55 protein-coding genes and 1 other annotated feature (1 of these 56 cut by a window edge) are annotated in these 57671 nt (G+C 37.9%); of the genes, 50 read left to right on the top strand and 5 right to left on the bottom strand.

All coding sequences use genetic code 11. The features are described from left to right. The 3 genes from ACQKMV_RS02280 to coaD all read left to right on the top strand — a co-directional run. Positions 1 to 187, top strand: a 187-nt coding sequence (locus ACQKMV_RS02280) for a hypothetical protein (protein WP_427502198.1), incomplete at its 5' end; no start/stop codon positions are given. A 7-nt stretch (positions 188 to 194) separates the two neighbouring features. Next, complete coding sequence (gene rsmD / locus ACQKMV_RS02285) at positions 195 to 755, top strand: 16S rRNA (guanine(966)-N(2))-methyltransferase RsmD (RefSeq protein WP_427502199.1); 561 nt, start codon at positions 195 to 197, stop codon at positions 753 to 755. A 56-nt stretch (positions 756 to 811) separates the two neighbouring features. Next, entirely contained in the window at positions 812 to 1303 is a 492-nt protein-coding gene (gene coaD / locus ACQKMV_RS02290) for a pantetheine-phosphate adenylyltransferase (protein WP_427502200.1), read from the top strand. Between the two features lie 393 nt (positions 1304 to 1696). Here coaD and ACQKMV_RS02295 read toward each other — a convergent pair whose 3' ends face one another. Continuing rightward, positions 1697 to 2614, bottom strand: a complete 918-nt coding sequence (locus ACQKMV_RS02295; RefSeq protein ID WP_427502201.1) for a hypothetical protein — start codon at positions 2612 to 2614, stop codon at positions 1697 to 1699. Positions 2615 to 2715: 101 nt separating this feature from the next. Here ACQKMV_RS02295 and ACQKMV_RS02300 point away from each other — a divergent pair, with 101 nt between their 5' ends. Next, positions 2716 to 3762 carry a SepM family pheromone-processing serine protease gene (locus ACQKMV_RS02300; protein ID WP_427502202.1) on the top strand — a complete coding sequence of 349 codons (1047 nt, stop codon included), beginning with the start codon at positions 2716 to 2718 and terminating at the stop codon, positions 3760 to 3762. 518 nt (positions 3763 to 4280) lie between these two features. Here the strand turns inward: ACQKMV_RS02300 and ACQKMV_RS02305 are convergent. Continuing rightward, the gene (locus ACQKMV_RS02305; protein ID WP_427502203.1) at positions 4281 to 5492 is read right to left on the bottom strand and encodes a nucleotidyltransferase; all 1212 of its coding nucleotides are present in this window, start codon (positions 5490 to 5492) and stop codon (positions 4281 to 4283) included. A 206-nt stretch (positions 5493 to 5698) separates the two neighbouring features. On the opposite strand from ACQKMV_RS02305, the gene ACQKMV_RS02310 reads away from it, so the two are divergent. The 31 genes from ACQKMV_RS02310 to ileS all read left to right on the top strand — a co-directional run bounded on the left by ACQKMV_RS02310 (position 5699) and on the right by ileS (position 37049). After that, complete coding sequence (locus ACQKMV_RS02310) at positions 5699 to 6232, top strand: YceD family protein (RefSeq protein ID WP_427502204.1); 534 nt, start codon at positions 5699 to 5701, stop codon at positions 6230 to 6232. A gap of 24 nt (positions 6233 to 6256) precedes the next feature. Beyond that, complete coding sequence (gene rpmF, locus ACQKMV_RS02315) at positions 6257 to 6430, top strand: 50S ribosomal protein L32 (RefSeq protein ID WP_010858320.1); 174 nt, start codon at positions 6257 to 6259, stop codon at positions 6428 to 6430. 163 nt (positions 6431 to 6593) lie between these two features. Continuing rightward, positions 6594 to 7361 carry an enoyl-CoA hydratase/isomerase family protein gene (locus tag ACQKMV_RS02320; protein ID WP_402868243.1) on the top strand — a complete coding sequence of 256 codons (768 nt, stop codon included), beginning with the start codon at positions 6594 to 6596 and terminating at the stop codon, positions 7359 to 7361. Positions 7362 to 7471: 110 nt separating this feature from the next. Next, a complete protein-coding gene (locus ACQKMV_RS02325) occupies positions 7472 to 7849 on the top strand; it encodes a transcriptional regulator (protein WP_427423687.1) in 378 nt (125 codons plus the stop codon). Positions 7850 to 8198: 349 nt separating this feature from the next. Further along, positions 8199 to 9101, top strand: a complete 903-nt coding sequence (locus ACQKMV_RS02330) for a ketopantoate reductase family protein (protein WP_427502205.1) — start codon at positions 8199 to 8201, stop codon at positions 9099 to 9101. After that, positions 9098 to 9493 (top strand): DUF3397 domain-containing protein, encoded by a 396-nt coding sequence (locus tag ACQKMV_RS02335; protein ID WP_427502206.1) that lies wholly within the window; start codon positions 9098 to 9100, stop codon positions 9491 to 9493. The genes ACQKMV_RS02330 and ACQKMV_RS02335 overlap by 4 nt, the downstream gene beginning before the upstream one ends. Before the next feature lie 274 nt (positions 9494 to 9767). Next, complete coding sequence (bshC, locus tag ACQKMV_RS02340) at positions 9768 to 11384, top strand: bacillithiol biosynthesis cysteine-adding enzyme BshC (protein ID WP_427502207.1); 1617 nt, start codon at positions 9768 to 9770, stop codon at positions 11382 to 11384. A gap of 253 nt (positions 11385 to 11637) precedes the next feature. Next, the gene (gene mraZ, locus ACQKMV_RS02345) at positions 11638 to 12069 is read left to right on the top strand and encodes a division/cell wall cluster transcriptional repressor MraZ (protein ID WP_402984085.1); all 432 of its coding nucleotides are present in this window, start codon (positions 11638 to 11640) and stop codon (positions 12067 to 12069) included. 34 nt (positions 12070 to 12103) lie between these two features. Next, positions 12104 to 13054: a 16S rRNA (cytosine(1402)-N(4))-methyltransferase RsmH gene (gene rsmH, locus ACQKMV_RS02350; RefSeq protein ID WP_427502208.1), complete on the top strand. Its 951-nt coding sequence runs from the start codon at positions 12104 to 12106 to the stop codon at positions 13052 to 13054. Then, positions 13055 to 13423, top strand: coding sequence for a cell division protein FtsL (gene ftsL2, locus ACQKMV_RS02355; RefSeq protein WP_427502209.1), 369 nt, complete (start codon positions 13055 to 13057; stop codon positions 13421 to 13423). Next, the gene (locus tag ACQKMV_RS02360) at positions 13420 to 15630 is read left to right on the top strand and encodes a penicillin-binding protein (protein WP_427502210.1); all 2211 of its coding nucleotides are present in this window, start codon (positions 13420 to 13422) and stop codon (positions 15628 to 15630) included. Before ftsL2 ends, ACQKMV_RS02360 begins: the two co-directional genes overlap by 4 nt. A 57-nt stretch (positions 15631 to 15687) precedes the next feature. After that, positions 15688 to 17604, top strand: coding sequence for a stage V sporulation protein D (locus ACQKMV_RS02365; RefSeq protein WP_427502211.1), 1917 nt, complete (start codon positions 15688 to 15690; stop codon positions 17602 to 17604). Between the two features lie 125 nt (positions 17605 to 17729). Further along, the gene (gene mraY, locus ACQKMV_RS02370) at positions 17730 to 18704 is read left to right on the top strand and encodes a phospho-N-acetylmuramoyl-pentapeptide-transferase (protein ID WP_427423696.1); all 975 of its coding nucleotides are present in this window, start codon (positions 17730 to 17732) and stop codon (positions 18702 to 18704) included. Continuing rightward, a complete protein-coding gene (gene murD / locus ACQKMV_RS02375; protein WP_427502212.1) occupies positions 18701 to 20050 on the top strand; it encodes a UDP-N-acetylmuramoyl-L-alanine--D-glutamate ligase in 1350 nt (449 codons plus the stop codon). Before mraY ends, murD begins: the two co-directional genes overlap by 4 nt. Positions 20051 to 20090: 40 nt before the next feature. Further along, a complete protein-coding gene (gene ftsW / locus ACQKMV_RS02380) occupies positions 20091 to 21170 on the top strand; it encodes a putative lipid II flippase FtsW (RefSeq protein ID WP_427502213.1) in 1080 nt (359 codons plus the stop codon). Positions 21171 to 21190: 20 nt separating this feature from the next. After that, on the top strand, positions 21191 to 22012 hold the full coding sequence (locus tag ACQKMV_RS02385) for a cell division protein FtsQ/DivIB (protein WP_427502214.1): 822 nt from the start codon (positions 21191 to 21193) through the stop codon (positions 22010 to 22012). Next, complete coding sequence (locus ACQKMV_RS02390) at positions 21990 to 22718, top strand: DUF881 domain-containing protein (protein WP_427502215.1); 729 nt, start codon at positions 21990 to 21992, stop codon at positions 22716 to 22718. The genes ACQKMV_RS02385 and ACQKMV_RS02390 overlap by 23 nt, the downstream gene beginning before the upstream one ends. Before the next feature lie 127 nt (positions 22719 to 22845). Next, positions 22846 to 23565, top strand: a complete 720-nt coding sequence (locus tag ACQKMV_RS02395) for a DUF881 domain-containing protein (RefSeq protein WP_427502216.1) — start codon at positions 22846 to 22848, stop codon at positions 23563 to 23565. A 3-nt stretch (positions 23566 to 23568) separates the two neighbouring features. Continuing rightward, positions 23569 to 23940, top strand: a complete 372-nt coding sequence (locus ACQKMV_RS02400; protein WP_427502217.1) for a small basic family protein — start codon at positions 23569 to 23571, stop codon at positions 23938 to 23940. 96 nt (positions 23941 to 24036) lie between these two features. Continuing rightward, entirely contained in the window at positions 24037 to 25320 is a 1284-nt protein-coding gene (ftsA, locus tag ACQKMV_RS02405) for a cell division protein FtsA (RefSeq protein WP_427423703.1), read from the top strand. 53 nt (positions 25321 to 25373) lie between these two features. Then, on the top strand, positions 25374 to 26531 hold the full coding sequence (gene ftsZ, locus ACQKMV_RS02410; RefSeq protein WP_427423704.1) for a cell division protein FtsZ: 1158 nt from the start codon (positions 25374 to 25376) through the stop codon (positions 26529 to 26531). Positions 26532 to 27430: 899 nt separating this feature from the next. Continuing rightward, positions 27431 to 28264, top strand: coding sequence for a sigma-E processing peptidase SpoIIGA (locus ACQKMV_RS02415; RefSeq protein WP_427502218.1), 834 nt, complete (start codon positions 27431 to 27433; stop codon positions 28262 to 28264). A 13-nt stretch (positions 28265 to 28277) separates the two neighbouring features. Then, a complete protein-coding gene (gene sigE / locus ACQKMV_RS02420) occupies positions 28278 to 28985 on the top strand; it encodes an RNA polymerase sporulation sigma factor SigE (protein WP_049668349.1) in 708 nt (235 codons plus the stop codon). Positions 28986 to 29099: 114 nt separating this feature from the next. Continuing rightward, the gene (gene sigG / locus ACQKMV_RS02425; protein ID WP_004227313.1) at positions 29100 to 29873 is read left to right on the top strand and encodes an RNA polymerase sporulation sigma factor SigG; all 774 of its coding nucleotides are present in this window, start codon (positions 29100 to 29102) and stop codon (positions 29871 to 29873) included. Positions 29874 to 30140: 267 nt separating this feature from the next. Continuing rightward, positions 30141 to 30377 carry a PRC-barrel domain-containing protein gene (locus tag ACQKMV_RS02430; RefSeq protein WP_049668351.1) on the top strand — a complete coding sequence of 79 codons (237 nt, stop codon included), beginning with the start codon at positions 30141 to 30143 and terminating at the stop codon, positions 30375 to 30377. Positions 30378 to 30517: 140 nt separating this feature from the next. Further along, positions 30518 to 31222: a YggS family pyridoxal phosphate-dependent enzyme gene (locus ACQKMV_RS02435; protein WP_427502219.1), complete on the top strand. Its 705-nt coding sequence runs from the start codon at positions 30518 to 30520 to the stop codon at positions 31220 to 31222. After that, on the top strand, positions 31206 to 31700 hold the full coding sequence (locus ACQKMV_RS02440; RefSeq protein WP_427502220.1) for a cell division protein SepF: 495 nt from the start codon (positions 31206 to 31208) through the stop codon (positions 31698 to 31700). The genes ACQKMV_RS02435 and ACQKMV_RS02440 overlap by 17 nt, the downstream gene beginning before the upstream one ends. A 20-nt stretch (positions 31701 to 31720) precedes the next feature. Beyond that, positions 31721 to 32002 (top strand): YggT family protein, encoded by a 282-nt coding sequence (locus ACQKMV_RS02445; protein WP_427502221.1) that lies wholly within the window; start codon positions 31721 to 31723, stop codon positions 32000 to 32002. A 221-nt stretch (positions 32003 to 32223) separates the two neighbouring features. Beyond that, positions 32224 to 33012, top strand: coding sequence for an RNA-binding protein (locus ACQKMV_RS02450; RefSeq protein ID WP_427502222.1), 789 nt, complete (start codon positions 32224 to 32226; stop codon positions 33010 to 33012). Positions 33013 to 33107: 95 nt separating this feature from the next. Beyond that, positions 33108 to 33632 (top strand): DivIVA domain-containing protein, encoded by a 525-nt coding sequence (locus ACQKMV_RS02455; protein WP_427502223.1) that lies wholly within the window; start codon positions 33108 to 33110, stop codon positions 33630 to 33632. Positions 33633 to 33730: 98 nt separating this feature from the next. After that, positions 33731 to 33951 (top strand) — a binding site (T-box leader). A gap of 329 nt (positions 33952 to 34280) precedes the next feature. Beyond that, on the top strand, positions 34281 to 37049 hold the full coding sequence (ileS, locus tag ACQKMV_RS02460; RefSeq protein WP_427502224.1) for an isoleucine--tRNA ligase: 2769 nt from the start codon (positions 34281 to 34283) through the stop codon (positions 37047 to 37049). 183 nt (positions 37050 to 37232) lie between these two features. On the opposite strand, the gene ACQKMV_RS02465 is transcribed toward ileS, so the two are convergent. Next, the gene (locus ACQKMV_RS02465) at positions 37233 to 38411 is read right to left on the bottom strand and encodes a helix-turn-helix domain-containing protein (protein ID WP_427502225.1); all 1179 of its coding nucleotides are present in this window, start codon (positions 38409 to 38411) and stop codon (positions 37233 to 37235) included. Between the two features lie 236 nt (positions 38412 to 38647). On the opposite strand from ACQKMV_RS02465, the gene ACQKMV_RS02470 reads away from it, so the two are divergent. Together ACQKMV_RS02470 and ACQKMV_RS02475 are read left to right on the top strand one after the other, a co-directional pair. Continuing rightward, complete coding sequence (locus ACQKMV_RS02470; RefSeq protein WP_427423711.1) at positions 38648 to 38983, top strand: hypothetical protein; 336 nt, start codon at positions 38648 to 38650, stop codon at positions 38981 to 38983. Positions 38984 to 38998: 15 nt separating this feature from the next. Beyond that, positions 38999 to 40567 carry a cation acetate symporter gene (locus ACQKMV_RS02475; protein WP_427502226.1) on the top strand — a complete coding sequence of 523 codons (1569 nt, stop codon included), beginning with the start codon at positions 38999 to 39001 and terminating at the stop codon, positions 40565 to 40567. Here ACQKMV_RS02475 and ACQKMV_RS02480 read toward each other — a convergent pair. Further along, entirely contained in the window at positions 40564 to 41241 is a 678-nt protein-coding gene (locus ACQKMV_RS02480) for a hypothetical protein (RefSeq protein WP_427502227.1), read from the bottom strand. The two genes, ACQKMV_RS02475 and ACQKMV_RS02480, sit on opposite strands and share 4 nt — an antisense overlap. Positions 41242 to 41344: 103 nt before the next feature. Here ACQKMV_RS02480 and lspA point away from each other — a divergent pair, with 103 nt between their 5' ends. From lspA to pyrE, 12 genes are all read left to right on the top strand, one after another. Beyond that, positions 41345 to 41821, top strand: a complete 477-nt coding sequence (lspA, locus tag ACQKMV_RS02485) for a signal peptidase II (RefSeq protein WP_427423716.1) — start codon at positions 41345 to 41347, stop codon at positions 41819 to 41821. Further along, a complete protein-coding gene (locus ACQKMV_RS02490; protein WP_427502228.1) occupies positions 41821 to 42732 on the top strand; it encodes an RluA family pseudouridine synthase in 912 nt (303 codons plus the stop codon). Before lspA ends, ACQKMV_RS02490 begins: the two co-directional genes overlap by 1 nt. A 240-nt stretch (positions 42733 to 42972) precedes the next feature. Further along, the gene (pyrR, locus tag ACQKMV_RS02495; RefSeq protein WP_427423718.1) at positions 42973 to 43515 is read left to right on the top strand and encodes a bifunctional pyr operon transcriptional regulator/uracil phosphoribosyltransferase PyrR; all 543 of its coding nucleotides are present in this window, start codon (positions 42973 to 42975) and stop codon (positions 43513 to 43515) included. A 20-nt stretch (positions 43516 to 43535) separates the two neighbouring features. Further along, a complete protein-coding gene (locus tag ACQKMV_RS02500; RefSeq protein ID WP_427502229.1) occupies positions 43536 to 44846 on the top strand; it encodes a solute carrier family 23 protein in 1311 nt (436 codons plus the stop codon). A gap of 204 nt (positions 44847 to 45050) precedes the next feature. Continuing rightward, entirely contained in the window at positions 45051 to 45929 is an 879-nt protein-coding gene (locus tag ACQKMV_RS02505) for an aspartate carbamoyltransferase catalytic subunit (protein ID WP_427502230.1), read from the top strand. 1 nt (position 45930) lies between these two features. Then, on the top strand, positions 45931 to 47208 hold the full coding sequence (locus ACQKMV_RS02510) for a dihydroorotase (protein ID WP_427502231.1): 1278 nt from the start codon (positions 45931 to 45933) through the stop codon (positions 47206 to 47208). Further along, complete coding sequence (locus ACQKMV_RS02515) at positions 47208 to 48308, top strand: carbamoyl phosphate synthase small subunit (protein WP_427496829.1); 1101 nt, start codon at positions 47208 to 47210, stop codon at positions 48306 to 48308. Before ACQKMV_RS02510 ends, ACQKMV_RS02515 begins: the two co-directional genes overlap by 1 nt. After that, positions 48301 to 51498 (top strand): carbamoyl-phosphate synthase large subunit, encoded by a 3198-nt coding sequence (carB, locus tag ACQKMV_RS02520; RefSeq protein ID WP_427502232.1) that lies wholly within the window; start codon positions 48301 to 48303, stop codon positions 51496 to 51498. Before ACQKMV_RS02515 ends, carB begins: the two co-directional genes overlap by 8 nt. A 1-nt stretch (position 51499) precedes the next feature. Further along, positions 51500 to 52273, top strand: a complete 774-nt coding sequence (locus ACQKMV_RS02525) for a dihydroorotate dehydrogenase electron transfer subunit (RefSeq protein ID WP_423472122.1) — start codon at positions 51500 to 51502, stop codon at positions 52271 to 52273. Next, positions 52270 to 53184, top strand: a complete 915-nt coding sequence (locus ACQKMV_RS02530) for a dihydroorotate dehydrogenase (RefSeq protein WP_100544004.1) — start codon at positions 52270 to 52272, stop codon at positions 53182 to 53184. The genes ACQKMV_RS02525 and ACQKMV_RS02530 overlap by 4 nt, the downstream gene beginning before the upstream one ends. Beyond that, a complete protein-coding gene (pyrF, locus tag ACQKMV_RS02535; protein WP_427502233.1) occupies positions 53181 to 53885 on the top strand; it encodes an orotidine-5'-phosphate decarboxylase in 705 nt (234 codons plus the stop codon). Before ACQKMV_RS02530 ends, pyrF begins: the two co-directional genes overlap by 4 nt. Positions 53886 to 53887: 2 nt before the next feature. After that, positions 53888 to 54517 (top strand): orotate phosphoribosyltransferase, encoded by a 630-nt coding sequence (gene pyrE, locus ACQKMV_RS02540; RefSeq protein ID WP_427502234.1) that lies wholly within the window; start codon positions 53888 to 53890, stop codon positions 54515 to 54517. Between the two features lie 386 nt (positions 54518 to 54903). Here pyrE and ACQKMV_RS02545 read toward each other — a convergent pair whose 3' ends face one another. Next, a complete protein-coding gene (locus ACQKMV_RS02545) occupies positions 54904 to 56433 on the bottom strand; it encodes a cardiolipin synthase (protein ID WP_427502235.1) in 1530 nt (509 codons plus the stop codon). 1082 nt (positions 56434 to 57515) lie between these two features. Between ACQKMV_RS02545 and ACQKMV_RS02550 the strand changes: the two genes are divergently transcribed. Further along, positions 57516 to 57671, top strand: the beginning of a protein-coding gene (locus tag ACQKMV_RS02550) for an ABC transporter ATP-binding protein (protein ID WP_427502236.1). Its footprint extends 840 nt past the window's final position; the window shows 156 of its 996 coding nt (coding positions 1–156); it begins with the start codon at positions 57516 to 57518; its stop codon lies beyond the right edge, outside the window.

Consider the following 57671-nt stretch of genomic DNA (forward strand, 5'->3'; position numbering starts at 1 on the left):
CGCGAAAGCGAAGCGACAGCAACAATGTTTTGTCTGTGCGAAAGCGAAGCGACAGCAACAATGTTTTGTCTGTGCGAAAGCGAAGCGACAGCAACAATGTTTTGTCTGTGCGAAAGCGAAGCGACAGCAACAACAACAACAATTACGCCAAGGCGAAATTGATATTTGGAATAAGAAAGTACGGTGATTTGCCTATGAGAGTTGTAGCAGGAGAACGTAAAGGGATGCCATTAAAGGCGATTACAGGGAACACGACGAGACCTACAACTGATAAAGTAAAGGAATCCATATTTAATATTATTGGTCCATTCTTTGATGGAGGTATAGCGCTTGATTTATTTGCAGGGAGCGGTGGCTTAGGTATCGAATCTTTAAGTAGAGGAGCTGAGCAGGCCGTTTTTATTGAAAAGGATGCAAAGGCGTTCCAAGTGCTACAGGAAAACATAAAAAAATGTCGTTACGAGGATTGTTCTGAGCTATTCCGTATAGATGCGAAGCGTGCTGTGAAAGCGCTGTTAAAACGTGATATTACGTTTAAATTGGTATTTTTAGATCCACCATATCATCTCAAAGAATATTATGACTTAGTGCAGATTCTTGTCGACAATGATAAAATTCAACAAGATGGCATTATTTTATGTGAGCATGCAAAAGAAGTAGAATTACCACAGCGTTTTGGGGACTTTGTATTAAAGAGACAAGAAACATATGGAGGAACGATTATTTCTGTTTATCTCCATTCAGTGGGTGTCTAAACACCAACTGAATAGAGGGGGAATTGATCGTTGCACAGAGGAAGAGGGAGAATAAGTTGTCAGAGAAGATTGCTGTAGTTCCTGGAAGTTTTGATCCGGTGACATTTGGTCATTTAGATATTATTAAACGTGCGGCAGATGTATTTGACACAGTTTATGTTGCTGTTTTAAATAATTCATCTAAGCAGCCATTATTTTCAGTTGAAGAGCGTATGGCTTTAATGGCTGAGGTTACTAAAACATTGCCTAATGTACGTATTGAAAGTTCATCTGGGCTGTTAATAGACTATGCTAAGAGGAAACAAGCACAAGCGATTGTCCGTGGTTTACGTGCTGTTTCGGATTTTGAATACGAAATGCAAATTACTTCGATGAACCGTTTTCTGGATGAAACCATTGAAACGTTTTTCATTATGACAAAAAATCAATATTCATTTTTAAGCTCAAGCATTGTCAAAGAGGTTGCAAAATACGGTAGTGACGTCAGTGAACTTGTTCCTGCTTGTGTTGTAGAAGCTTTAAAAGAAAAGTATGATTTTAAAAAATAAACTAAAAAAGAGAGGCTGGGCAAAACTAGTCAAAGCCTTAAAAAGCGCGAGAAATCAATTTTGAAAAGTTGATTTCTCGCGCTTTTCTGATGCGATATTTTATAATGTTCCTCTATCGCTAATCCCCAAGGAGTCGCCAAGTCGGAACGAAGATCAAGCACTTCACAAGAAGTATCTTCTGACATCTCACTCTAATTTATAGTCATAAAGCGATGTCCCAACCTTCATTTTATTTGCTAAAAAGATGGATTTGGAAATTATTACAATATTTTCTGCTATTGCAATAAAAAGATAGAGGGCAGGCAATGATTAAATTCCTCTGCTATGCCTGCTCCTAAGTCGGTTTGAACGATTCACCCCAATAGTGGAAGGTGTGGTGATGCAGACGATTATTTATTTTAAGAAAAAAAGAGCATAAATAGTGGGTACAATGATTATGCTAAGTAGGCGGAATTTTATATATGGTCGAACGGAAAGCTTGGCTGATTTCGCAATAACAAAAATTTGTAAATGAATGCTTATACTTTGCATTGTTAACAACATAACAACTAGTAATGGTAAATATGGAAGATTGGGAAAAGCTGAGACAGTCATTTTAAGACCATTTGTAACTTCAAGAATTGCGGCTATGGAAAGCTCAGCTGTATAGGGAAGTTTAGGTATTAGTGAATCTAAGCCATGCTGGACAATCGTCTGGATGGTAGTGAAAAAAATTATTGTAGTCCCAACTAATAGTAGTGTTGGTGCTGTTTCTTTAATACTTTCAGAAAAAGGTGCTGTATATAAAGGTGTGTTGTGTATGGAGATGCTAGGAGGATCCGTTTTGCGAAATAAAAAGTAACCAGTTATTAAACAACAAATATTAAAACTATGTAGTAAACATAAAAACAACCATCCGAACGTATTACTTTGTAATAAATCAAGACTTACAAATCCTAGCACGAAAAGTGGACTTGGTGCATGACATACGGCTAATAAAAAATTTGCTTCTTTGGGATGTAGTTGCCCACTGTTTTTTAAGTAAACAATGGTTGTTGCTCCAGACGGATACCCCCCGAGTGCACTAATAATATAGGCTTGTACGTATACAGAAGCTCTTTTTGTTTTCGTTCGCATAGGAGCCGTTAAACGGAGAAGCCATTGCGTCAAAATAAGGTAAGGTAATAAATAAGGGAATAAGGCATCCATAAAAAGGTTTAAACCTAAATCAGTACCATTATGAGCTGTTTGTGGGAATAACAAGAGTAATAGAATAAGAACTATGCAAATCGCTATTTGAATTGTCGCATACATGTTATCATCTCGTTTCAACTTTTTGTCATTCACATTGGCAAATGCTAAAATCAATATATGTAAAAAAGGCAAAAACATGAACGTATGGTTTTGCGAGCGTCCTAGGAGGTGGTTTTCTAATGAAGAAAAAAATAAGTATTTATGCAGTGTTATTAGTCGTGATTTGTTTTTTAATGTTATACCGACTTGACGCTTATATTATGAAGCCTGGAAGTGCTTATGATGTCAGTAAATTTGTTAATGTTGAAAATACCCACACTGATGATAAAGGATCCATGAGTTTAATGACGGTGGCAATGCAGCAAGCTACGCCTTTTTCATATCTGTGGGCGAAAACTCAAAAATATCAAAAATTAATGGATATTACCCAAGTTCGAAATCCGTTGGAGGATGAAGAGGAATATAATGTTCGACAGCTTAAATTAATGTCTGATTCTCAATTTAATGCAAAGTATGTTGCATTTCAGAGAGCTGGCATTCCAACAAAAATTCTTTTTAACGGTGTTTTTGTATTGAATGTCCTAGATGGTGGTGCTTCGGATAATTTATTAAAAGCTGGTGATGAAATTATTGAAGTTGACGGACAAAACATTAGTAACCAACAAATGCTTGTCGATATTTTAAAACCAAAGCAACTTGGAGATAAGGTGACAATTAAGTTTATACGCAATAAAAAAGAACAAGAGGTAACAATCACATTAAAGGAAATCCCTAAATCAGAAGAGAAAAGAGCTGGTTTAGGTATTACGTATACTGAGAGTAAATCTATTGAAACAAATCCAAAAGTGTCTATGAAAACTGAGGATATTGGAGGTCCGTCTGCTGGACTAATGTTTACATTAGAAATTTTAGACCAACTACTCACAGAAGATTTAACAAAAGGCTATGCTATTGCAGGTACAGGGGAAATGCTGGTTGATGGCTCTGTTGGAAGAATTGGTGGGATAGATTATAAAGTCATTGCTGCCGATCGTGATGGTATGGAAATCTTTTTTGCACCAGATGATGAAATATCTCCTGAAATGAAAGCTAAATATCCTGAACTGGAATCTAATTATGCAACAGCAGTAAAGACTGCTAAAGACATTGGAACAAAAATGAAAATAGTTCCGGTTAAAACTGTCGATGATGCAATCGAATATTTAAAACAGTTACAGCCGAAATAAAGGCTTATCACCGTAACGTGGGGTTGAATACTGTTGCTTTCCTGTGAGTGAGCGGCGAGTCGCTTCCTCCGCGCTTCGCAGGAATAAACACCCTAATAATTAGGGTGATATCCTGGGCGACATAACAAAGTAAAAGGATTCACACATAGTTTTATGTGTGAATCCTTTTTTGCTCTTCGGAAGGTGGATGTCGATAAAAAACTAAAAGTTGGGTGATAAAACCTGAAAGTTAGTCGATAAAATTTAAAAGTTAGTCGATAAAATTCAAAAGTAGTCGATAATTCCTGGAAGCCATCTGATAAAACTAAAAAGTTGGATGCTATTTTGTTAAAACGGATGTCGTGTGAAACAGTTGATTGAAGTGGAGACCGGACGCACCCAGGAAAGTGCCCAACCGGAACGGAAATCAACCCCACGCTTTGCCCAAGAGCTATAATGTGATGCCTCTAATTTCATTGACATAATTTTTTTAAACAGCAAAAAAGGATGCTAGAATTTCTGGCATCCTTTTTCGTTACTTAAAAACGAATCGGTGGTGTTTGATAATCTCTAGGAAGACTATGCACATTTGTTCCATGTTCTATACTTAAATTGTATACCTCTGCTGCGTGAATATCCACAGCAAGCATAGCATCATCTATAGCTGCAACACGACTGATTAAAGGTAAAGGTATGTTTTTTTTATGCATTCCTAAATAGGCTTGTCCCTTCTTACTCATACCAAGTAAACGTATGTTGGATGGGGCCGTAAAGCTTTGCAACTGTTCCTTCGTAAATCCCGTATAAATGTGAGTGAGCATACGTTGAAGTCGTGTCCATGTATAGCGTTTTGATTTAATTTTCTCCATAAAGCTACTGAATGAATGACTCGTTTTTGCAGCTTTAATAAGAGCATTCTCAATGCCTTCTGTTACTTCAGCATAGCGAGTAAGTTCGTTAGGTGTGTGCCGAATAAGTGTAAACTGTAAAAAAGGCCAAAAAGTTTCCCAATTTGCAAATTTACCATATTTTCCTTGCCAATCAGCTAAATAATCAAACGATGCTTTAGGGAGAAAATCTTGCACACTTTGTAGAGCGCTGGTTGTTGCTAGAGCCTTGCGTATTCCTGTGGCACTAGCAATTGATGCACCTTCTTGCAAAGCGTCATGATAACCTGCAACAATACGAGGGATAGTTAAAGGCTTAATGTTACTCCCTAGCGCCAAGGCAGCCTCAATATAATGAAAACCAAGTATATTGTTTGGTTGTGCCAAATCAATGTATGCAGCAGGGAACTTTTGAGAAAGCTGTGTATAGGCGTAATGTAGACTTTTAGGATAGCTTGCACCCGTTTTAAGGCTTTCTTTAATAAGAGCGTTATATTCAGTGCGATGATTATTAATGAGCTGAAAAGTATTCATAAAGGGTTGAATGGAACCATCTTCGCTTCCAAAGGCAAATGAATCGCACCCAATTGCAGATAGTAAAGAAATTGCCCCTTTTGCGAAATCAGTTGCAGGTGCGGTGCTATAAACGTAGGGTAACTCAATAACTATATCAACGCCACCTGCGAGGGCCATTTTTGTGCGTGTCCATTTATCGACCATGGCTGGTTCACCACGCTGCAAAAAATCTCCACTCATGATAGCGATGACAATATCCGCTTGTGCTACTTTTTTTGCCTGTTCCAAATGATAGGCATGTCCATTGTGAAAAGGATTGTATTCAACAACTATTCCGACTGCTTGCAAATTTAAGCCCCCTTATCAATATCATTTGCTTCTCGTTCGTTCTTAGTAATTTTGAGCCTTTTGCTTATTATAGAATGGTTTGGAGCAAAAAGACTTTTTATAGTATATAATTATAGGTGGGTTTTATTGTGGTGACAAGAAATTATCTTGACATCTATTTTTACACATTATATAATCAACAGTGTTGTCTCGAGGTGATTAAACGAATGAAATGGTCAATTCATCAATTATCTAAATACCGCCAAAACGGGATGCCAATCGATGCCTATGTCCAGTTGGACGAGGTGATGGAGCGAAACCAGGATATTCGAGCAATTTCGCCCGTTCATGTAAAAGGGCTATGTACTTTCGGTGCATCGCAAATGACATGTCAGCTAACTGTGACAGCGACGTTAACATTACCATGTGCACGCACGTGGGAAGATGTTGAGTTTCCTATCGAAGTTGAGACAGTTGAAGTTTTCAGCTGGATTGACGAGGAAAAACGAGAGGAAGATGACGGAGATATTCACTATATTGTTGGTGAAGTAATCGACATGAAGCCGGTTATCGAGGAGTTAGTACTTCTCGAAATACCTATGCAAGTGTTCAAGGAGAATACCGAAGGACAAATGCAAGGTGGTAAAAACTGGTCTTACGCAACGGATGAAGACGTTGAACTACACAAAAAAGTTGACGAACAAAAAGTGGATCCAAGACTAGCTGATTTAGCTAAGTATTTTGATCAAACAGACGAATAGACGATCTGTAAGGAGGTGCCATCAATGGCTGTACCATTTAGAAGAACTTCTAAAACTGCAAAAAGAAAGCGTCGTACGCATTTCAAACTATCTGTACCTGGTATGGTAGCTTGCCCAAACTGTGGTGAAGCAAAATTATCACACCGTGTTTGCAAAGCTTGCGGACAATACAAAGGTAAAGAAGTAGTAAGCAAATAATACAGTGTTTGCTCACTTAAAAGGCTAGTAGAGAGACCATGGCTCTTTACTAGCCTTTTTGTTGGCTTTAAGAGACGGAATATTTCGGTAATAACGAAAAGATATATAGTACTATAATAATTGTATGTTACAATTTATCCATCGGGACAAAGGGGGAAATGGTATGGCTTATATAATTGATAACAAAGAAGGTATTATGACCTTTACGATTAATCGAGAAGAAAAACGGAATGCAGTTAATGATGAGGTTATGGATGGTCTTCAAGAAGTCATTACATATATTCGAAATCATGATGATGTACGTTTTTTAGTCGTGACGGGTGCAGGAGATAAATCATTTTGCTCAGGAGGTGATTTATCTGAATTCCATTCGCTTGAAACAGAGGATGAGGCGTTCGGGATGTTGGGTAAGATGGGTAAAATATTATACGACCTTGCAACGTTGCCTGTGCCAACGATTGCGTTGATTAACGGAACGGCGGTTGGTGGAGGTTGTGAGATTGCAACAGCTTGTGATTTTCGTCTAGTGGCAAGTCATGCGAAATGTGGTTTTATTCAGGGGACATTAGCAATTACGAGCGGCTGGGGAGGCGGTACATACTTATTCGAACGAGGATTACGTCATGATCGTGCGATGAAGATGCTAGTCGATGCAAAGCCCTATCCAGCAGAATTACTATATGAGATTGGTTGGGCAATGCGCGTTTTTGAAGGTTCGAAAGAAGCCGCGTTGAATGATTTTATTGAACATATGCGTAAAATTCACCCTTCTGTTCATAAGGCTTATAAAGAAATTGAGCTTCGTAAGTGGCGTGAGCGTAATATGTATGAACGTGTTATGGAGGAAGTTCGTACATGTGCAAAATTGTGGGAAAGCGAAGCTCACCATGAGGCAGTTGCTAATTTTCTAACAAAGAAAAACAATAAATAATGTATAACGACAGTGATTATAACAAAACATAATCACTGTCTTTTTTAATTCGATGATTCTATTTTGCTCTCCCGTGCATATAGTAGTAAAAAATGCGAGGGTGATAGATTATGGAATTGAAAAAAAGAAAAGATCAATGGACAAAGGAAGACGATGAAAGATTAGCAGAAATTGTGTTGCATAATGTGCAAAATGGCAAAACGCAGCTAGAAGCTTTTGAAATGGCTGCTACTGAACTAGGGCGTACAAAGCAAGCGTGTGGCTTCCGTTGGAATAAAACATTACGTAGTCAATATAGTCAGTCACTATTAGCTGTGCGAAATCAACCGCAACAATCTATGCGAAGCCATTTGAAATTGGCATTAACAAGTTTTGATGAATTAACAGAGGCCTATCAAAGTCTTGAAATAAGACACCGTGAATTACAAAGTGAGCATGATAAACTAGTGAAATGGTTGCAGCAAGGATATTCTTTAATGAAAGATTAAAATGAGGCTGACGAAAATTAATAGTACTGTAGAGTAAGTTACTTAGAAAGAATGTAAACTTGAACAAAAACATAATCCTGCGCTAAGTGTTTCAACAATTATTTATCCCGCATTAACGGGCAGTAATTTATCTGTACCGAAAGCAAAGAAGATGGGTGGGAGAATAACTGCCTGTAAAAGCCCGATTGGTGTATAATAAAAGAACCTGCATAGGAGGTGCCTTAGAACTGTTTCTGAGGCACCTCCTTCTGTAGTGAGGGACGAAGAAGGAAGATTTGTGATAGGCTGTTTAGAAGGGTATTCTCTCATTTAGATTGCCCATTTTCGAATGTGGGAGGTGTGAAGTGTAGTGGAAGTAGCGATTATTGGTGCTGGGGCGGTGGGTCAGTTAACGGCAAGTTTTTTAGCTGAGTCTGGTATGTCTGTAACGTTAGTTGCAAGAAGGCAAGGACAGGTAGATGAACTTAATGCAAAGTATTTAACGCGAGTGAACGTTGATGGGACGAAAACTGTACAAAAAATTGCTTCAACTATGAAATTAGAGGGGCTACCACAGCAAGATTTAATTGTGGTTGCGGTTAAATACGGTCAATTACAAGAACTTTACGAACAATTATCGTCGTTACCGAGTACAGTATCATTGTTGTTTATGCAAAATGGTTTAGCGCATTTTGACGAAGTACTACGTTTGCCACAAAAAAATATTGCCTTTTGCTCTGTGTCTTTTGGTGCACAAATGATAGATCAGTTTACCGTACAACATAGAGGTATAGGTGCTTGTAAAATTGCGTTAGAGCGGGGGAATTATGATGCGTTTAATGATTTGTTGCAATTAAGAAATTCCTTATTTCCAGTTGAACTGGTTGCTAATGCTGAACAAATGTTATTTGAGAAAGCTGTATTCAACTGCTTGATTAATCCATTAACGGCTATATTGCAAGTGAAGAATGGAGAGTTAGTGACAAATAAGCAAGCGTTTTTGTTAATGCAAACCATCTATCAAGAATTAACGGATGCTTTTGAAGGCATAGAACAAGCTATACCTTTTTTCAAGGTGATAGACTTATGTGAAAAAACAGCAAGTAATACATCATCTATGTTAGCGGATCGGATGCAAGGGAGAAAAAGTGAAATTGACACGATTGTTGGGGTGATTCTAGAAAAAGCTCTAGTGAGTGGTCACAATTTGCCTACTTTACGTACTTTATATCACCAATTACTTGCGATAGAGGAGAGCGGTGAAAGACGTTGAAAGATTTTTTACATATTTTTATAAGTATCATTATTTTTTGTCCGATCCTTCTTTTTGTGATTGTCTATTTAATTGGTCGAAAGGTTAAAATTCGTGGCACTCATGCTTTTGGAGTTGCATCGGACGTGACAACATTGTGTTTGTTTTTTTCAGTACCACTAGCAATTAATGTGCTATGGAAAGTCAATGTTAGCGCGCTATTAGTGACATTGGCGATAATGATGGCAATGGTGTTTACATATATTGATTGGCGAACGAAAAAAGAAATTGAAGTAAAATCGCTACTTAAGAAAATTTGGCGCTTTTTATTTTTAGTACTAAGTGCATCGTATATTGTTATTTGCGTAGTAGGTGTTATTCAATCTATTGCAGAATATTTACAGGCTGTCTAAGCATTTTCTTTTCATGTTGAAGCCATAAGCGTTAAAATAATAGCATTAAATATTGTTTTTTAGTAATAACTCTATATGTGCAAAAAAAGTGAATAAAATTCCAATGTACGACAACGTTTGAGTATCTGACAAAATCTTATTATTGTTTTTTGAATACTTGCTGGGAATTGTCATTTTGAATAAACGTTCTAATTATTAAAGGGATTTATTTTATTTCATGTTTGCTTATACAAGAGTAAGAAGATGATTTAGTGAGTAGAGGAGTTTGTGTTAAATGAAACTGGAGTCAATCCAAGTACCTATAAAAAATCGTTTGCTAGCAGATTATTGGTCTCCAAATACTGCCATCCGTGAGTTTTTTGAATACGAATATAACGATAAATCTTTTGAAAAGCGAGCGCAATACTTAGATCAGCATGCGCATGATCAAAAAGAATTAACAGCCATCATACGTCAATTTATGGAGCCGCTTGGTATATCAAAGAAAGCGAATGAACATTTACAGCACCTAGAACAAGGGGCTGTTGCAGTTGTCGGTGGGCAACAAGCGGGTATCTTAACAGGCCCTCTTTACTCGGTGCATAAGGCGATTTCAGTCATTACATTAGCGAAAGAGCAAAGTGTAAAGCTTCAGCGACCAGTTGTTCCTATATTTTGGATAGCTGGAGAAGATCATGATTTAGAAGAAATTAACCATACGTATACTGTACATGGTGTAGATATAAAAAAACGTGCTTACGGTGAACGTTCAAGACGTAAAACAATGGCTTCTGTAACGAATATAAACAAAGAATCCATGACACAATTGATAAATACTATTGCTAAGGATATTGGTGAAACAGAGTTCACTGAAATGCTTATTAAACAATTAGTGGATACTCTTAATAAGAGTGAAACATTTACGGAATTCTTTGCACAACTTATGAATCAATTGTTTAAAGAAGAAGGTTTATTGATGATTGATGCAGCGGACTTTAAATTCCGTCAATATGAGAGTGAGAATTTTACCCGTATCATTCATAAAAATGAAGAAATTGCTAGAGTGGTAACAGAAAAAGAAGCGGAGCTTGAACGTGCGGGTTATGGCAAGCCTATTTTGGCAACAAACGAAGCGGCCAATCTATTCTATGTAGAAGAAGGAGAGCGTCATCTTTTAGAAAGAAAAAATCAGCAATTTGTTAATCTAGCTGCAAATATCAAGCTATCACGTGAAGAAGTTTTAAGAATTGCTGAAAAACATCCTGAGCAGTTAAGTAATAACGTTGTGACACGTCCGTTAATGCAGGAAATGACATTGCCTGTGCTAGCGTTTGTTGGTGGACCAGGGGAGCTTGCATATTGGGCGACTTTGAAGGATGCATTTTCGGTATTAGGCTTACAAATGCCGATTTTTGCTCCACGTCTTCATATCACGATTGTCACACGTCATGTAGAACAACTTTTACATGAGTATCGTTTAAATGTTGCTGATGTTTGGGATGGGAAAGCGTTACAGCTTAAAGAACAGTTTATTGCTGAAGTACAGGATACTAAAGCGAAGCATCAAATTCAGATGATGAAACGAGAGCTTTTAGAAAAATATGATGCACTTCAACTTTATTTAGAAGAGCAACATCTATTACTAGATAAAATACTTGTGAAAAATAAAGAGAATCATCTAAAGCAATTTGAGTATTTACAGCAAAAGGTTGAACAAACTGTGCTTAACAAGCATGAAACGACAATTCGAAAATTTATGACGCTGCAAAATGAGTTATATCCAAATGAAGGATTCCAAGAAAGAACTTATAATCCTTATCAATATTTCAGTGAGTTTGGACCTATGTTAATTACTGAAATGCTGAAACAAAATTATAGCATTGGCAATCACCACTATATAATTTATTTATAATTCCGATGCGTGTATCTTTATACCTAATTATCGATTTGTTACAATGCTAATTTGATGAACGATGTCGATATAAATAGTAAAAAAAGAGCTATCCAACTAAGGGTAGCTCTTTTTTTATGTCATTTAGCATAGATTCAAAAATTTGTTAAAGGTCTAATCACACATTAAGTGTTAAAATGTCAAGTTTTTTTTAAAAAAAGTGGAGGAAAGTGGGGGGATGTGGTACATTATTTAATAAAGTGGGGTGAATAGCATGTTCATGGGAGAATATCAACACTCTGTTGATGCGAAAGGACGATTAATCGTGCCCGCAAAATTTCGTGAAGCCTTAGGTGAAACGTTTGTTGTGACACGCGGACTTGATAATTGTTTATTTGGCTATCCTATGGATGAATGGCGAAAACTCGAAGAAAAATTAAAGGGCTTACCGATGACCAAAAAAGATACACGTGCATTTGCGAGATTTTTCTTTTCTGGAGCAACGGAAGTAGAGATAGACAAGCAGGGGCGCATTAATATTCCTTCAACTCTTATGCAACATGCACATCTTGTGAAAGAATGTGTAGTGCTAGGAGTTTCGAATCGAATTGAAATATGGGCGAAAGATGCTTGGGAGGCTTACTTTAGTGAGTCTGAACAATCCTTTAATGAAATTGCAGAAAATATGATTGGCTTTGATTTTTAAATTTTTTAGTTAAGGCCAGAGGGGAGCGAGTGGTATGTTCGATCATACAACCGTGTTATTAAAAGAAACCGTTGATGGGTTGAACATCGATCCTGATGGTGTGTATGTGGACTGTACTCTAGGTGGGGCAGGACACAGTGAATATTTAGTACAACAATTATCTGAAAAAGGGCGTTTAATTTGCTTCGATCAAGATACGATAGCTATTAACAATGCAAAAATTCGATTGGCGCCATATATTGAGCGTGTGACATTTGTCCATTCGAATTTCCGCTATTTAAAAGAAGAGCTATTAGCGCTTGGAATTGAGCAAGTTGATGGCATTTTATATGATTTAGGCGTATCTTCACCACAGCTAGATACACCAGAACGTGGCTTTAGTTATCACCATGATGCACCTCTAGATATGCGCATGGATCAAACGGCATCACTGACAGCATTTCATGTCGTGAATGAATGGGCATATGAAGATTTAGTACGTATATTTTTCCGTTATGGAGAAGAAAAATTCTCCAAGCAAGTTGCTCGTAAAATCGAAGAAGCACGTAAGGTAGCACCGATCGAAACAACCGGCCAACTTGTAGAACTTATTAAAGAGGGTATTCCAGCAGCGGCTCGCCGTAAAGGTGGACATCCAGCGAAGCGCATATTCCAAGCAATACGAATTGCTGTTAACGATGAGCTAGGCGCGGCAGAGGATTCATTAGTCGATGCGATTGATATGATAAACGTAGGTGGACGCATAAGTGTCATTACGTTCCATTCATTGGAGGACCGCCTATGTAAGACTATCTTTAAGGAAGCGTCATCATTACCGGAATTACCACCAAATTTACCAGTAATTCCTGATGACATGAAGCCAACTTTAAAGCTTGTCACGAGAAAGCCGATTGTTCCTTCTGATGAAGAATTGGCAGTAAATAATCGCGCTCGTTCAGCGAAGCTTAGAGTGGTAGAGAAAATTAACGACAAAGGGCGTGAGTAAATGGCAGCAGTTCGTGTAAGGCAGCACCAGCAACAACAAGTGCAACAACCGATAACACCCCCTAGTCCACAACCCACTATCATACGTCGTAAAAAAACGAACCAGAAGTTTGAAAAGACAATGCTAATAGTTTTTGTTGGCATTATTGCTGTATTGTCAGTACTAGTTTTAAATAAGCAAGCAGCAATTCAAACTACAAGCATGGACATTCAAAAAATCGAAACTAAAGCAGAAGAGATTGCTAAAAAGAATGTTGACTTGACAGTTCGTGTAAGTGAACTTTCTACATACGATAACATATGGAAAAAAGCTAAAGAACTCGGTTTAACTCAAAATGAGAAAAATGTAAAGGTAGTGCCGGGAGAATGAAAAAAAAGAGATTTCGATTCCAATGGGGAGCCTTTCTATTATTAATTTTTTATGGAGGGCTCTTTTTTCTATTGTTCACAAGAATGGTTACGATACAGGCGACAGGTGAAGTGGAAGGACAAGAGCTTGCGGCAAGGGCAGCTGCGAAATATAGCAAAGAAAGTGCAATAACAGCAAGCCGTGGAAAAATTTATGATGCAAATGGTCAAGTCATCGCTGAGGATACACTTAGTTATCGACTAATCGCAATCGTCAATGAAAAGGCCACGACGGATGCAAAAAACCCTCGACACGTAGTAGATGCTGAAAAAACTGCAAAAATATTACATGAATATATTCCTGCTATGGACGAAGAAAAAATCTATAAACAGCTTACTAGGGTAAATGATAAGGGCGAAAAGCCTTATCAAGTTGAATTTGGAAGTGCGGGCCGTGGAATAAGTCATGAGACTATGAGTAAAATCAAAGCGGAGAAATTACCGGGGATTCTATTTATCAACGATTTAAAACGTTATTATCCAAATGGTATATTCGCCTCGCACTTAATTGGTTTCGCACAAAAAGAGGAAAATAAGGATGGTACGTTCACGACAAAAGGGAAAATGGGTCTTGAGCTTACCTATAACAAAGAACTAACCGGAAAAGACGGTAAGGTTGAATACGAGACAGATGCTTTCCATTATTTATTGCCTAATAGTGAAAAAATGGTGACACCTGCAAAAAATGGTGATGACATTCATTTAACAATTGATAAAACAATTCAAAGCTTTTTAGAGGAAGCGATGACATCGGTTGAAAAGGAATATAACCCTGAAGCGATGACAGCTATTGTAGCAGATCCGAAAACCGGTAAAATCCTAGCGATGTCTCAGCGACCTACGTTTAATCCTGATACACGTGAAGGCAATAATATGAAGTGGCTGAATGAGGCTATTGAAGAGACCATTGAACCAGGTTCGACGATGAAAACGTTCACGCTCGCTTCTGCTATTGATACTGGGGTTTGGCAACCAAATGCAAGATATATGTCAGGTAGTTACAAAGTGCTAGATCGTACAATTCGAGATCATAACGGAGTTGGCTGGGGGCCAATTACTTATCTAGATGGTTTCCAGCGTTCATCGAATACAGCGATGGCCAATTTATTAAAGCTTATTGGTGAGGATGTCTTTTTTGACTATTTAGATCGATTTGGGTTTGGCAAGAAAACAGGCATTGATTTACCAAATGAAGCATCAGGTACACTTTTATCGAATTATCCAGTAGAACGAGTGACAACAACGTTTGGTCAAGGTTCTACGGTAACGCCAATTCAGTTAATTCAAGCAATGACAGCGATTGCGAATGATGGGAAAATGATGCAACCGTATGTGATAGATCGTATCGTTGATCCTTCGACAGGAAAAATTATTCAAAAACATAAGCCGATTGAAAAGGGACAACCAGTTTCAGCTGACACAGCGAAGCAAGTAAGAGAAATCCTTGCATCTACGTTAACGGCTAAAAATGGTACGGCGAAGGACTTTGTTCTTGATGAATATGAAGTTGCGGGGAAAACAGGTACTGCCCAAATTCCACTAGGAAATGGTAGATATTCGTGGGGCTCAAATGAATTCCTGTATTCATTCCTAGGGATGGCTCCCGTAGATAACCCTCAGCTCATTATGTATGTCTCGGTAAAAAGACCAAAGTTAAAGTCAGGTGAACTCGGTTCTGTACCAGTTTCAAAAATATTTAAACCAGTTATGTTAAATAGTTTAAAGTATTTGAATGTTAATCCTGAAGATGTGAAACATGTTGACAATTCAACAATAAAGGATTACACAGGTCAAAGTGCTGAGGCTATACAAGTAGAGCTTGCGAACGATGGTCTACAGCCAGTTATTGTTGGTGGTGGCGGTAAAATTATTGACCAGTATCCAAAAGGTCCTCAAAAACTCGTTAAAGGTAACTTTGTGTTTTTAAAGACAGCGGGTGATGTAACACTGCCAGACTTCACCAATTGGTCATTACGTAATGTACTTGCTTTTAAGACAATGGCAAATTTAGAAATTGAAGTTGTTGGAGAGGGCTTTGTAGCTAGTCAGAGCGTATCGGCAGGTACCGTAATATCAGATCGTTCACCGATTGTCGTGAAACTGAAAACGCCAGCTGAAAGCTTTAAGCAAGATGTAGAGACCCCACCCGAGGGTGAAACAACTGAATAAACCTGAATAGAAGCCCACTTTATTTCATACGTTGTAAAAAACAAGGTGTGATGTCGAATGAAGTGGATTTCTATCCATTCTAAAAAGCGATTGCGTATTTTATACGTATTGTTTATGTTTGTAGCCGCTGCGATTGTTATTAGGCTTATCTTCTTGCAAGTATTAGATCAAAAAGAACTAACAAAGAAAGCTGAAGAGAATTGGGACCGAGAAATTCCGTTTGCCAATGAGCGGGGGCATATTACTGATCGTAAGGGGAAAAATATTGTCACTAATAAGCTTGCGCCAACTTTATATTTCATGCCTTCTCAAAGTAAGGATATTGAAGGGGCAGCGGCAAAAATTGCACAGGTTTTGGGAGTAGATGAACAAAAGCTTTTGGGGAAAATGAAGAAAAAAGAATACTTAGTAAAGCTGGCACCTGAAGGGAAAAATATTCCCTATGAAAAAGCAGTAGAGTTACAAGGTATGCAGATTGAGGGATTATATAGTGGTGTCGATTATTCAAGGGATTACCCATATGGTACCCTACTATCTCGTTTTTTAGGTTTCACAGGCTATGATGCTCAAGGTTTAGCGGGGATTGAATATGAATACAATAAGCTGTTAAAGGCTAATTCTTCGGCAATACGGATCTTTACAGATGCGAAAGGGAATAATTTACCGAACGTAAAGAGTGCCTGGAAGGCTGGTGAAGATGGTGCAACGATCGAGCTAACGATAGATGTAGATGCACAACAGGTCGTAGAGCGTGAGTTGTCACAGGCAATGGAGCGTTATGAAGCTGACCAAGCAATGGCGATTGCTATGAATCCAAACAATGGCGAGATCTTAGCGTTAGCCTCATATCCTACCTTCAATCCAGCAGAATATCAAACGGTAGAACCTGCTATCTACAATCGGAATTTACCAGTTTGGATGACATATGAGCCCGGGTCAACGTTCAAAATTATAACTCTTAGTGCTGCTTTAGAAGAAAATGTAGTGGATTTAGAGAAGGATACTTTTTATGATCCAGGCTATTCAATGGTTGCTGGAGCAAGATTGCGTTGTTGGAAGCGAGAGGGTCATGGCTCTGAAACCTTCCTTGAAGTTGTAGAAAATTCTTGTAACCCAGGCTTTATTGAATTAGGTCAGCGAATAGGTAATGAAAAACTACTACAGTATATTAAAGATTTTGGTTTTGGTAAAAAAACAGGTTCTAACATCGCTGGTGAGGCTTCAGGGATTTTATTTTCCAAGGATTCTTTTGGACCTGTTGAGCAGGCCACAACTTCATTTGGCCAAGGTGTTGCCGTTACACCAATTCAGCAAGTGCAAGCAGTAGCCGCAGCTGTAAATGGGGGCAAGCTTTATACGCCATATGTTGTGAAGAAAATTCTTAATCCTAATACCGGAGAAGTTATAGAAGAGACTAAACCAGAAGTTAAAAAACAGGTTATTCGTGAGGAGACGTCAGCAAAGGTTCGAGGTGCATTAGAATCTGTTGTAGCGAAGGGCTCAGGACGTCAAGCTTACCGTGATGGATTACGGATCGGCGGCAAAACAGGTACAGCACAAAAGGTAGAGAATGGCCGTTATAAAGACGGCGAATATATCGTATCGTTTATTGGTTTCGCACCTGCGGATAATCCGCAAATTGTCGTTTATGTAGCAGTAGATAACCCGAAAAAGGGAACACAGTTTGGCGGTGTGATAGCGGCTCCAATCGTTGGTCAAATTATTGAAGATGTTGCACCTTTTGTTGGCATTGAAAAATCAAAGGAACAGCTTGAAAAGGATTATCGTTGGGGTGACCCAATCACTGTGAAGGTACCAAGTTTTATTGGTCAAACGAAGGATGATATTGCCAAGCAACAATATCCATTCCGTATTGTATGGCATGGAGAAGGAACTAAAATTGGCAATCAACTTCCTGAAGTGGATAGTGTTATCAAACAAGATGGCACCATTCATCTTTATTTAGAAAACTAATATAACTTTACCTTTAAAAAATGGGAAAGAACCACTATTATTATGAAGGGTAGTAATAAATACATGAAAGTTTGTGCTTTTTTCTTCAAGAAGAAAGTGAAACAAGATTTAAAGGAGATTTTTCAATGAAACTCGCAACAACGCTTACCATTTTAGCTCTTGCTTTTATAGTAACAGTTATCCTGGCACCAATTAGTATTCCACTTCTTCGTCGATTAAAGTTCGGTCAAAGTATTCGTGAAGAGGGACCAAAATCCCATATGAAAAAAGCTGGTACACCAACAATGGGAGGCATTATTTTCTTACTTGCCATTATCCTTACTACTGTTGGAGTAGGTAGCTTTTTAGATTTATTTACAACACAAACCGTTGTACTGTTATTAGTATTAGTAGGGTTTGGGTTAATCGGCTTGTTAGATGATAGCTTAAAGGTTGTTTTTAAACGTAATTTAGGACTTACATCACTTCAAAAGCTTATTGGTCAAATTGTCATTGCGATCGTGGCCTATTTCTTACTACATGTAGGATCGTTTGATACAACACTTGCTATACCATTTACAGATTGGACTATCGATCTTGGTAATTTCTATGTAGCCTTTTTAATTTTCTGGTTAGTGGGCTTCTCAAATGCAGTGAATTTAACAGACGGATTAGATGGGCTAGTGGCAGGTACTGCATCCATTGCCTTTGCAGCATTTGGTGTTATTGCTCTATTCCAAGATCAGGCTGATATCGCCTTATTTGCATTTGCGGTGACAGGTGCATTATTAGGATTTTTACTTTTTAATGCGAATCCAGCAAAGGTATTTATGGGAGATACGGGTTCGTTAGCATTAGGTGGAGCTTTAGCCATGGTATCTGTATTAGTAAAAACAGAATTCTTACTATTATTAATTGGATTGGTGTTTGTTATTGAAACATTATCCGTTATTTTACAGGTAGGTAGCTTCAAACTTCGTAAAAAACGAATTTTTAAAATGAGTCCTATTCATCATCATTTTGAATTATCAGGTTGGTCAGAATGGAAGGTAGTACTTGTCTTTTGGTCAACTGCTTTAGCAGTAGCATTGATTGCAGTTTTATCGGAGGCGTTCTTATGAGAAACTTTACAGATTTACAACATAAAAAAGTCCTTGTTTTAGGTCTAGCTAAAAGTGGTGTGGCTGCAGCTGAGATTTTACACGAGCTTGGTGCCTTTGTGACGGTCAATGATTCAAAACCATTTGATGAAAGTCCAGATGCACAAGGCCTATTGCAAAAGGGTATTACGGTTATTTGTGGGCGTCACCCAGAGGATTTACTAGATGAAGGCTTTGAATTAGTTGTGAAAAATCCAGGGATTCCATATAGCAATAAAATCGTAGCAGATGCAATAAGCCGTGAAATCCCCGTATGGACAGAAATTGAGCTTGCCTATTTAATTAGTGAAGCGCCGTTTATTGGTATTACAGGATCAAACGGTAAAACAACTACGACAACATTAATTTTTGACATACTGAATAACGGTAGTTTAAAACCTTTAATTGCAGGGAATATAGGAACAGTTGCGTGTGGTGTTGCAAGAGAGGCACAAAAGGATAATGTAATTGTTACAGAGTTATCGTCTTTCCAATTAATGGGGACGAAAACATATAAGCCGAAAATCGCTATTTTAACAAATCTTTATGATGCGCATCTTGATTATCATGGAACATTTGACAACTATGCAGAGGCAAAATTTGGTGTTACACGTAATCAAGATGAAAGCGATTATTTTATCTATAATGCTGACCAGCCGATTGTTGTTGGCTATGCAACAAAATCTAATGCTAATAAGATACCATTTAGTTCTAAGGGACGTATGGATGAAGGTATTAGTGCGGATGACACAACAATTTACTGGCAAGGTGAACCGTATCTAGAACGAGCAAAAATCGCTTTACCTGGTAAGCATAATTTAGAAAATATTTTAGCAGCTGTCGCAGCTTGTATTTTAGTCGGCTGTGACAAAGCTAAAATGGAAGAAGTTTTAGCAAAGTTTGAAGGAGTTCGTCACCGTACTCAGTTCGTGCGTGAATGGAACGGACGCAAAATTTACAATGACTCCAAAGCTACAAACTGCTTAGCTACAAAAAGTGCTTTAGATGCATTCCAAGCACCTGTTATTTTACTTGCAGGTGGCTTAGATCGAGGACATTCGTTTGAAGAATTACGTCCATGCATGAGCCATGTAAAAGGTGTTGTTGCATTCGGAGAAACAGGGCTACGCTTTGTAGAATTTGCGAAGTCGTGTGGTGTACAACAAACTGTCATTGCCCAAAATGTTGAAGATGCCGTACATTATGCGGCGCCGATGTCGGCAGAAGGCGATGTAATTTTATTATCCCCAGCATGTGCAAGCTGGGATCAATATGACAGCTTTGAAATACGAGGCGATGTTTTTATTGATGCTGTAATGAAGCTGTAATGAGCCTGTAACTTTTTTAGAATATACTTGACTTGGAAGGATGGCATTACTGAGAGGGAAAGAAAGCTATTTATTGCTCGTCACAACATTGATGCTTTCTATAATCGGCATTATTTTCGTCTATTCTGCAGGTACCTATTGGAGTGCCGTTCATTATAGTGGAAAAATGCCGTTTTATATGAAGCAAAGTCTATACTTTGCCGTAGCCATTGTAGTGTTTTTAATCACTATTCGATTAAATATTTTGAAAGAGCAGTCCTTTTGGAAAATGGCCTATATATTTTCGTTAATTTTACTAGTCCTTGTACTTATACCAGGAATTGGACTTGTACGAAATGGTTCTCAAAGCTGGATTGGCGTAGGTCCTTTAACGATTCAGCCAGCAGAACTAACGAAAATTACAGTCATTGTATACATGAGCCATATTTTAGCGCAGCATAAAACAGGTACGTCGATTATTAATTGGCGGCATGGATTAATCTTATTATTGCCCGTTGTACTTATTATGCTACAGCCTGATTTTGGTTCAGTTTTTATTCTTGTTGTTTCTGTGTTTTTATTGTTTTTTGTGGCAGGGTATCCTTTAAAGCTTTATGCGATGTTTTTGATTGCTGGGATTGCTGGGTTAGTAGGCTTGATTGTCACAGCGCCATACCGACTAAAGCGGATTCAGGCATTTATAGATCCGTGGGTCGATCCTTTAGGAAGTGGGTTTCAGGCTGTACAATCGTTAATGGCTATAGGTCCTGCTGGGATTTTTGGGCATGGTTTTGGACAAAGTAGGCAAAAGTTTTTATATTTACCTGAACCACAAAATGACTTTATTTACGCAATAATTCTTGAAGAGGTTGGATTGCTTGGTGGACTTGTTATTTTAGCACTTTTCATACTGGCGATTTATGCAGGCTATAAGTTTGCAGTGCGAGCTAAAACAAGAACATCTTATTACGCGATCATTGGACTTGTCACAATGCTGGCCGTACAAGCATTTCTAAATATAGCAGTAGTGATTGGCTTAGTCCCTGTAACAGGTGTCACATTACCTTTTATCAGCTATGGAGGAACATCTTTAGTAACAATGTGGCTAATAATAGGTATTATTTATCAATTAGCGAAATAAATATAAAGGAGGAGTACTTTTTGGAGAAAGTAATTGATATAGAAGATCGCATACCTACGCTAAAAAAGCGACGAAAAAAGCGTACAAATCGGAAATTTATAGTGCTAATATTACTTTTCTTTATCGTGTTAGCAGTACTCCTTTATTTTCAATCTCCTTACAGTAAAATCAACAAAATAACAGTCAGCGGCGCTCGATTAGTAGAAGAACAATATTATTTGAAGGCAAGCACTCTTGCAACTGGAAAGTCGATGTGGGGATTTAAAGTAGAAGACGTAGAGAAAATATTACTAAAGGATAAATGGGTGAAAGAAGCACATGTTAAACGTAATTGGCTTCAAGGCGTGACAATAGAAATTAAAGAATGGAAAAAAGTTGCGTACTTAGCTGGTGACGGTACTTATTATCCATTACTTGAAAATGGCAAGCGTTTTGAACAAGCTGGGGATGACATCCCGATTGATGCACCTGTATTTATCGGCATAACTGGCGAAAAGACAATTAAGAAACTTGTGAAGCAATTAGCAAAATTAAATCCTGAAGTATTAGCATTAATTTCTCAAGTCAATACTAACAGTAATGATACAAATCCTAATGCAATCAAGCTCTATATGAACGATGGCTACGAAGTTCGTGCTGTTATTCAAACTTTAGCAGAAAAGCTAAATCATTACCCCTCACTTGTGGCACAAATTCCAAATTTGGAAAAGGGGGTTATCGATTTAGAGGTCGGCTCGTATTATCGTCCTTTCAATAATGAGTACAACCATACGAACATTGACATCGAAAAAGGTGTGGCCAACCAGGAAGTGAAAAAAGATGAACAACAAGAAAAAGAGTAGCAAAGAAAATTTCTTTTCAAGAAAACAATTTCAGTTGCTTATTGTTTGTATAACTATGGGGTTTATCATTGGCTATTCATATAACCAGGCAAAAGATAATCGAGATGCAGGTTCGACTAATACAAAGCTTTTTGAGCAAGAGGATTCATACCGTGAGGAGTTAATTGCACAGCAAGAGCGCAATAAAGAATTGTCAGAAGAGGCGAATGTTTTACAAGAAAAAATTCGCAAGTATGAAAAGTCATTTGTCGCTAGCAAAAAGGATTATACAAAGCTTGTAGATGAAGCAGAGGATTTACGCTTGTTGTTAGGCGATTTAAATGCAGAAGGAAAAGGCATACGTATAACGCTTCAAGATGGTGATTACGATCCGAAATCTGCTAATCCTAATGATTATATCGTGCATGAAAGCCATATTTTTAAATTGCTCAATGAGCTTAAAATTTCTGGTGCTCAGGCAATTGCTATTAATGGGCAACGTGTTCTGGCTAATTCTTATATACGCTGTAATGGACCAGTCATTACTATTGATGGCAGGCAGCATCCAGCTCCATTCGTCATCGAGGCTGTAGGAGATTCAGCAACATTAATAGCTTCCTTAAACTTAAATGGTGGTATTGTGGATCAATTATTAAATGACAATATAGTTGTATCATTAGAAGAAGATCAAAAGCTAACAATGCCAAAAGCGAAAGTGGAAAGTTAAACATTTTCTAATCAATATTTACAGATTAAATTTAGTTATAGCCTCCAGGTAGGTTATCGATTTTGCATGATTCAAGATCTAAACCGTAAATCTGTGAGGGGTTACGATACGTCTAGGAGGGGCTATTTTGAAAAAAAATATGTACACCCGAATAACGATCGTGCTATTTATTATCGGTTTGATGATAGCGGTACAATACAATACCATAAAGCAACCAGCTGAGCGAGATACACGAGATATTTGGGCCATAAGAGAGGAATTAGCAGAAGAAAAGCAAAGGCATTCCACATTATTAGCAGAAATTCGCTCACTAAATGAAGTAGTGGGTCGCTATGAGCAATCTGAGAAAGCAAATTTACAGTCAGCTTTAGATGAAACGCTGAATCGTTTAAAGCTACAGGCAGGGCTAACGGAAGTCACAGGGCCAGGAGTTGTACTTCGTGTTGAACCAGCGCCCGAATTAGTAGAAATGGGGTATAAAATCAAAGAGATTTCACCGGATTTACTAACCCAATTACTAAATGCTCTGTTTAAAAACAATGCAGCGAGTGTCTCGATAGATGGAAATCGCGTTGTCCATACGACAGCCATACGAGATATAAATGGAAAGACTACAGTGAACAGTGTACCACTGTCTTCACCACCCTTTGAAATTTATGTTGGGACAAGCTCTTTTAAGGAAGCTCAAAAAATGTACAATTCGTTACAAGCCTCAACATTTATTGATTCCTTTTATTTAGATAACTTTAATTTAATCATAAAGGAACCAACTGAGCATTTAACAATCCCGGCATTTGATCAGCCATTGACAAATGATTATTTAACAGAGGTGGAAAAAGGAGAATAATATATGTGGCTACCATTTTTAGGTTTGGTATTTGGACTTGCACTTGGCCTGTTAACAAATATACAAATACCCTCTATATATGAAAATTATCTGTCAATAGCTGTTTTAGCAGCTTTAGATACATTATTTGGCGGTATTCGCGCTCAATTACAGCAAGTATATGATGATAAAGTATTTGTATCAGGATTCTTTTTTAATATAATTCTGGCGGCGGGATTAGCCTTTTTAGGTGTGTATTTAGGGATAGATTTGTATTTAGCTGCTATTTTCGCTTTTGGAGTACGTTTGTTCCAAAATATAGCAATCATTAGGCGCATTTTACTAACTCGGTTAGATGATAAACGTCACAAAAGGAATAAAAATTCCATAGAATGAGAGAAAAATTCAGCAAAATACTCGATTTGCTTAGACATTATGCCGAATTTACAATAGAATGAGAATAAGAGCATTTTTTCAAGGAGGTGCAGCTAATTGAATCAGCAAGATTTATATATTTCACTTGATATAGGATCATCCTCTATCAAGGTATTAATAGGAGAAATGAGCGACGGTCAATTACATGTAATTGGAGTCGGAAATGCAAAATCGAATGGAGTTCGAAAAGGTGCAATTGTTGATATTGATGCAACAGTTCAATCGATTCGAAAAGCAATAGAACAAGCCGAGAGAATGACTGGATATCAAATTAATGAAGTCGTTTTAGGTGTTCCAGCTAACCAGACGATGTTACAGCTAGTTAAAGGTGTTGTCGCTGTAAATAGTGAAAATAGAGAAATTACAGATGATGATTTAGATAGAGTGGTAGAATCTGCACAAGTCATGTCAATACCACCTGAACGTGAATTAGTAAATATTATTCCAAGACAATTTATTGTGGACAATTTAGATGAGATTAAAGATCCGCGAGGTATGATTGGTATTCGTTTAGAAATGGATGCCACAATGATTACAACTTCCAAAACACTTTTACACAATGTTTTACGTTGCGTAGAACGTGCAGGTCTCAGTATTCGAGAAATCTATTTACAACCATTAGCAGCAGGTTTTTTTGCATTAACGGAGGATGAAAAAAACCAAGGTACCGCTTTTATTGATTTAGGAGGCGGTTCAACTACTATAACAGTATTCGAAGAGGGGCTGTTAACACATACGGGTGTCATTCCAGTTGGTGGAGATCATATCACTAAAGATATTTCGATCGTGTTAAAAACACCAACTGAACAGGCAGAACAAATTAAACATCAATTTGGACATGCCTATTATGATGACGCATCAGATGATGAACTCTTCGAAGTACCGGTTGTAGGGACAGATTCAACAGATCAGTACAGCCAGCGCTTTATATCAGAAATAATTGGCGCTCGTTTGGAAGAATTATTTGAGTTAGTCATCGACGAGTTAGCACGTCTAGGTGTTAGAGATTTACCAGGTGGTGTTGTTTTGACAGGAGGCGTCGCAAAGCTTGAGGGTATTGCTCAATTGGCACGTCAGATTCTGCAAACACGTGTTAGAATATATACACCTGACTATATTGGCGTTAGAGAGCCTTCATTTACGACGGCAGTTGGACTTATTCGTTACGCCTATTTAGAAGATGATTTTTATGGAAAAAGTGCTAATACGCAGCCTATTGAATATGCAGTTGTAGGATCTCCTGCAGCCACACCTAAAAAGCAAGAATATGCTGCACCTTCAGAATCAAAAGGAAGCGTAATTGGAAGAGCAAAAAAATTATTTGATAAGTTTTTTGATTAACTTGAATGCGTAATGAATGATACAGAGTCGAGTTACCGTGGGAGGAAAAAGAAATGTTAGAATTTGATACAAGTGTTGATCAACTTGCAGTAATAAAAGTCATTGGTGTTGGTGGCGGCGGTAACAACGCTGTCAATCGAATGATAGAACATGGTGTACAAGGTGTTGACTTTATCGCAGTAAACACAGATGCACAGGCACTAAATTTATCGAAAGCAGAAATAAAGCTACAAATTGGTACGAAACTTACACGTGGGTTAGGTGCAGGTGCAAATCCGGAAGTAGGGAAAAAGGCTGCAGAAGAAAGCCGTGAACAATTAGAAGAGGTTCTACGTGGTGCAGATATGGTATTCGTTACAGCTGGAATGGGCGGAGGAACTGGTACTGGTGCCGCGCCAGTAATCGCACAAATTGCTCGCGATTTAGGAGCTCTTACAGTCGGTGTTGTAACGCGTCCATTTACGTTTGAAGGCCGCAAACGCCAAACACAAGCTATCGGTGGTATTGGTGGCATGAAGGAATCTGTAGATACTTTAATCGTTATTCCAAACGACAAGCTATTACAAATTGTCGATAAATCTACGCCAATGCTAGAGGCATTCCGTGAAGCAGATAATGTTTTACGACAAGGTGTACAAGGTATTTCAGATTTAATTGCAACGCCGGGTCTTATTAACTTAGACTTTGCAGACGTAAAAACAATTATGTCTAACAAAGGTTCAGCGTTAATGGGGATTGGTATTGCTACAGGTGAAAACCGTGCAGCAGAAGCAGCTAAGAAAGCTATTTCAAGTCCTTTACTTGAATCATCAATTGATGGCGCTAAAGGTGTCCTTATGAATATTACTGGTGGCTCGAACCTTAGCCTATTTGAAGTACAAGAGGCTGCAGATATTGTAGCTTCAGCATCAGATGAAGAAGTAAATATGATTTTCGGTTCTGTTATTAACGAAAATCTAAAGGATGAAATTATTGTTACAGTAATTGCGACTGGTTTCTCAGAGGAAGCTCTACAGCAACAGCGTAATACTGCACGACCGACGTTAAATACAAATAGACAAGCCGTACAGCAACAGCAAGCTCCAATTCGTGAGCAACGTCAAGATATGCATGTACAGCAAGAACAACCACGTCAAAACCAACAAAATTATGCACAGGATGACATGCTTGAGGTACCAGCATTTTTACGTAACCGTAAAAATCGCGGATAAATCAGCATCCAACATTCTAAAAAACTCGTATTTTACATTATGTGAAATACGAGTTTTTTATATTGATAAGTTGTCCTATTAAATAATGTATGGCTTTTTTTGCAAAACGAGGGGTGAAGCGCCTTCCTGGGGGCGTCCGTAGTAGATAAAAACTGATATTGTTCCGATAAAACGAGAAAATATTCCGATAATAACTAAAATTGTTCCGATAAAATGAGATTTTGTTCCGATAAATCTTCAAAGTATTCATATAAAATGAATTCATCACAATAACGCGGAGTTCCTGGGGGCGTCCGATGAGCCGCTAAACTTCATAAGGTCTCATCTGTATTCCACTCCACTCAACCAATTCACATGACATACGTTTTAACAAAATGACATCCAACTTCTTAGTTTTATCGAAACACTTTCAGGAATTATAGCCCAACTTTTAAATTTTATCGATAAACTTTCACGTTTTATCATCCAACTTTTAATTTTTATCGACACCCATCTTCAAAAGAGCAAAAAAGGATTCATACACAAGACTGTGTGTGAATCCTTTTACTTTATTATGTTGCCTAGTAGGAACGTAAATCAACTGATTCACATGGCAAGTATGTCGCTTTAGATTAGATGATAAACTTAACGATGCGACAGCAATAATACTAATAGAGGAAACGGCTTGATGTTCGACTCTCAGAAAAGCGGCGAATAGCCTGGAACAGAAATCATCCCCATTTAAAGAGCTACAACAATCATAAAAGTTTCCTTGATATTTTCAGAGTCTTATAAATTAAATATGTTCAAATGTGTAAGGAAAGGATGTATTTTGTCAAAACATTTTAATGAAATGATGCGATTGTTTGACAATATTTGTGGGTGTAACATGCTAACTTTGTAAGTAGGAGGCGGCTGTTATGTATGGAGAATGGCTGGTGCTCATTAATACACTTTTTAATCTAGCGATACTCACGTTTACGGCAAAAGTAACAAGGGTTTTTGTAAAGAACACGAGATTATTAATGAGTTCTATTTGTAGTAGTTTTGTAGCTGTAATAGGTGGTCAAATGCTGTTGATAACGGTACTGAGCTTTATCTTACTAATTGGGATAGCTTTTCGCTTCAAGATTCGAAGTTTCCAAAAGCAAGGACCGATCGTTTTAACAGCAACTATCATTATCGGTGGACTGTTAACAGCATTACAACCGTATTTAAAGAATCTTTCTGTTGTCCATTTTATAATCATTTGCCTACTATTAGCTGTTGGTAATCTTGTTGCTTTTTATAAGCAATGGGGATTTGTAAAGCTCGAGCGGTTAAGTGGTCAGTTTGTGTTTGATACGACGTTAAAAATTTTTAATGTAAAGATACCACTCTCTGCATTTGTAGATACGGGGAATCAAGCGATTGAGCCACTATCAGGAAAACCCGTTCACTTTGTATCTTATGCAGCATTACGCTCACATTTACCTGCAGAATTTTGCAAATCAATATTAGAATGGCAAGAAACGGATCCGTATAATGTATCCATGTTTTCAGAAGATTATCAGCGTTTTATTCGATTTATTCATGTCAATACAGTGCAACAGCAGTCGGTTGTACTAGGTTTTCGCTTTGATGAGTGGCATATAAAGGGGGAGCACTCACAAGTGAAAACGAATGAATATATCGTTTTAACAAAAAAGGCTAAAAATTTTCCACATAGCACAGCAGCAATTTTACATTTTTCAGCGCTTTCAAATAACTCATAGAGGGGGAGAACTATTGCTTCTTAGGCTACTTGCTAGCTTGAAAAAATTTTGGAGTAAGTTTCGGAGTCGTGAAACGTACTATATAGGGGGAAATGATTCATTGCCAGTGCCACTAAGTCGAGAAGAAGAAGTTACAGTCATTGCATCCTTTATGAATGGTGATTTACGAGCTAGAGATACACTAATTGAACGTAATTTACGTCTTGTTGTTTATATTGCTAGACGTTTTGATAATACGGGTACACCGATTGAGGATTTAATAAGTATTGGCTCTATCGGTTTAATAAAGGCGATTGAAACGTTCAATACAGATAAAAATATTAAGCTTGCCACATACGCATCTCGTTGTATTGAAAATGAGATTTTGATGCATTTACGTAAAACAAGTCGCATGAAGGGGGAAGTTTCATTAGATGAACCATTAAACTCCGATGCTGATGGAAACGAGTTGTTACTGTCTGATATTTTAGGAACTGAAGAGCATATTATTTTAGACAATGTAGAGAAAAAAATTGAGCGTCAACATATGTTTCATGCCATTAATTTACTAGGTGCGCGTGAACGATATATTATGGAATGTCGTTTTGGTCTCAATGGAAAAATTGAAATGACTCAAAAAGAGGTTGCTGATCATTTAGGTATTTCGCAATCATATATTTCCCGATTAGAGAAGAAAATTATTCAAGATTTACGTGAAAATTTGAATCAGCCAATATCTTAGAGAGGGAAATTTAACCTACCTAAAATTGGTCGTAGCTTTTGTGCATATTCTCGTTTCTCTCGGACAAACTGATGTCACGGTTTAGTCAGAGAATAACATCCGGAGGAATCGAATATGCGAACAAAAGTAGATCTTTGCGGCTTAGATACATCGACTTTGCCAATTTTAAAGCACGAGGAAATGAAGGAACTATTCATTCGTTTACAAGCTGGAGAAACTGAGATTAGAGAAGAGCTTGTAATGTGCAATTTAAGGTTAGTGCTCAGTATTGTCGGTAGATTTGCCTACAGGGGTGAACAGGCAGATGATTTATTTCAGGTAGGCTGTATTGGCCTCATGAAAGCCATTGATCATTTTGATTTGAAGCATAATGTACGATTTTCAACTTATGCTGTACCGATGATCATTGGTGAAATTCGTCGCCATCTGCGTGATCATCATGCATTGCGTGTTTCTCGTTCTCTAAGAGATATTGCGTATAAGGCAATGCAGGCAAAAGAGCAATGGATAACCGATAATTTACGAGAACCGACGATTGAAGAAATTGCTGAAATGATTGACATGAAAAAGGAAGATGTTTTATTTGCTTTAGATGCCATTCAAGACCCAGTTTCCTTACAAGAGCCCATTTATTCAGACGGTGGAGACGCTGTTTATATGATGGACCAATTACGTGATGATGATGTATCAGAAGATCAATGGGTTGCCTATGTGTCGGTAAAGGAAAGTTTACAAAAGCTAGATGAACGTCAACAAATGATTGTTGCAAAGCGTTTTTATTACGGTGAGACACAAACTGAAATTGCAAAAGAATTGGGGATTTCACAAGCGCAAATTTCACGTCTAGAAAAAAATGCAATTGAAACAATGCAGAAAGATTATAAGTAGAAAAACATGCGCATCCGAATTCAGGGTGCGCATTTTAATTTATATCAAAGGTATAAATTAAGTAGGGCTCCTCAGCAAAACGAGGGGTTGATTTCCGTTCCGACTAGGCGCTTTCCTGGAACGGAAATCATCCCTTCGTTTTGCCGAAGAGAGATTCCTTAATCATTTCATTTTCATTTAAACAACAATAAACACATAAATATAAAGAGAAAACATAGTTTGTTGAGATAAAACGATGTTGAGAGTAATTGATATAGGAGGGGTAAAATGCGTTTCTCAATGTTACAGCAAAAAGAAGTTATTGAAGCAGGCAACGGACGCTTTTTAGGGTTTGTGGTAGATGCAGAGGTATCTAAAGAAACAGGCTATGTAACGGCTTTTATGATTGCAGAGCCTCGTAAATATCTAGGCTTTTTTCGCGGAGAAGAATCTGTCAGGAAAGTGTATATGAAAGATGTACTTGTAGTTGGAAAGGATGTCATTTTAGTAAAAGCATTATCCTAAAGAGTAAAATTTTTATGATTATTAATTTTATGTGCCGGAAGATTTAAAATGTACTTTCACATAGGTCAGGCTATTCATTGATAATTCAAGCATTGCTTGTTACAATAAAGGAAACTATTGTTGTAAAGTTGGGAAAAACAGTGACAAAAATCTTAACAAATTTGAAGAAAATTAACGATTTTATACAAGCAGCAAAAAAACGTGCAAATCATAAAGCAGAGAATGTCCAAATTATTGCAGTGACAAAAGAAGTTTCTGTAGAAAGAACACAAGAAGCAATTGATGCAGGACTTATTCATTTAGGAGAGAACCGTCCTGAAGGCTTAAATCGTAAAATTGAAGCGATTCAAGCTGATGTACATTGGCATTATATCGGATCTTTACAAACACGTAAGGTAAAACAAGTTATTAATAGTATTGATTTTTTACATTCATTAGATCGTTTGAGTTTAGCACAAGAAATTGAAAAAAGAGCAGACAAACCTGTTAAATGCTTTGTACAAGTTAATGTATATGGTGAAGAATCAAAACATGGTGTATCGATTGAAGAAGTCCTGCCTTTTATTGAATCATTAAAGAGTTTTACAAAAATTCAAGTTGTTGGTTTAATGACAATGGCACCAAATACAGATGAGGATTCAACTATTCGCTCTGTTTTTAAGCAATTAAAACAATGTCAACAGCAAATAGCCGAGCAAGGATTCGCACATGCACCTTGTACCGAGTTATCAATGGGCATGTCTAATGACTTTGAAATTGCGGTAGAAGAAGGGGCTACATTTGTTCGAGTTGGAACGGCTCTTGTTGGAAATGAAAGAGGGGAATTGGATGAGCATGAAAAATAAAATTAAAAATTTCTTTTATCTTGAGGAAGAACTAGAAGAAGAAATCACGCAAGCTCCTATTCAACATCAACCCGTACAACAACAGCAACAGATTCAATCTGTGAAGCCTAAAAAAGTTATAAAAGAACGTAAGGCACCGGTTCAGGAAATTTTTCCGCAGAGTACAACATCTACAAACAACATTGTAAGTTTGCAGGCAGCAATGAATTCAAAAGGTTCAAAAGTTGTATTAGTTGAACCAAGAGTTTATGCCGAAGCACAGGACATTGCTGAACATTTAAAAAATAAGCGTGCAGCGATCGTCAATTTACAACGTATTGAGCGAGAGCAAGGTGTACGGATTATTGATTTTTTAAGTGGTACAGTTTATGCACTTGGCGGTGATATTCAAAGAATCGGTAAAGACATTTTCCTATGCACACCTGATAATGTAGAAGTATCTGGCGAAATTTCGAATTTTATTTTAGACGATAATTAATAGCGAGGATTGTAGTTTATATGACTTTTTATTTAATCTTGAAGTATGTGTCAATAGCATTTTATGCCTATTCACTAATGTTAGTCGCATATGTTTTAATGTCTTGGGTGCCAGCCGTCCAAAACTCATCAATAGGACGTTTATTAGCAAAAGTGTGCGAACCTTATCTTTCTATTTTTAGAAAATTTATTCCGCCAATTGGTATGATTGATATTTCACCTATCGTAGCAATATTTCTCCTTAATTATATTCAAAAAGGTCTTTTTATTGTTATTTTAAAAATATACGATATGTTGGCTTAAAAGAAATCCTCACGAATGGTGGGGATTTTTTATTTATGGGGAATACTAAATTTAACTTCTTTCAGCAAATGTTTTGGTAGCGAAAGCGAAGCGGCAGCGATAAAAGCGCCAAACCGGAACGGAAATCAACACCACGTTATGGTTAAGAGCCTTTTTTTATAAATCCTTAAAATACCAATGAAATTGAACTAGTAAAAGAGAGATAATAGAGGTGGAGTTATATGGAGCATTTAATACAGCATTTTAGAAAAGATGAACAGCCTTTTATCGAACAGGTTGTAAGCTGGCAGCATGAGGTAGAGGATCGATATGCTCCAAAGCTTACTGATTTTCTAGATCCTCGACAACGCTTTATTGTTGCATCGATCATTGGACAGTATGATACATTGAAAACAGCTAGTGCTGGGCTTTTTGATGATGCAGAAAGAGAACGTTTGCTGATTTATCCTACATATTATGAGCCTATGGAGGAAGATTTTCAGCTTACAGTATTTACGATTCAATATCCTGTGAAATTTGTACAACTACGGCATCCAGATGTTCTTGGAGCTTTATTATCATTAGGACTGAACCGTGGCAAATTCGGTGATATTCGTGTAAATGAACATCTAGTACAATTTGTAGTAGCGAATGAGGTAGCGGAATATGTACGCTTACATTTAACAGGCATCGGCAAAGTAAAGGTACATGTAGAATCGATTAAAGAGACGGAGCCATTGCTACAAAACGAGGAAGAGTGGCTAGAAGAGTCTCATACGGTTTCTTCTATGCGTTTAGATGTTATTATCTCCACTATTTTAAAAACTTCCCGTCAGAAGGCACAAGCATTAATTACAGGTAAAAAGGTACGTGTTAATTGGACTGAACGGGATACAGTTGCTTTTGAATTACAAGAAGGAGATATTTTATCTGTACGCGGAAGTGGTCGAATAAAAATTATGATGACTGAAGGCCGTACAAAAAAAGATAAAATTCGTTTGCAAATCGGTCGTTTGACCCAAAAAAGCTGAAAATCAAGTGAATTTCGTTAATTTTTACTGCTAAGTTGTTGGAACAATTGTATAATAGAAAGTACGAATGTACATGTAAAGGAGAGAAGGATCGTATGCCATTATCACCTATTGATATACATAATAAGGAGTTTACTAAATCCTTCAGAGGTTATGCTGAAGATGAAGTAAACGAATTTTTAGATCAAATTATTAAAGACTATGAAATTTTGCTACGTGAAAAAAAGGAAGTAGACAGACAATTAGAAATGTCCTTAGAACAAGCGAGACATTTTAACACTTTAGAGGAAACATTACAAAAATCAATTGTAGTCGCGCAAGAAGCAGCTGATGAAGTAAGAAGAAATTCTCAAAAAGAAGCTAAACTCATTGTAAAGGAAGCAGAAAAAAATGCTGATCGTATTATCAATGAGGCTTTAACGAAGGCTCGAAAAGTGACAATTGAAATTGATGAGCTGAAAAAGCAATCGAAGGTATTCCGTAATCGTTTTAAAATGCTTGTAGAGGCACAGCTGGATTTATTAAATGCAGACGATTGGGACCATTTGCTACAATATGATATTGACCTTACTGAAATTCAAACATCTGTTGAAGAAGCGCAGGAAGCCGATCAAGTTTAATCGTTGTTATTAGATATTTGAACGCAATAAGTGAAACTTGACGTGATTGTTTGATTTTCATATACTATTGAAATAGTAATTAATTTGAACAAATATGCAAACAGGCAGAGACGAAGACAGTATTTGTTAGGCGTAGTTAAAGCGATTTGGGGATAGTGTGAGCCCAAACAAGCAAATAACAATGAACATCACTTCGGAGCTAAATAACTGAATCAAGTAAGTTATTTCGTGATGCACGACGTTAACGTGCTTTAAGTGGTAGTACAATTTTGTACTACAATTAGGGTGGTACCGCGAGTATAAGCTTCTCGTCCCTTTGAGGGATTGAGAGGCTTTTTTATGTTCAAATGACGGAATGCTTCCATTTCTCTTGGTGGAGAATGGATGTATACTATGTTTGAACTTATACTTTCGTTGTTGAAATGTGTTGATTTTGCCAATAACTAGGACTTAGAGAAGGCATTTCACAAAAAGTACGCCATGTATATAAGTTGATTGGAGTGAAGGCTGGACGCCCCCCCAGGAAAGCGCTCAGCCGGAACGGAAATTAACCTCACGTTATAATGATGAGTCTAGCAACTGTCGTATGTGAATGTGCGCTTAAGTGCATTTGTTCTTTGTTTGTAAACATAAAGGAGGAATTGAAAAATGGTTGAGTACAAAGATACTTTATTAATGCCAAAAACAGATTTCCCAATGCGTGGAAACTTGCCGGCAAATGAACCGAAGATGCAAGAAAAATGGGATGGAATGGACATCAATAAATTACAGATGGAACGTACTAAAGGGCGCCCTGAATATGTGTTACATGATGGACCTCCATATGCGAATGGTGATATCCATATCGGACATGCTTTAAATAAAGTACTGAAAGATATGATTACGCGTCATCGTTCTATGACTGGCTACCATGTAAACTATATTCCAGGCTGGGATACACATGGTTTACCAATTGAGCAAGCACTTACGAACAAAGGTGTAAAGCGCAAAGAAATGTCTGTTGCTGAATTCCGTAAATTATGTGAAGAGTATGCTTACGAGCAAATCGACAACCAACGTACACAATTCCGCCGTTTAGGTGTTCGTGGTGATTGGGAAAATCCATATATTACATTGAAGCCTGAATTTGAAGCACGTCAAATTGAAGTATTCGGTAAGATGGCTGAAAAAGGCTATATTTATAAAGGTTTAAAACCAGTTTACTGGTCTCCATCATCTGAATCTGCACTTGCAGAAGCTGAGATTGAATATAAAGATGTTAAATCTGCTTCTATTTATGTAAGCTTTGCGCTTAAAGATGCTAAAGGTGTTGTCCCAGCAGACGCTAAAATGATCATTTGGACAACAACACCTTGGACGATTCCAGCGAACTTAGGGATTTCAGTAAACCCTGAATTTATCTATGTTGTTGTGGCAGTTGCAGATAAAAAATTCATCATTGCAAAAGAGTTATTAGAAACAGTTGCTAACGAACTTGAATGGGAAGCGTATGAAGTTGTTCAAGAAGTTAAAGGTGAAGCATTAGATCGAATTGTTGCACAGCATCCATTCTATGACCGTGAATCTCTTGTAATGATTGGAGAGCACGTAACTGCTGAAGCGGGTACTGGCTGTGTTCATACAGCACCAGGACACGGGGAAGATGACTATCATATTAGTAAACAATATGGTCTACCAATTCTTAGCCCTGTTGATAATAGCGGCTGCTATACAGATGAAGCACCTGGTTTTGAAGGTGTATTCTACAATGATGCAAACAAAATGGTCACTGAAAAATTAAAAGAAGTAGGTGCTTTAGAAAAGCTTAACTTCTTTACACACTCATATCCACATGACTGGCGTACGAAAAAACCAGTTATTTATCGTGCAACACCACAATGGTTTGCGTCTGTTGATGCATTCCGTGATGAGTTACTAGAGGCTGTAAAATCAACAGCATTTACACCTGCTTGGGGTGAAACTCGTCTTTATAATATGATTCGTGACCGTGGTGACTGGGTAATTTCACGTCAGCGTGCATGGGGTGTGCCAATTCCAATTTTCTATGCTGAAAATGGTGAGCCAATTATTACACCAGAAACAATTGCCCATATCTCAGCTTTATTCCGTGAACATGGATCAAATATTTGGTTCCAAAAAACAGCTAAAGAATTATTACCTGAAGGCTTCACACACCCTGGTAGCCCGAACGGCGAATTTACAAAAGAAAACGATATTATGGACGTTTGGTTTGACTCAGGCTCTTCTCACCAAGGTGTGCTAGTAGAACGTGGTATGAAATATCCAGCTGATCTATATTTAGAGGGCTCTGACCAACACCGTGGATGGTTTAACTCATCATTAATTACTTCTGTAGCTATTAATGGCTATGCACCATATAAGGGACTATTAACACATGGTTTTGTTTTAGATGGTGAAGGTCGTAAGATGAGTAAATCTTTAGGAAATGTTATTATCCCGAAAAAGGTTATGGATCAATACGGAGCAGATATTCTTCGTTTATGGGTTGCTTCTGTGGATTATACAGCCGACGTTCGTATCTCAATGGATATGTTGAAGCAAGTTTCTGAGGTTTATCGAAAAATCCGTAACACATTCCGTTTCTTACACGGAAATGTAGCTGATTTCGATGTAACGAAAGATCGAGTAGCATATGAGGATCTTCGTGAAATGGATCAGTACGTGTATATGCGCCTACAAGATGTTTTAAAAACTGTACGTGCTGCATATGATCGCTATGATTTCGCAGCTGTTTATCATGCGGTGAATAACTTTGTTGCAGTAGAATTATCTTCATTCTATTTAGATATTGCTAAAGATGTTGTGTACATCGAAGGCCATGACAACAAAGATCGTCGTGCGATGCAAACAGTTATTTATGACACATTAATGACATTAGTAAAAGTGATGTCACCTATTATTCCTCATACAAGTGACGAGATGTGGTCTTACTTACATGCTCAAGGTGTTGTAGAAGAGGTATCTGTACAATTAACAGACTTCCCAGAGGTAAATGAACATGATAACTTCGAAAGTCTACGTGCAGAATGGGTGAAAATTATTGATGTTCGTGATGATATTTTAAAAGCATTAGAAGAAGCTCGTAATGCAAAAACAATCGGTAAATCTCTGGAAGCGAAAGTGACAGTTTATGCGAAAGAAGATGTGGCAGCATTATTAAATGATGCAAGCATTGATTTTGCACAACTTTCAATCGTTTCTGCCTTTGAAGTAGCATCAATAGAAGCTGCTCCTGCAGATGCATTAGCTCTAGAACATGCATCAATTGTTGTAGAGAAGGCAACAGGTGAAAAATGTGAGCGTTGCTGGTCTATTTCTGAAACGGTCGGTTCAAATGAAACACAACCAACAGTGTGCGCGCGTTGTGCAGAAGTTGTAGAAAAGTATTACGTTTAAACTATTCAAACAATTTTTTAAACTAAAAATAAGAATCTGCATTCTATGTAATTAATAACGCAAGTCTCCTTAAATAATGGGGGGCTTGCGTTGTTTACTTTGTCATTGAGGTTTCTAGCAGATTCTTTTTTGTTATGGAGTGACTTTTTCAAAAATTTGAATGCTTCATTTACGTGTTATGAACTATTTAAATAATATTTCTTGCGTATTGCGGTAGTCAGTTGGTGATATACCGACATATTTCTTAAATGTAAGGCTGAAATAATTAGGTGTGTTGAAACCACAGATGGAGGAGATTTTTTCAATGGTGTAATCGTATTTTCGTAAATACGGCAGTGTCTTGATGATACGTGTAATGGCTACATAATCAACAAAATTCCGACCAGACTCTTTTTTAAACAATCTACTAAAATGTGTAGAGCTAAAGTTGATATATTTGGCAACAGCACTGATCGTAAGTTGTTCATCATAGTGCTCTTCGATATATTGGATAGCCTTTTGGAGTTGTTCTTGTTTTGTTAAATCTTCATAAAATCGTATATGAAGATTATGGACGGGCGGTTTCCTCCGTGCCTTTCGAGCTTGGCTATAGGATTCCTTGACTTGCATGGCGTCCTGAAAAACTCCACCAATCCCCATAAAAAGATGGATGCAATGATCTTTTTTTAGAACTTCAATAACCTCATGTAAACAAGCTATCCCCTCAGACCAATTCTTAAATGATGTGTATTCATTAGGAATGCGCATAAGCAACAGTAAGTAACGTTCAAAATGTAAAAATGATAGTGGTGCTTTACTAGCAAAGTTTTGGTGAAACACATTCGTTATAACACTACTTGCATCATGAGGGATAGGTCGACCTTCATTCACATCTATATAGCCCTGGATTAAAAACACGATATTTGGGATACAATGCCTCGATAAAAAAGAGGATGACTGGATTATTTCCTGCTCACTTTCAACCTCTCCTCGTATAAGACGTTTTAAAAATGCTTCTCGGAAAGGTGAAGTATGGCCTTGCGAAATTTGCTGTGATAACTCAAGCATGGTAAGAGTACTCGCCTGTTTTTCTTTGTAGAAAGTATAAAGCTTTTTAACAATTCGTAGAAATTTTGCTTTCTGTAATGGTTTTATAAGAAGTGCGGGCAAACTTAGTTCAATTGCTATACCAGTTGAGTAGGTAAGGTGTTCTGCAACAATAGGGATAATTATACTATTAGGATAATTTCTTTTTAACCGATTTATCTTTACCCAGTCAAATAAACGGTTAATTTCATAGAAAATGATGGTGGAAATTTCTGTTTTGGGTTCTTCACAGTTAATAAAGGTATTAGGTAGAAATTCTTCTAGCCAGTAGTCCATTTGTTGTTTCTCATTCGAATTTTCAATGTACCAAACAATATTTATAATGCTAACAGCTCCCTTCTCTTGTAAATAAAAACAATAAAAACATTTTAACTTAAAATAGCATTTTTTTGTACTAATACAGCAATAATTTGTAACTATTTTATAGATTAAATAGAATAGAATAATTGTAGTGAATAATAATTTGAAATTTCAGATAATTATTTACTTATATAGAAAGGGGGAGTTGGAATATGGCAGAAGTAGGGAGTAAAGATTATGAATACGTGGAAGCAGGAACTATAGATGTAAAGGATCTTCCACCACTCGATGCAACTACTAACAAAATTATGAAAGATGAGTTTACTACAGGTTTTAGCTTAACGGTATTTTATTTCATTTTAATTTTTAGTATTCCAGTTATGAACTGGTTCGCTCCAGAGCTTGCTTTTAAGAAAATTTGGGGTGGTATGACAGTTACATGGTTTGTGACAACAGTCGTTATGATGGTAATGGCCTTTATTATTGCGTATGTGCATACAGCATTGTACGAAAAACGCTTAAAGAAATACGAAATATTTAATAGCTAAGGGGGGATATGTTGAATGATGAAAGCTCTATTAGAACCGAAGATGTTAATGACTATTTTTTTAATGGGAACAATTGTATACATTACGTATTTAACGAAAAGAAATGCAACTGCATCCGATTTCTTTGTTGGGGGACGAAGTTTTGGGTGGTTTACAAATGGTTCGGCAATTGGGGGAGACTATTTAAGTGCAGCTACATTTCTTGGGATAGCCGGTTTAACTTTTCAATTAGGGTATGATGGTGCTTATTATGCATTTTGCTTCTCCATTGGATTAACGTTGTTAGCTATTTTTGTAGCTGGTCCATTACGACGTTTTGGCGCATTTACTGTTGCCGATTTTTTAGCCTATCGTTTTCATAGTAGACGAGCTCGGCTAGTAGCGGTAGCTGTTGTTTTAGCGATTTCTGGTTTTTATGCAGCGCCACAATTATTAGGAGCGGCACAAATTTTAAGTATGTTTTTTGGGACTTCATATGAATTCGGCATCATCTTTACTTGTATAGTAATGATTTTTTATGTAGGAATAGGCGGTATGAAAGGAACAACAATCAACCAAGCTTTAGAGCTTTGGATTCGCCTTGGTGCGTTTATTGTTATGTTGATTACAGCAATTTATGGTGGTTTGCATTACGATAAGATTTTAGCTGCTATTAATTCATTCAGCGGCCCGATTGCAGGAACCTCACCATATGCACTAGATGGAAAGGATATTAATTTTGATGGTGCTGCTTGGACAGGGACGGGCTTTTATTTCCCTACATTTTGGCAAACTATCAGTATGACAATAGGTTTAGCATTAGGTACAATTGGTCTGCCGCATATATTACTAAGGTTTTATACGAATCCGAGTGCGAAGGCGGCTCGTAAATCTGCATTAATGGCGATTGGAATTGCAAGTACGTTTTTCTTATTAGCTGTATTTTTAGGTGTTGTAGGTCGTTCTATTTTTATCTCGGGTACAGCAAGTGAGGAAGTAATGCGCGATTTAGTACTTGGCGGAAACAATATGGTTATTCCTACAACAGCACTTGCACTTGGAGGCAAATGGCTTCTTGGGCTAGTCATAGCAGGTGCATTTGCGGCCATATTCTCAAATTTATCAGGGTTATTTATTACAAGCTCAGGTGCATTAGCTCACGATTTATATGCAAGCATTATGAAAAAGGATATTACAGAAAAACAACGCGTTATTGCAGGAAAAGTAGCAATTGTTTTATTAGGTATTTTATATGGAGCATTGGGCTTATTAGTTAAGGACGCATCCATTGGACATTTAGTGGCACTAGCCTTTACTGTTGCGGCAAGTACCTTTACACCAATATTTATTTTAGGTATTTGGTGGAGAGGGATGACAGAAAAAGGAGCGATCGCAGGTTTACTCATTGGTCTTGGTGTATCTATGTGGATGATTTTTCTGCCAGGAACACTACCAAGCTTCTTACAATTTAAAATTCCTGGCATAGTAACAGTACCAGTGGGCTTCTTATCAGTTGTTATTGTGTCATTATTAGATAGAAAAGTACCAGCTGATGTTAATGATTTCATGAAGCGTGTGCATTCAAAAGAGTCAGAAACAGTCTAATAACTTTTGCATCGGTATAACCTTAAATTTGAAAAGCTATTGCCATTACTTATGAAGTGATGGTAATAGCTTTTTTTTGAGGGAACGAAAGTGACGACTAGAAGAGTAAGAGCGACGGGAAGAGGAGTCGAAGTGAAGGATAGAAAGGCGAAAGCGACGGAAGAAACCCAGAGTGACGGAAAGAAAGCCAAGAGCGACGGAAGAAACCCGGAGTGACGGAAAGAAGAGCCAGAGCGACGGAAGAAACCCAGAGCGACGGAAAGAAGAGCCAAAGCGACGGAAAGAAAGCCGAGAGCGAGGAAGAAACCCAGAGCGAGGAAGAAACCCAGAGCGACGGAAAGAAGAGTCAAAGCGACGGAAGAAACCCAGAGTGACGGAAAGAAGAGCCAAAGCAACGGAAAGAAAGCCGAGAGCGACGGAAGAAACCCAGAGCGACGGAAAGAAGAGTCAAAGCGACGGAAAGAAGAGCCAAAGCGACGGAAAGAAGAGCCAAAGCGACGGAAAGAATAGCCGAAGCGACGGAAGAAACCCAGAGCGACGGAAAAAAGAGTCAAAGCGACGGAAAGAAAGCCAAGGGCGACGGAAAGAAGAGCCGAAACGACGGATACAAAGTCGAAAATGACGGATAGCTCAGCGAACGCCCACAAGAAAGCGCCAATAGGAGCAAAAATCAACCCCACATAAAGTATTGATCAATATTTTCATGCTATATTAGTTATTCTGAGATGGGCTGTTATGGTAGAATAGGTTAGATGTTGAGCGAACGGAGGAGTGTCTGTGTATAAATATTATGGATTGGCCGCATTCGTGATTATTTTAGATCAATGGACAAAATGGCTAATTGTGAAAAATATGGAGTTTGGTGAAAGAATTTCAGTATGGGATCCGTGGTTTGGGATATTGTCTCATCGAAATAGAGGAGCCGCATGGGGAATGTTAGAAGGACAAATGTGGTTATTTAGCATTGTCACGATAGGCGTTATTTGTGCTATCCTATACTTTTATCATAAAGAGGCGAAGGGTAAACCTATTTTTCAAGTAGGCTTAATGCTTTTATTAGGCGGAGCTGTAGGTAATTTTATTGACCGTATATTTAGAGGTGAAGTGGTCGATTTTGTACATGTCTTAATTCCAGTAATTAATTATGATTTCCCAATCTTCAATATTGCGGATGCTGCTTTAACAATTGCGGTAGTGATATTAATGATTGGCTTAATCGTTGAAGATAAAAAAGAAAAGAAACAGGTGAAATAATGACGCAAGTATCATATACAATGGAAGAACAACAAAAGGGAGAGCGCATTGATAAGGCTCTTTCAAGTGTGCAATCAGAATGGTCGCGTACACAAATTGGTAATTGGATTACTGAGGGCATTGTCAAAGTTAATGGAGAGACTGTAAAGGCGAAGTATAAGGTAAAAGCGGGGGATATTGTAGAAATAGATGTACCCGAAGCTGAGCCTTTAGATGTCATTGCTGAAAACTTAGACCTTGATATTGTTTATGAAGATGCAGATGTTCTTGTTGTGAATAAACCAAAGGGCATGGTTGTACATCCAGCGCCGGGACATATGACGGGTACTCTCGTTAATGGTTTAATGTATCATTGTAAGGATCTATCGGGGATCAATGGCGTTATGCGTCCGGGAATTGTGCATCGTATTGATAAGGATACATCAGGATTATTGATGGTTGCTAAAAATGATGCAGCTCATGAATCGTTAGTGAATCAGCTAGTAAATAAAACAGTGACACGTAAATATACTGCGCTAGTTCACGGGCATATTGCACATGATAAAGGAACAATTGATGCACCTATTGGACGAGATCAAAAAGATCGTCAAAAACAAGCAGTTGTCGACAACGGTAAGCATGCAGTAACCCACTTCCAAGTTATCGAACGCTTTGGTGACTATACTCTAGTAGAATGTCGTTTAGAAACAGGACGAACTCATCAAATCCGTGTCCATATGAATTATATTGACTTCCCACTTGTTGGTGATCCAAAATATGGACCAAAGAAGACAATAGACTTTGGTGGACAAGTATTACACGCGGGTGTATTAGGCTTCGATCATCCTACTTCAGGTGAATATTTGGAGTTTGAAGCAACAATTCCTGCTGATTATGAACAATTATTACTTGATTTAAGAAATAGGCATTGACGTATAGAAAAAGAAGGTCTATACTAACGACAGTGAATGAACAACTTAACTAAATATTCACCTTTAATGGCAGTCCAGAGAGGCTGAGAAGGTACATGTGAATGTGTTGTGAAAATTTGTGCTGCAAATTTTTCGACATACTATTTGAACACGTATTTTAACCCTCTCAGGCTATTCGCCTCGAGAGGTTTTTTTATGGACACATGGCCAACAATAGATAGAAGAGAGGAGGAAACTTACATGGCAAAAAATGAATTATTAGATGGGCCATCTATGGCGAGAGCGTTAACACGCATTGCACACGAAATTATTGAACGCAATAAAGGAATCGATGAATGTATTTTAGTGGGTATTAAAACACGAGGTGCTTTTCTCGCAAAACGCCTTGCAGAAAGAATTGAAAAAATTGAAGGTAAACCAATTCGTACTGGGGAGCTTGATATTACACTTTATCGAGATGATCTATCAACAAAGCATGAAAACGAGCAGGCGCATGTTGAGCAAGTTGATATTGATTACGTTGTAGGTAATCAAAAGATAATTCTAGTTGATGATGTATTATATACTGGGCGTACAGTACGAGCAGCACTAGATGCAGTGATGGATTTAGGACGACCTGCACAAATTCAACTGGCTGTCCTTATCGACAGAGGTCACAGAGAGCTTCCAATACGCGCAGATTATGTTGGTAAAAATGTTCCAACATCTGGAACTGAACGTATTGTCGTAAATTTACAAGAAGTAGACGGAGAAGATTGCGTCAATATTTATAAAGAAGATTAACTATAAAGTGAGGAAACACTATGTCAAATGCAGTATTAGATATCAAGGATAAACCGACCCCAATCCAACTAGTGACATTAAGTTTCCAACACATGTTTGCCATGTTTGGGTCAACGATCTTAGTTCCTCAGTTGGTAGGTCTTAGTCCAGCGATTGCCCTATTAACAAGTGGGATTGCTACACTGTTCTTCTTATTAATTACGAAATTTCAAGTGCCCGCATATTTAGGATCATCATTTGCCTTTATTGCGCCGATTTTACTTGCGGCGGGAGGTTTAAATAAAGATGGTTTAAGTGTAAATCCGGGTCATGCAATGATTGGTGCTATGGCAGTCGGGATTACATATGGTATCGTATCCCTGGTCATCTGGAAAAGCGGCTATAAATGGATCATGAAAATTTTGCCACCGATTGTGGTGGGCCCAGTAATTATGGTAATTGGACTTGGGTTATCAGGTACAGCAGTCAATATGGCGATGAATGTAGATGGTAAATATAGCTTTTTACACTTCTCAGCAGCGTTAGTAACATTATTTACAGCCATTATTTTCACGATTGCCTTTAAAGGCATTTTAAGTACAATGCCGATCTTAATTGGCTTAATCGTAGGATATGTTTACTCAATGATTATCGGCATTGTTGATTATTCACCAATTGCCAAAGCAGATTTCTTTGCACTACCAAACTTCTTAATCCCAGGTGTTCACTATGACTTTGAAATCACAACAAAGATACTCCTAACAATGGTGCCAATCGTTATCGTAACTATTTCAGAGCATATTGGTCACCAATTAGTATTAGGTAAAGTTGTTGATCGAGACTACATTAAAGAGCCGGGCTTACACCGTTCACTTTTAGGGGATGGAATTGGAACATTTATCAGTGCATTAATCGGTGGTCCACCGAAAACAACTTACGGTGAAAATATCGGAGTTCTTGCTATCACTCGTGTATACAGCGTATACGTTATCGCAGGAGCAGCAGTCGTAGCAATTTTACTTTCATTCTTCGGGAAAGCAATGGCAGTTATTGCAACGATTCCAACAGCAGTACTTGGTGGAGTTTCGATTTTACTCTTCGGTATAATTGCAGCAAGTGGATTACGAATGTTAGTTGATAATCATATCGACTTTGGTAATAGTCGTAACTTGGTCATTGCCTCAGTTATTTTAGTAATTGGTATCGGTGGTGCGAAGTTCGTCATTTCAGAATCACTAAGTATCGAAGGTATGGCATTAGCAGCGATTATCGGTGTTCTTTTAAATGCTATCCTTCCAGGTAAAAAAGAAGCAGAAATACCAGTACCATACAATCAAAATAAAAATTCATAGAAGTACCTTTTAATGAATTGTCCAGAGAGGCAAAAAAAGGGAAGTTGTAGTCAAACTAGAAGTAGGACTGTATCCTGCTGTAGTTTGTCACGCCTCCTTATGCCTCGTTGATGACATCAGCGGGGCTTTTACTATATTCAGCTTACTGAATACGGAACGTTTATACATAGACGTTCATGAAACACAATCTAATGGAGGCATATGATGAAGAACTTATTATCGATGGAACATTTAACAACTGAAGAAATTAACCACATTCTAGATCGTGCGCAAGCTTTTGAAAATGGTGAAGCATCATTGTTATCTAGAGAATACAACGTAGCAAACTTATTTTTTGAACCGAGTACACGTACGAAAACGAGTTTTGATATGGCAGAGCGCAAAGTCGGCTGTACGGTTATCCCGTTTGATGCTAGTTTTTCGAGCGTGACTAAAGGGGAAACACTGTACGATACGGTAAAGACGTTAGAAATGATTGGTATGGATGCAGTAGTCATCCGAGCAAAAGAAGATGAGTATTACAACGAACTACTTGAAGGCATCGATGTGGCAATCATTAACGCAGGTGACGGTGCTGGTCAACATCCATCACAATCATTACTGGATCTTTATACGATAAAAAAAGAGTTTGGTTCTTTTAAAGGATTGAATGTGACAATCGCAGGAGATATATCTCATAGCCGTGTGGCGAAATCGAATGCATTAGCGTTACAGCGATTGGGGGCAAATGTTCATTTCCTTTGTCCAGAAGAATGGGCAGGCAATTTCGAAGCACACCATTCATGGGATGACTTAATCGAAATAAGTGATGTTATTATGTTACTTCGTGTGCAGCATGAGCGTCATAAGGTTAATAAAAGCTTCTCAAAAGAGAGCTATCATCAAGAGTACGGTTTAACAATTGAACGTGAGAAACAAATGAAGGAAAAGGCAATTATTATGCATCCAGCACCGGTCAATCGTGATGTAGAAATTGCTTCAGAGCTAGTAGAATGCGAGCGTTCTCGAATTTTCGAACAAGTTCGAAATGGAGTATATACACGGATGGCTATTGTCGAAACAATTTTAAAGGGGAGAGAATAATATGACAAAGGTTCTTCAAAATGTACAAATGTTAAATGAACAAGGCGAGCTACAAGCAGTCAATATCGCTATGGCAGATGGCAAAATTACTGCAATTGGACAAAACATAAATGTCGCAGGCGCAGAAATTATAGAAGGTAATGGTTTAGTTGTTGCACCAGGGTTTGTCGACGTACACACACATCTACGTGAGCCAGGCTTTGAACATAAAGAAACAATTGCTACAGGTTCAGCATCAGCAGCAAAAGGCGGCTTTACAACAATTTGTGCGATGCCAAACACAAAACCAGTTCCAGATTCAGTAGAAAATATGCAGTTGATTAACGGTCTTATTAAAGAAAGTGCAGTTATTCGAGTACTTCCATACGGCTCTTTAACAAAGGACATCTCAGGTGAGGTTCGCACAAGTATTGAAGAATTAAAAGCACATGGAGCTGTTGCATTTTCAGATGATGGTGTTGGAATCCAGCTTGCATCAACAATGTATGAGCAAATGAAGGATGCCGCACAGCACGATATGGTAGTTGTAGCACACTGCGAAGATAATTCATTAATTTATGACGGTGTTATGCATGAAGGGAAGCGCAATCAAGAGCTTGGTTTACCAGGGATTCCATCGATTTGTGAATCCGTTCAAATTGCGCGAGATGTTCTATTAGCAGAAGCTGCTGGTGCACGCTACCACGTTTGTCACGTATCAACGAAGGAATCTGTACGTGCAGTACGAGACGCTAAAGCAGCAGGTATTCGTGTCACTGCAGAAGTTTGCCCGCATCATTTATTACTTGAAGAAATGGATATTCCATCGGATGATGCAAACTGGAAAATGAACCCGCCGTTACGCGCTGCAGATGATAAAGACTCACTACACGCAGCTATGATGGATGGAACAATCGATTGTATCGCTACAGATCACGCTCCACATACAGTAGAAGAAAAATGCTGTGGCATGGTAGGAGCACCGTTTGGCATTGTAGGCTTTGAAACAGCCTTCCCACTACTTTACACACAGTTTGTAGAAACAGGGAAATGGACTTTAAAACAGTTGATTGACTGGATGTCTGTAAAGGCAGCTCAAATTTTTGATTTACCATACGGCACATTAGAAGTTGGAGCTTCAGCAGATATGATTTTAATAGATTTAAATAAAGAACAAACAATTGATGCAGAAGGCTTTGTATCAAAAGGACGCAATACACCATTCAATGGTTGGGTTGCAAAAGGATGGCCAGTCCTAACAATTTTTGAAGGCAATATCGTATACCAGGAGGCAGAGTAATGAAAAAACGTTTACTTATTTTAGAAGATGGCACAGTATTTACAGGTACAGCGTTCGGCAGTGAGCGAGCTTCACAAGGTGAGGTTGTATTCACAACAGGGATGACAGGTTATCAGGAAACAATTTCAGATCCTTCGTTCTACGGACAAATCGTAACGTTAACTTACCCTTTAATCGGTAATTACGGTATTAACCGTGATGACTTTGAATCTATCACACCTGCTATTCGTGGATTTGTAGTTCGTGAATTAGCAAAAACACCTTCAAACTTCCGTTGTGATTTAACGGTAGATGAGTACTTAACTTCAAAGGATATCCCGGGGATTGAAGGGATCGATACACGAAAATTAACACGCATTATTCGCAGTAAAGGGTCAGTAAAAGCTATTTTAACAGCGGCTGATGAAGAAGTTAATGTGGATGAAATCGTGGCAAAATTGCAGGCAACACCAGCTATTACGAACCATGTACATGAAGTATCACCGAAAGCAGCCTACCCATCACCAGGTCGAGGCAAACGCGTAGTATTAATAGACTTTGGTATGAAACATGGTATTCTTCGTGAGTTAAACAAACGTGATTGTGATGTGCTAGTTGTACCTTACAATACTTCAGCAGCAGAAATTTTAGCTTGGCATCCAGATGGCATCATGCTTTCAAATGGCCCAGGTAACCCTGAAGATGTGCAAGAGGGTATTGAAACAGTACGCAATTTAATCGGAAAAGTGCCTATGTTCGGTATTTGCTTAGGCCACCAAATCTTCTCACTAGCATGTGGTGCGCGAAGCTTCAAATTACCATTTGGTCACCGTGGTGGTAACCATCCAGTAAAAGATTTACGTACTGGTCGTACTGATTTAACATCTCAAAATCATGGCTATGCAGTCGACATTGATTCATTAAAAGATACAGATTTAGAATTAACACATATTGCATTAAATGATGGTACTTGTGAGGGTGTGCGTCACAAGAAATATCCAATCTTCACAGTGCAATATCACCCAGAAGCATCACCAGGTCCAGAGGATTCAAATCACCTATTTGATGAATTTATCGAAATGATGGAAGTAGAAGCAGGGAAGGGGAAACAACATGCCTAAACGTACAGATATTGAAACTATTTTAGTAATCGGATCAGGTCCAATCGTTATCGGACAAGCAGCAGAATTTGACTACGCAGGAACACAAGCTTGTCTTTCACTAAAAGAAGAAGGCTATCGTGTTATCTTAATAAACTCAAATCCTGCGACAATTATGACAGATACAGAAATTGCCGACAAAGTATATATTGAGCCAATTACACTTGAGTTTGTATCACGTATTTTACGTAAAGAGCGTCCAGATGCTATCCTACCAACACTTGGTGGTCAAACTGGTTTAAACATGGCTATTGAATTAGATAAATCAGGAATTTTAGATGAGCTTAATATTGAAATTCTTGGTACAAAATTAGAGGCGATCCATAAAGCAGAAGACCGTGATCTATTCCGTAATTTAATGTATGAACTAGGTGCTCCAGTACCTGAATCAGATATTATCCATAACTTAGACGAAGCGAAAAACTTTGTAGCGAAAATTGGCTACCCAGTAATCGTTCGCCCTGCCTTCACACTTGGTGGTACAGGCGGCGGTATTTGCTACAACGATCAAGATCTAGAGGAAATTGTGACATCTGGTCTAAAATATTCGCCAGTAACACAATGTTTACTAGAAAAATCAATCGCTGGTTATAAAGAAATCGAATATGAAGTAATGCGTGATGCTGCTGACAACGCAATCGTTGTATGTAACATGGAAAACGTTGACCCAGTTGGTATTCATACAGGTGATTCCATCGTAGTTGCACCTACGCAAACACTTTCGGACCGTGAAAACCAAATGCTACGTAATATCTCTTTAGATATTATCCGTGCACTAAAAATCGAGGGTGGCTGTAACGTACAATTAGCTCTTGATCCATATAGCTTTAATTACTATGTAATCGAAGTAAACCCACGTGTATCTCGTTCATCAGCGTTAGCGTCAAAAGCAACAGGCTATCCAATTGCAAAGCTAGCAGCAAAAATCGCAGTTGGTTTAACATTAGATGAAATCAAAAACCCTGTAACAGGTTCAACGTATGCTTGCTTCGAGCCAGCTCTAGACTACATCGTAGCAAAAATCCCACGCTGGCCATTCGATAAATTCGAATCAGCAAAGCGTAATCTTGGTACACAAATGAAAGCGACGGGTGAAGTAATGGCACTTGGTCGTACATTTGAGGAAGCGATGCTAAAAGCAGTGCGTTCTCTTGAAACAGGTCAAGTTCACTTAGAGCTGAAACATGCAGAAGAAAACACTGATTCTTGGATTGAAAAACGTATTCGTAAAGCTGGTGACGAGCGTCTATTCTTCATCGGTGAAGCACTTCGTCGCGGTGTAACAATTGAGCAAATTCATGAATGGTCTGAAATTGACTTATTCTTCTTAAATAAATTCAAAAACATCGTAGATATGGAGCAAACACTTGCTGACAATAAAAACGATAAAGACGTATTACGTACAGCAAAACGTCTAGGCTTTGCAGATAAAAAAATTGCTGAGCTTTGGGAAACAACTCCAGAAGAAGTATATGCATATCGTAAAGAACATGGCATTGTCCCAGTATATAAAATGGTCGATACATGTGCAGCGGAGTTTGAATCTGAAACACCATACTTCTATGGCACATATGAGGATGAAAACGAATCGATTAAATCAGACAAGCCATCAGTTGTTGTACTTGGTTCTGGTCCAATCCGTATTGGTCAAGGGGTAGAATTCGACTACGCAACAGTACACTCAGTATGGGCAATTCAAGAAGCGGGTTACGAAGCAATTATTATTAACTCGAATCCAGAGACAGTATCAACGGACTTCTCGATTTCAGATAAATTATACTTTGAGCCATTAACAATCGAAGATGTTATGCATATTATCGATCTTGAGCAACCAATTGGTGTAGTTGTACAATTTGGTGGTCAAACAGCTATTAATCTAGCTGATAAATTAGTTGCCAATGGTGTGAAAATCCTAGGAACAACTCTTGAAGATATCGACCGTGCGGAAAACCGAGACAAATTCGAGCAAGCATTACGCGACTTGAACATTCCACAGCCACTAGGTCAAACAGCTGTATCTACGGAAGAAGCACTTGCTATTAGTGAACGTCTAGGCTTCCCTGTACTAGTTCGTCCTTCATACGTGCTAGGTGGACGCGCGATGGAAATCGTCTACAACCAAGAGGAATTAAAACACTATATGGAGAACGCAGTAGAAGCATCTCCTGATCATCCAGTATTAGTAGACCGCTACTTAACTGGTCAAGAAATTGAAGTAGATGCAATTTGTGACGGTGAAAATGTATTAATTCCAGGTATTATGGAGCATATCGAACGTGCAGGGGTTCACTCTGGTGACTCTATCTCTGTATACCCTCCACAAAAATTAACACAAGTGCAAAAAGATACGTTAGTGGATTATACAACTCGCCTTGCAAAAGGTCTTGGCATCGTAGGCTTAATGAACATTCAATATGTAATTTCACAAGGCGAGGTATACGTCATCGAGGTTAACCCTCGTTCATCTCGTACAGTACCGTTCTTAAGTAAAATTACAAACATTCCGATGGCGAATATCGCAACGAAAGCGATTCTTGGCAAATCAATCGTAGAACAAGGCTATCCAACAGGCTTAGCGCAAGAGCAAAAAGGTGTCTTCGTTAAAGTACCAGTATTCTCATTCGCTAAATTACGCCGTGTTGACATTACACTAGGACCTGAAATGAAATCAACAGGTGAAGTAATGGGTAAAGATGCAACATTAGAAAAAGCACTTTACAAAGGCTTAGTTGCAGCAGGTATGGAAATTCGTACAGAAGGCACAGTATTGTTCACTGTGTCCGATAAAGATAAAGAAGAAGCAATTGCACTTGCAAAACGCTTCTCAACAGTAGGCTATCGTATTGTCGCTACTGAAGGTACAGCTAAAGCATTTGAAGCGGCAGGTGTACGCACAGATGTAGTTGGCAAAATCGGTGCAAAAGGTGAAACATTAATCGATTTAATACAAAACGGTGAGGCACAGCTTGTTGTTAACACATTAACGAAAGGCAAGCAGCCGGCACGTGATGGCTTCCGAATCCGTCGTGAGTCAGTTGAAAACGGCGTACCTTGCTTAACTTCATTAGACACAGCAGAAGCGATGGTCCGTGTTATTGAATCAATGACTTTTACAGCAGAACAAATGCCAAAAGCGGAGGTAGTACACTAATATGATTCGTCAAGAGAAAATGACGGTCGTCTCTCAAAAGCAAATTGCGACAAACATTTTCGAATTGACACTTCGTGGAGAACTGGTTCAGGATATGACACCTGGCCAGTTTGTCCATGTAAAGGTGTCAGATTCAATGGAGCCGCTTTTACGTCGACCAATCAGTATTGCAAACATAGATAAAGACAACAATGAATTTACAATGATTTATCGTGCGGAAGGTCGCGGAACACAAGTTTTAGCGACAAATCGAGAAGGACAGCTTGTTAATGTCCTTGGTCCAATCGGTAATGGGTTCCCTGTAGAAGCGGTAAAAGAGGGAGGTACAGCCCTACTAGTTGGCGGAGGAATCGGTGTACCACCATTACATGAGCTTTCTAAGCAATTAAATGCTCGTGGTGTTAAAACAATCCATGTACTTGGCTTCCAAACAGAGGATGTATGTTTCTATGAGGAACAATTCAGTGCGCTTGGAGAAACACATTATGTAACGGTTGACGGTTCAAAAGGAACAAAGGGCTTTGTTACAAATGTATTAGAGTCACGAGCACCTGAATTCGATGTATTCTATTCTTGTGGTCCGCTACCAATGTTAAAAGCATTAGAAGGTTTCTATCCAGAAAAAGAAGGTTATTTATCATTTGAAGAGCGTATGGGCTGTGGTATCGGTGCTTGTTTCGCATGCGTATGTAAAACAACAGATCAAGTAGCAAAGGATTATGTCAAAGTATGCTCTGACGGTCCAGTTTTCCCGAAAGGTACGGTGGCATTATGAGTCGTTTAAACATTCAATTACCAGGCTTAGATTTGAAAAATCCAATAATGCCAGCATCCGGCTGCTTTGGCTTTGGCCGTGAATATGCACAGCTTTATGATTTATCAAAGCTAGGCGCTATTATGATTAAAGCTACGACTGTGGAAACACGTCCCGGCAATCCAACTCCACGCGTAGCAGAAACAGCAGCGGGGATGTTGAATGCAATTGGTTTACAAAATCCCGGCATTGAAAAAGTAATGAATGAAGAATTAAAGTTTTTAGAAGCGTATGATGTGCCAATCATTGCAAATGTTGCTGGTACAGAAACAGCAGATTACGTAGAAGTTGCGCAACGCATTTCTACTGCACCAAATGTTAAAGCATTAGAGCTTAATATTTCTTGTCCGAACGTTAAATGTGGTGGTATTCAATTTGGTACAGACCCTGCAACTGCACGTGAGCTAGTTAAAGCTGTTAAAGCTGTTTCTGAAGTACCTGTATACGTGAAATTGTCTCCTAATGTAACGAATATCGTAGAAATTGCACAAGCTGTTGAAGCGGGTGGTGCAGACGGCATTACAATGATTAATACACTAATTGGTATGCGTTTAGACGAGCGTACAGGTAAACCAGTGATTGCCAATGGTACAGGTGGCTTATCTGGTCCTGCTGTAAAGCCAGTTGCGATTCGCATGGTCTATGAGGTGTATAAGGCTGTCAATATTCCGATTATTGGGATGGGTGGCGTGACAGAAGCGCAGGATGTTATTGACTTTATGTCGGCCGGCGCATCTGCAGTTGCTGTTGGAACAGCAAACTTCGTCGATCACTTCGTTTGCCCAAATATTATTGATGAACTACCAGCAAAGCTCGATAAATTAGGAGTGGAGCATATTTCAGAAATTATCGGAAGGAGCCATCGCTCATGAATACAAAACCAATACTTGCACTAGATTTTCCTGGTGAAGCTGAAGTATTTAACTTTCTAAAGCACTTTAACGAGCCTCTTTTCGTGAAAATTGGTATGGAATTATATATGCAAGAAGGGCCAGATATTGTACGTAAGGTAAAAGATCTAGGTCATGATATTTTTCTAGATTTAAAATTACATGATATTCCTAATACAGTGGGCTCTGCTATGAAAGGCCTTGCAAAATTAGGGGTAGATTTAGTCAACGTTCATGCGGCGGGCGGACGTCCAATGATGGAGGCAGCGCTTGAAGGGCTTGAAGCGGGTACTCCGGCAGGGCGTGAACGAGCGGCATTAATTGCAGTAACACAGCTGACTTCTACAACAGAAGAGCAAATGCAGACAGAGCAAAAAATTGCTTTATCTTTACAGGAGTCTGTACTACATTATGCAAGCTTAACAAAACAAGCTGGTTTAAATGGTGTTGTCTGCTCCGTACATGAGGCAAAAGCTATTGCAGAGGCGTGCGGTGAAGATTTCTTACGTGTGACACCTGGTATCCGATTAGCAGGTGGCGACGCACACGACCAAAAGCGCATTGCAACACCAGACGGCGCAAAACGTGACGGTTCTTCGTTAATCGTCGTTGGACGTGCAGTTACAGGTGCACAAGATCCAGTAGCAGCATATAAAATCGTAAGTGAATTATGGGAGGCATAAATATGACATTACAAAATGAAATCGCACACGCTATGTTAAAGGTAGGTGCAGTAGAATTAAATCCAACAGAACTATTCACATGGGCATCAGGCATTAAATCCCCAATCTACTGTGATACACGTCTGACAATTTCTGACCCTGTAATTCGTAAGCAATTAGCAAACGGTTTATCATCTCTTATTAAAGAAAACTTTGGTACTACTGAAATCGTAGCAGGTACAGCAACAGCGGGCATTCCACATGCTGCTTGGGTAAGTGATATTTTAGAATTACCAATGGTGTATGTACGCTCTAAAGCAAAAGAGCATGGCCGTGGCAACCAAATCGAAGGAAAATACGCAGCAGGTCAAAAAGTCGTAGTAGTAGAAGACATCGTTTCTACAGGTGGCTCATCCATTACAGCTGTAGAAGCCTTACGTGCAGCAGGCTGTGAAGTACTAGGCGTTGTTTGTGTCTACACATACAATCTTCCACGTGCTGAACAAGCATTTGAAGAGGCAGGCATTAAATATGTATCTCTAACAAATTTCGATTACTTAATTGAAGCAGCTAATGAATCAGGCGCTATTCAAGAAGAAGATATTCCATTCTTAAAAGACTGGCATGGAAAATTAAAAGCAGGAGAGCTTTAATAAAAAAAGGGTGGTATGAAATTAATTCATACCACCCTTTCATTTGTTGAAAAACTTTTGCGTCATAAAAAAGACTGTTGACAGACTCAATATTTTTTTTGAGTTTGTTTACAGTCTGAAAAGTAAAGGAAATCTTTGCGAATGTTGAGATGCTTGAGATAGGGTGACTCCTCAAAAAAGTAGAATGACACTCAATAAGATACATGATATGTGAAGTGGTTGATTGGAGTGGAGGCTGGGCGACTCCTTGGGGATTAGCGTCACAGATGAGACCCTGGAGCGAGCATCGCGAGTGAAGCGGCTCATCGGACGCCCCCAGGAAAGCGCCCAGCCGGAACGGAAATCAACCCCTCGTTTTGACCAAGAACTACACTTTATTTATTAATTTACAATAGAGGAGAAATGAGTCGCATAAGAGATTCAAGCATGCGTTTTTGAATACTTCGCTTTTGAAATGACTCCCATGTGATTTTTATGGATTCTTTAAAATCTTGTTCAAAATCATTTTTTATATCTAGAACCGTATTAGATTCATATAGGACCGCAATGATTTCATAATTAAGCTCAAAACTACGAATATCCATATTTGCTGTACCAATTGATGCAACTTCATCATCAACAAGTACAATCTTAGCGTGCATAAAAGCATCTTTATAGGAGTAAATAGAGACTCCCGCTTTTAGAAGCGGAGTAAAGTATGATTGGGATGCTTGATCACTAATGATACTATCACCTTTTCCAGGATATAAAATACGGACATCTACCCCGGAAAGAGCACTCAAACGTAATAATGTTAATGTTTCCTGATCAGGAATAAAGTATGGAGTGGCAATCCAAATTGACTTTTTGGCGGAGCCCATAATTTTCAATAAAGCATTTCGAATACTTGTATCATCTGAGCTAGGTCCGCTCGCTACAATCTGTACGGCACCTTCTGCCTGATGGATGTCTTGTGCTGGAAAGTATGCTCTATCCATATATTGATTCCAAGACTCAGTATTTAAACTACTAGTGGCGTAGAGAAAATCTTCTAAGAAAATGGCTTGTAGTTTAAATAATGCTTTTCCTTCTATTTTTAAATGGCTATCACGCCAAATAGGAAACTTCTTCGAACGACCAAGATATTCATCCCCGACATTGAGTCCACCTGTAAACCCAATTGTCCCATCTACAATCACAATTTTACGGTGGTTCCGATAATTGACGGTTTCTAATAGCCAAGGTGAAAGAATAGAATCAAATTCGACTACTTCAATTCCTGCTTCATTCATTGGTTGTAAGAAACTCCTACGTAATTTATTACTTCCAAGTCCATCGTAAAGAAAGCGTACGATCACGCCAGATTTTGCTTTTCTTATTAAGGCATCTCGAATTTTTGTACCGATTTCATCTGATCGATAAATATAGTATTGAATATGAATATGATGTGTAGCATTTTCAATCGCTTGTATAATCTCAGTAAATGTTTCATCACCATTTGTTAAGAGTTTTGTTGTTGTTTTATGAGCAACAGGACCACCGCCAAATTTTTGTATAACTTGTGTTAAATGGGTGGATCGTTCATTTAAAGGGGAAGGGGGTTCTAAATTAAAACTTCTTCCATCTAAAATTTCACGGAATAACTTCCTTTTTTCTTCTGAACGATATAAATGTTTCTTTCTTCTCCAGCGACTTCTTCCGAAAAGTAAGTACAGAAGTACACCGATACCAGGGAGAATGGCTAATATTAAAAACCAAGCTAATGTACTTTGCGGGGAACGATTTTCAATAAAAATAATGAAGGCAATCCCTATAAGTGTGATTGGCCATATTATGCCGATTAAAGTAGATAACGGAATGATGGACTTATTTAAGAATATGAGCATAATTGCTGCAATTGCAAAAGCAAATAGCAGTTGGACAACGCGATTTTTCATATGTTTACATTTCACCTATTCTTTCCTACATATAATCCTCATAAGGGGAAGCTGTAGTTTAATATTTTTATGATAAATTGTTTTCTTTTTTTTTACAATATAGACATTCCCGCACCAGCGTTTCTTCTTGATTCTTGGACGGGTATCACACCAGGAAACACGAAAATGTAGGCAAGCGTTTAAAAGTACACGCACGATCAAAGGAAGCTGAAATATTAAATTGAATGTAGGGTGTTTCAAAGTGTCGGACCTGCATTAACTAAAAGAGGCTAGAAAAAGCAATTGTTGGATAGGATATTACAGCTTTACTTTCATCAAATTAAAACAGAATTAAGAATTATTATCTATTTTCTGTAAAAAAATTAGGTTTTTTTACAGAAAAAATTAAGAAGAAGTCCGTAAACAAATCCTTATAAAAAGTTATTTTTCTGCTGTAATATTATTTGCTTCAAGGAGTTGGTGTGATAATTGAAAAAATTATTCATTGATAGTGATTAGGAGATAGGTATAAATATATTAAATTGTAAAAATTTATACAAAAAACCTTTAATAATAAAGAAATACGAATAAATTTAGATATTATTAAGAAAAGAAAAAAGGAATAAATAAATTATTTACTATATTATAATAATAAAAAAATAATACTTTAAACCGATAAAGTGGGAGTTAAACAAACATTCATTTAAGAAAAATACAAATTTATTAAGTAAAATTGGAATAGTTGTATGGTTTAGTTTGTATATAAGAATATAAGAAATGTAAAAATTCTCTTGATTAAATGTGTTATTACTAGATAAAATGATATTAAGCTTAATTATCTGAATATTGTATTATTTAACACTTGCTTTAAATTTCTTTATAAAGGAAAAAATGATTTTTTTAAAAGTATTTTAAATTGATGTTTTTTTGTTTTGATATGATTGTGAAATAAGTTTATCAAAATCAATTTTTTCGGAATATTGAATTAATAAAGTGAATACCTGGAAGTGATTTTTTGTAAAAAAACGTTCTTAACACGCGGCATCTGCTAACTACATTAACAGCAGTAGTTAAGTAAAAACTCTTAAAAGGTGTGATATAAAATGAGCTTAATGTTAGAAGTGAAAAACCTTAAAACTGGCTTTGATATAGATGGAGAAATATATCATGCGGTGGATGATGTTTCATTTTCGGTTAAATCAGGTCAGATCGTAGGGGTAGTTGGCGAATCTGGATGTGGAAAAAGTGTAATGTCTCTT

The organism is Lysinibacillus sp. NPDC094403 (assembly GCF_050278745.1).
Lineage (GTDB): Bacteria > Bacillota > Bacilli > Bacillales_A > Planococcaceae > Lysinibacillus.

Bases quoted from the DNA above. Each gene is read 5' to 3' on its own strand.
- rsmD (WP_427502199.1), top strand. From the start codon at position 195: ATGAGAGTTGTAGCAGGAGAACGTAAAGGGATGCCATTAAAGGCGATT.
- ACQKMV_RS02300 (WP_427502202.1), top strand. From the start codon at position 2,716: ATGAAGAAAAAAATAAGTATTTATGCAGTGTTATTAGTCGTGATTTGT.
- ACQKMV_RS02310 (WP_427502204.1), top strand. From the start codon at position 5,699: ATGAAATGGTCAATTCATCAATTATCTAAATACCGCCAAAACGGGATG.
- rpmF (WP_010858320.1), top strand. From the start codon at position 6,257: ATGGCTGTACCATTTAGAAGAACTTCTAAAACTGCAAAAAGAAAGCGT.
- ACQKMV_RS02320 (WP_402868243.1), top strand. From the start codon at position 6,594: ATGGCTTATATAATTGATAACAAAGAAGGTATTATGACCTTTACGATT.
- ACQKMV_RS02325 (WP_427423687.1), top strand. From the start codon at position 7,472: ATGGAATTGAAAAAAAGAAAAGATCAATGGACAAAGGAAGACGATGAA.
- bshC (WP_427502207.1), top strand. From the start codon at position 9,768: ATGAAACTGGAGTCAATCCAAGTACCTATAAAAAATCGTTTGCTAGCA.
- mraZ (WP_402984085.1), top strand. From the start codon at position 11,638: ATGTTCATGGGAGAATATCAACACTCTGTTGATGCGAAAGGACGATTA.
- rsmH (WP_427502208.1), top strand. From the start codon at position 12,104: ATGTTCGATCATACAACCGTGTTATTAAAAGAAACCGTTGATGGGTTG.
- ftsL2 (WP_427502209.1), top strand. From the start codon at position 13,055: ATGGCAGCAGTTCGTGTAAGGCAGCACCAGCAACAACAAGTGCAACAA.
- ACQKMV_RS02360 (WP_427502210.1), top strand. From the start codon at position 13,420: ATGAAAAAAAAGAGATTTCGATTCCAATGGGGAGCCTTTCTATTATTA.
- ACQKMV_RS02365 (WP_427502211.1), top strand. From the start codon at position 15,688: ATGAAGTGGATTTCTATCCATTCTAAAAAGCGATTGCGTATTTTATAC.
- mraY (WP_427423696.1), top strand. From the start codon at position 17,730: ATGAAACTCGCAACAACGCTTACCATTTTAGCTCTTGCTTTTATAGTA.
- murD (WP_427502212.1), top strand. From the start codon at position 18,701: ATGAGAAACTTTACAGATTTACAACATAAAAAAGTCCTTGTTTTAGGT.
- ftsW (WP_427502213.1), top strand. From the start codon at position 20,091: ATGGCATTACTGAGAGGGAAAGAAAGCTATTTATTGCTCGTCACAACA.
- ACQKMV_RS02390 (WP_427502215.1), top strand. From the start codon at position 21,990: ATGAACAACAAGAAAAAGAGTAGCAAAGAAAATTTCTTTTCAAGAAAA.
- ACQKMV_RS02400 (WP_427502217.1), top strand. From the start codon at position 23,569: ATGTGGCTACCATTTTTAGGTTTGGTATTTGGACTTGCACTTGGCCTG.
- ftsZ (WP_427423704.1), top strand. From the start codon at position 25,374: ATGTTAGAATTTGATACAAGTGTTGATCAACTTGCAGTAATAAAAGTC.
- ACQKMV_RS02415 (WP_427502218.1), top strand. From the start codon at position 27,431: ATGTATGGAGAATGGCTGGTGCTCATTAATACACTTTTTAATCTAGCG.
- sigG (WP_004227313.1), top strand. From the start codon at position 29,100: ATGCGAACAAAAGTAGATCTTTGCGGCTTAGATACATCGACTTTGCCA.
- ACQKMV_RS02430 (WP_049668351.1), top strand. From the start codon at position 30,141: ATGCGTTTCTCAATGTTACAGCAAAAAGAAGTTATTGAAGCAGGCAAC.
- ACQKMV_RS02440 (WP_427502220.1), top strand. From the start codon at position 31,206: ATGAGCATGAAAAATAAAATTAAAAATTTCTTTTATCTTGAGGAAGAA.
- ACQKMV_RS02445 (WP_427502221.1), top strand. From the start codon at position 31,721: ATGACTTTTTATTTAATCTTGAAGTATGTGTCAATAGCATTTTATGCC.
- ACQKMV_RS02450 (WP_427502222.1), top strand. From the start codon at position 32,224: ATGGAGCATTTAATACAGCATTTTAGAAAAGATGAACAGCCTTTTATC.
- ACQKMV_RS02455 (WP_427502223.1), top strand. From the start codon at position 33,108: ATGCCATTATCACCTATTGATATACATAATAAGGAGTTTACTAAATCC.
- ileS (WP_427502224.1), top strand. From the start codon at position 34,281: ATGGTTGAGTACAAAGATACTTTATTAATGCCAAAAACAGATTTCCCA.
- ACQKMV_RS02465 (WP_427502225.1), bottom strand. From the start codon at position 38,411: ATGGACTACTGGCTAGAAGAATTTCTACCTAATACCTTTATTAACTGT.
- ACQKMV_RS02470 (WP_427423711.1), top strand. From the start codon at position 38,648: ATGGCAGAAGTAGGGAGTAAAGATTATGAATACGTGGAAGCAGGAACT.
- ACQKMV_RS02475 (WP_427502226.1), top strand. From the start codon at position 38,999: ATGATGAAAGCTCTATTAGAACCGAAGATGTTAATGACTATTTTTTTA.
- ACQKMV_RS02490 (WP_427502228.1), top strand. From the start codon at position 41,821: ATGACGCAAGTATCATATACAATGGAAGAACAACAAAAGGGAGAGCGC.
- pyrR (WP_427423718.1), top strand. From the start codon at position 42,973: ATGGCAAAAAATGAATTATTAGATGGGCCATCTATGGCGAGAGCGTTA.
- ACQKMV_RS02500 (WP_427502229.1), top strand. From the start codon at position 43,536: ATGTCAAATGCAGTATTAGATATCAAGGATAAACCGACCCCAATCCAA.
- ACQKMV_RS02505 (WP_427502230.1), top strand. From the start codon at position 45,051: ATGAAGAACTTATTATCGATGGAACATTTAACAACTGAAGAAATTAAC.
- ACQKMV_RS02510 (WP_427502231.1), top strand. From the start codon at position 45,931: ATGACAAAGGTTCTTCAAAATGTACAAATGTTAAATGAACAAGGCGAG.
- ACQKMV_RS02515 (WP_427496829.1), top strand. From the start codon at position 47,208: ATGAAAAAACGTTTACTTATTTTAGAAGATGGCACAGTATTTACAGGT.
- carB (WP_427502232.1), top strand. From the start codon at position 48,301: ATGCCTAAACGTACAGATATTGAAACTATTTTAGTAATCGGATCAGGT.
- ACQKMV_RS02525 (WP_423472122.1), top strand. From the start codon at position 51,500: ATGATTCGTCAAGAGAAAATGACGGTCGTCTCTCAAAAGCAAATTGCG.
- ACQKMV_RS02530 (WP_100544004.1), top strand. From the start codon at position 52,270: ATGAGTCGTTTAAACATTCAATTACCAGGCTTAGATTTGAAAAATCCA.
- pyrF (WP_427502233.1), top strand. From the start codon at position 53,181: ATGAATACAAAACCAATACTTGCACTAGATTTTCCTGGTGAAGCTGAA.
- pyrE (WP_427502234.1), top strand. From the start codon at position 53,888: ATGACATTACAAAATGAAATCGCACACGCTATGTTAAAGGTAGGTGCA.
- ACQKMV_RS02545 (WP_427502235.1), bottom strand. From the start codon at position 56,433: ATGAAAAATCGCGTTGTCCAACTGCTATTTGCTTTTGCAATTGCAGCA.